This is a genomic window from Streptococcus cristatus, assembly GCF_003944225.1.
Classification (GTDB): Bacteria; Bacillota; Bacilli; order Lactobacillales; family Streptococcaceae; genus Streptococcus; species Streptococcus cristatus_K.
In genome coordinates this window covers 1-57,671 of the sequence record NZ_RJPN01000006.1, presented here as the reverse complement: position 1 = coordinate 57,671, position 57,671 = coordinate 1, and the positions used below count along the sequence as shown (strand labels likewise).

Here is a 57,671-nt window from a genome sequence, read left to right as displayed (position 1 = left end):
ACGACGAGAGAGCCTGGCGGTGTCGCTATTTCTGAGAAAATCCGCGAGGTGATTTTGGATAAGGGGCACACAGCCATGGATGCTAAGACGGAGTTGCTGCTTTATATTGCCAGCCGACGTCAGCATCTGGCGGAGAAGGTTCTGCCTGCTCTAGAGCAAGGGACATGGGTCTTGCAAGATCGGTTTATTGATAGCTCAGTGGCCTATCAAGGCTACGGCCGGGGCTTGGCAGTTGATGATGTGGAATGGCTCAACCAGTTTGCGACAGATGGGATCAAGCCGGATTTGACCCTCTATTTCGATATTGATGTCAAGGAAGGTCTGGCTCGCATTGCTAGAGACCAGGAGCGCGAAGTCAATCGTTTGGATCTGGAAGGTCTCGACTTGCACGAGCGCGTGCGTCAAGGCTATCTGGCTATTTTAGAAAAGGAACCAGAACGTTTCGTCAAGATAGATGCTAGTCAGCAGCTGGAGCAAGTCGTGGCCGACAGTTTGGCAGTTATCAAAGAGCGTTTTATCAAAGAAAAATGACAGTAGAAGAATTACGTCAGGCCCAGCCTCAGCTTACAGAAACTTTTCAGCAAATCTTAGAAGCAGGGCGGCTTAATCATGCTTATTTGTTTTCGGGGAATTTTTCTAGTTTTACCATGGCTTTGACCTTGTCCCAGAGTCTCTTTTGTGAGAATCGTCAGGGAGTTTGGCCCTGCGGTACTTGCCGGTCCTGTCGCTTGATTGAGAGTGAGGATTTCTCAGATGTGACGATTGTGCGGCCGATGAATGGCATTATTAAAACGGAGCGCATTCGTGAGTTAGTGAGAAATTTCTCCCAGAGCGGTATGGAGGGCAATAGACAGGCCTTTATCATCTGTGATGCAGATAAGATGCACGTCAATGCCGCTAATTCCCTCCTCAAGGTCATCGAAGAGCCCCAGAGTGAGATTTACATCTTTCTTTTGACGGCCGATGAGCATCTGATCCTGCCCACCATCAAGAGCCGAGCGCAGATTTTCCACTTTCGGAAGAATCAGGCAGCTCTCCAGCACCAGCTGGAAGAGGCTGGCTTAATCAAAAGTCAGGCTGAGTTGCTGGCTGCATATAGCCAGACCCAAGAAGAGGCCGATCAGTTGGTTTCCAACAAATCTTTCTTTGAGCTGGTCAGTGAGAGTCAGCGATTTGTCAAGGCTGCCCTGACCAATGAGAATCAGGCTTATCTCCAAGTGGCCAAGCTAGCTAAACTGGCTGAGGACAAGGATAAACAGGAGCAGGTCTTTAAAATCTTGGAAGTCTTGCTGGCCAAGGAACTTGGAAGCGAGGCAGGTCGCAAGAAACTGGAAGATCTCTTGGAAGCAAAGAAGATGTGGCGAGCCAATGTGTCTTTTCAAAATGCTCTGGAATACATGATTTTAAAAGCCAGTGCCCAAGCAAGATAGGAGCAGATAATGAATAAAAAAGAACTATTTGATGCCTTGGATGATTTTTCTCAGACGCTTTTAGTGACCCTTGCCGAGGTAGAGGCCATCAAGAAAAATCTTAAGAGTGTCGTAGAGGAAAATATCGTCCTCCAGCTAGAAAATGACAAGCTGAGAGAGCGACTAGGTGAGGTAGAGCAAGCAGCACCGGTTAAAATCAATAAAAATCGGGACAACCTTCGCAAACTGTACTACGATGGTTTTCATGTGTGTACAGATTTCTATGGTCAACGCCGAGAAAACGATGCGGAGTGCATGTTCTGCGACGAGTTGTTATTCAGGGAGTAGAAATGCAGATTCAAAAGAGTTTTAAGGGACAGTCGCCCTACGGCAAGCTGTATTTGGTAGCGACTCCCATTGGAAATATGGACGACATGAGCATTCGCATGGTCAATACTCTCAAGGAAGTGGATGTCATTGCGGCTGAAGATACTAGAAATACGGGCCTTCTGCTCAAATACTTTGGAATTGAGACGCGGCAAATCAGCTTTCATGAGCACAATGCTCAGGAAAAGATACCGGTCTTGCTGGACTTGCTCAAGTCAGGGCAAAATCTAGCCCAGGTATCCGATGCAGGTTTGCCCAGTATTTCGGATCCGGGGCATGATTTGGTCAAGGCGGCTATTGCTGAGAACATTGCTGTAGTAACGGTTCCGGGCCCTAGTGCTGGAATTTCCGCTCTGATTGCTAGTGGTTTAGCGCCTCAGCCTCATATTTTTTATGGTTTCTTGCCTCGCAAGTCAGGGCAGCAGAAGGAATTTTTCGAGAGTAAACAGTCTTATCCAGAGACACAGATCTTTTACGAATCTCCTCATAGGGTCAAGGCTACGCTGGAAAATATGCTGGAAGTCTATGGCGATCGCTCAGTGGTCTTGGTTCGTGAGCTCACCAAAATCTACGAAGAATACCAAAGAGGAAGGATTTCTGAGTTGATAGACTATCTAGCGGAAAACTCTCTTAAGGGCGAGTGCCTCCTGATTGTGGCTGGTGCAAGTCTAGAGAAGGAAGAAAAAGCGGATGCGGATCTCTTGGCTGAAATTGACAGCTTGGTCCAATCCGGCAGCAAGAAAAATCAGGCTATTAAAGAAGTGGCCAAAAAATACGGGCGCAATAAGAGCCAACTCTATGCCCTTTATCATGAAGAAGACAGAAACTAGTCCTATTCGACTAGTTTTTTTGTTCAAAATCTTCCTTTTGTTCGGGAATTTCCCCAAAAGAAAAATATCTTTGAAAGAATTATAGAAATTTTCTGAACATTGTGATATGATAGACAAAATACATTTTTGGAGGTAGGATATGACCATTTACAATTTTTCTGCTGGACCGGCAGTATTGCCCAAGGAAGTCTTGAAAAAAGCTCAGGCTGAGTTTTTAGACTATGCCCAAAGTGGCATGAGTGTGATGGAGATGTCCCACCGATCCAAGGAATTTGACGATATTATCAAAGAAGCTGAGAGCTTGCTGCGTGAGCTCATGGATATTCCGGACAATTACCGCGTGCTATTTTTGCAGGGTGGGGCTTCTACTCAGTTTAGCATGATTCCCCTTAATCTAGCTCAAGGCGGCAAGGCCTATTACATAGTGGCTGGATCTTGGGGAAAGAAAGCTTACACCGAAGCAGTCAAGCTGTCTAAGACAGTGCCTTTTGAACCTATTCTCTTGGCTTCGTCAGAGGACTTAAATTACACGGAAATTCCTTCTTTTGACGAAAAGGAGATTGATCCGCAGGCGGCTTATGTGCATCTGACAACCAATAATACTATCGAAGGAACGGCTATTTATGACCTGCCTGCGACCAATGGCGTGCCGATTGTGGCAGACATGTCTTCTAATATCCTTGCTGCTCAATACCGAGTAGAGGATTTCGGTTTGATTTATGCTGGGGCTCAGAAGAATATCGGACCTGCCGGCGTGACAGTTGTCATCATCCGTGAGGATTTGCTCAATGACGAACCTGTTCTATCTAGCATGTTGGATTACCGTATTCAGGCAGACAATGGCTCTCTTTACAATACACCACCGACTTTCGCCATCTATCTGGCCAAGCTGGTCTTTGAGTGGGTCAAGGAGCTGGGTGGCGTAGCAGAAATGGAAAAGCGCAATCGTGAAAAATCGGGCCTTTTGTACGACTTTATTGAGCAGTCAGACTTTTATCGCAGTCCAGTCCGTTATAAGGAGCAACGCTCAGTAGCCAATATTCCCTTTGTGTCTCCTAGCCCAGAGCTGGACGCCAAATTTAACAAAGAGGCTGCAGCAGCGGGATTCAAGAATATCAAGGGGCACCGCAGCGTAGGCGGCATGAGAGCTAGTCTCTACAATGCCTTTCCACTCCAAGGTGCCAAGGACTTGATTGCCTTTATGCAGAAATTTGAAGAAGAAAATTCTTAAGAGAGGGAAACTATGGTCTTTAGTGTCAAAACCTTTAACAATATCAATCAAATCGGTCTTAAGGAGCTGGGCAATGCTTTTCAGATTGACGGAGATAAGTCTGACAATCCAGACGCTTATATCCTGCGCAGTCAAAACCTGCATGGACAGGAATTTCCAACTAATCTAAAAGCCATTGCACGGGCAGGTGCAGGAACCAATAATATTCCTGTCGACCAGGCAACAGCGCAAGGAATCGTGGTTTTCAACACACCTGGAGCTAATGCCAATGCGGTGAAAGAAGCAGTCTTGGCTTCCATTCTCTTGTCTGCGCGTGACTATATCGCTGCTAACAGCTGGGCTAATGGCCTTTCTGGTGATGATGTTCCCAAGCAAGTGGAAGCTGGTAAGAAACAGTTTGCTGGGACAGAGATTGCAGAGAAGACTTTGGGAGTCATTGGGTTAGGAGCAATCGGTGGCCGTATTGCCAACGATGCCTATCGTCTGGGGATGAACGTCCTAGGTTATGATCCTTATGTATCCATTGAAACAGCTTGGAATATCTCTAGCCATGTCAAGCGGGTAGCGGACATTAAGGAAATCTTTGAGAAGAGTGATTATATCACTATCCATGTGCCCCTGACTGAGGATACACGTGCTACTTTTGATCAGGAGGCTTTTGGTCTCATGCAAAAGGGAACAACCCTTATCAACTTTGCCCGTGGCGAGCTGGTGGATAATGCTGCCCTCTTTGAAGCTATAGAAGCTGGTGTTATCAAACGCTATATCACAGACTTTGGTGTAGAAGAGCTGCTCCGTCATCCGCAGATTACAGTCTTTCCGCATCTGGGCGGATCGACTGAAGAAGCTGAGCTCAACTGTGCTATTATGGCTGGGAAAACCATCCGACGTTTCATGGAAACGGGGGAGATTATTAACTCAGTGAATTTCCCTAATGTCCGTCAGGCTCTCTCAGCCCCTTACCGGATTACCCTGATTAACAAAAATGTACCGAATATTGTAGCTCGGATTTCAACAGCGGTCAGTGATTTAAATATCAATATCGACAATATCATCAATCGTTCCAAGGGTGATTATGCCTATACTTTGCTGGATCTGGATGAGTCGGATGAAAGTAAGATTCAGGACTTGGTTGATAAATTTGAGAACAGCGACAATATTGTGCGCGTGCGTTTAATTAAAAAATAACCGAGAAATAGACGGTGTTTCTTTATGTAATGCGTCTGTACCAGCCGATGAGCCTTTCGCTTGTCGGCTTTTTCTAATGTGTCTCGGCTTGACAAGAAGGAGCTAGCTGGGCTATCATAGGGACGGAGGAAAAACAATGTTACAATTTATCGAATACCCAAAATGCTCTACCTGCCGCAAGGCCAAGGCTGAGCTCAATCAATTAGGAGTGGACTTTGAAGCGGTGGATATTGTCAAGGAAACGCCTAGCCAAGAGCAACTTTTGCAATGGATAACTCATTCAGATTTGGAGATTAAGTCTTTCTTTAATACCAGTGGTATCAAGTACCGAGAATTGGGGCTCAAGGATAAGGTCCCTCAGTTTTCTGCTGAGGAGGCAGCCGCACTCTTGGCGACCGACGGCATGCTGATTAAGCGACCACTGCTAGTCCAAGATGATCGGATTGTGCAAGTTGGCTATCGGACCGAATACAAGGAATTAAACCTTTAATCAAAGATGGGAAATTTCCTGTCTTTTTATATTTTCTTGAAACTATTAAATTTAGTTAATCCGTAGGGGCGCAGTATTTGATATGATTTCTAAGAAAGTCCCAATCAAAATCCTATAAAAGTTTCTCTTTTTATGAGAAAATAGAGGAAAAGATTGGAGGGATATTTATGGCAGAAATTTATCTAGCAGGCGGTTGTTTCTGGGGCTTGGAGGAATATTTTTCTCGGATTGAAGGCGTTGAGGAGACGACAGTAGGCTATGCCAATGGACAAGTAGAGTCCACCAACTACCAGCTCATTCACCAGACCGACCATGCGGAGACGGTGCACTTGATTTATAATGAAGATAAAATCAGCCTGCGAGAAATTTTGCTCTACTATTTCCGAGTCATTGACCCCTTATCCATCAACAAACAGGGTAATGATATTGGCCGTCAGTATCGGACAGGTGTTTACTATGTCCGTGAGGAAGATCGCGCCACTATCGAGCAGGTTTTTGCTGAGCGGGAGGAGCAATTAGGACAAAAGTTGGCTGTAGAGCTAGAGCCCTTGCGCCATTATATCTTGGCCGAGGATTATCATCAGGACTATCTCAAGAAAAATCCGACGGGTTATTGCCATATCAATGTCAAGGATGCTGAGCAGCCCTTGGTCGATGCGGGCCATTATCCTAAGCCTAGCCAGCAGCAACTCAAAGCAGTGCTAAGTGAGGAGCAGTATCAGGTGACCCAGCAGAGCGCAACGGAGCGCCCTTTCCATAATGCTTACAACGCGACTTTTGAGGCAGGGATTTATGTTGATGTGACAACTGGCGAACCACTCTTTTTTGCGGCTGACAAGTTTGAATCTGGTTGTGGCTGGCCTAGTTTTGCTCGTCCTATCGCTCGCGAAGTTATCAAATATTATCAAGATTTGAGTCATGGCATGGAGCGAATCGAAGTGCGGAGTCGCTCAGGAAATGCCCATTTGGGTCACGTCTTTACTGACGGTCCGCAGGAGTTAGGTGGCTTGCGCTACTGCATCAACTCAGCAGCTCTGCGATTTATTCCCAGAGAGAAAATGGAAGAGGAAGGCTACGGCTACCTGCTACCCTATATGGACTAATGCTCACTTTTGTCGCTTACCGACGTGTTCAAAATCTAGCTAAACTAGACAGAAATAATCAGCCAATTTCCTCTTTTCTAACGCTCCAAGCATTTATATATGTAAATACCATAGAAAAGTGTATAATGGTTAGGAAAAGATAAATGTTATGGAAGGAATGCAAAATGGAGAAATTGGATATTACTACAATGTCTGATTATAAAAAGGTAGAAGCTGTTATTCAATTACTAATCGATGGAGTTTTGACCAGCTATCGTGTGGCGACAGATGCCAACATCAGCAAAATGAGCATCTTGACACTGGTCAAAGGTAGCAGCAAGATTAAGAATATTACTTATCAAACGGCTATTGCTCTGATTAATTGGTATGAAGAAAATCATGAAAAATACGGTATTACTATTCAATAAGTAGCCGATTTTACAGGGAAATATATATAACTGGAATTCTATGAGTGGCTTGCTTGTGGGATTCTTTTACTGAAGGAAAGAATAGCCTTTCCATTATTGCAGGAAAGGCAAAAATTTCATATAATGGAAATAAGAAAAATGAGCGTAGGAATGTCTGCTGGTTGTAGCAGCCCGCTAAATTTTTTATAAGGAGAACTCAATGTCACAATTATCTGTTAATGCCATTCGCTTTTTAGGAATTGACGCGATTGAAAAGTCTAAGTCAGGTCACCCTGGTGTCGTGATGGGCGCTGCGCCGATGGCTTACGACCTATTTACCAAACAGCTGCGTATCAATCCAGAAGAGCCAAATTGGATTAACCGCGATCGCTTCGTTCTATCTGCAGGACACGGCTCTATGCTGCTTTATGCCTTGCTCCATCTGTCTGGCTTTAAAGATGTCAGCATGGAGGAAATCAAGAACTTCCGCCAATGGGGCTCTAAGACACCAGGTCACCCAGAGTTTGGTCATACAGCTGGAGTTGATGCGACGACTGGACCATTGGGACAAGGGATTTCTACAGCGACTGGATTTGCTCAAGCAGAGCGTTTCTTGGCTGCTAAGTACAACCGTGAAGGCTATCCGATTTTCGACCATTACACTTACGTAATCTGTGGTGATGGCGATTTGATGGAGGGAGTTTCAGCTGAGGCGGCTTCTTACGCTGGTCTGCAAAAGCTGGACAAGCTGGTTGTCCTCTACGATTCAAATGATATCAACTTGGATGGGGAAACTAAGGATTCCTTTACAGAAGATGTTCGTGCCCGCTATGAAGCTTACGGATGGCACACTGCTTTGGTGGAAGATGGAACAGACCTTGCAGCGATTGATGCGGCTATCAATGAAGCGAAGGCTTCTGGCAAGCCATCTTTGATTGAAGTTAAGACAGTTATCGGTTACGGTTCTCCAAACAAGCAAGGAACCAATGCAGTTCACGGTGCGCCTTTAGGAGCAGAAGAAGCGGAAGCCACTCGTCAAGCCTTGGGATGGGACTATGCGCCATTTGAGATTCCTGAGGAAGTCTATGCTGACTACCGTACAAATGTAGCAGAGCGTGGTGCCGCAGCATACGATGCTTGGAAACAGCTAGTAGAGGACTACAAGCAAGCCCATCCAGAATTGGCAGCAGAAGTAGCAGCTATCATCGCTGGTCAGGATCCAGTAGAAATCAAACCAGAAGACTTCCCAGCACTTGAAAATGGCTTCTCTCAAGCGACCCGTAATTCTAGTCAGGATGCCCTCAATGCAGCAGCTAAAGTGCTTCCAACTTTCCTCGGCGGTTCTGCTGACTTGGCTCATTCCAATATGACCTACATCAAGGAAGACGGCTTGCAGGATGATGCCCACCGTCTCAATCGCAACATCCAATTTGGTGTGCGCGAGTTTGCCATGGGAACAATTCTCAACGGTATGGCGCTTCATGGTGGTCTTCGCGTTTACGGTGGTACCTTCTTCGTCTTCTCAGACTATGTTAAGGCAGCTGTTCGTTTGTCTGCTTTGCAAGGCTTGCCAGTGACCTATGTCTTCACACATGACTCAATTGCAGTTGGTGAAGATGGACCGACTCACGAGCCGATTGAGCATTTGGCTGGTCTGCGTGCGATTCCAAACCTGACTGTCCTTCGCCCAGCAGATGCGCGTGAAACTCAGGCAGCTTGGTACCTGGCCCTTAAGAGCCAATCTACTCCGACTGCTCTGGTCTTGACCCGTCAAAATCTGACAGTCGAAGAAGGTACAGACTTTGACAAGGTAGCTAAAGGTGCTTATGTAGTCTACGAAACAGGAGCAGATTTCGATACTATCTTGTTGGCTTCTGGTTCTGAGGTTAATTTGGCTGTTGAAGCTGCTAAAGCACTGGCAGCAGAAGGTGCTAAAATTCGCGTGGTCAGCGTACCATCAACAGAGCTGTTTGACGCTCAAGATGCAGCCTACAAAGAAGAAATTCTACCAAATGCAGTTCGTCGTCGCGTAGCGATCGAGATGGCAGCTAGCCAGCCTTGGTACAAGTATGTCGGTCTGGACGGTGCAGTTATCGGAATCGATCAGTTCGGTGCATCTGCTCCAGCAGGCAAGGTTCTGGAAGAATACGGCTTTACAGTTGAGCACGTAGCAGAAGTTGTTAAAAATCTTAAATAAAAAGACTTAAGATCAGGATGCTAGTCATCCTGATTTTTTTGGAAATCATTTTCCTGCCTTGTCAAACGGGCCAAAATCTGCTATAGTAATTAGTAGATGAATTCCAAAGGAGAAGAGAAATGAATCCAACAATGATGATTATTTTTTTTGTTGTACTAGTAGGGATGATGTATTTCCAAGTACGGACACAGAAAAAGCAAGCTGAAAAACGGATGGAGAGCCTTAATAAACTGCAAAAAGGCTATGAAGTCATTACTATTGGTGGTCTTTACGGAACTGTTGACGAAGTTGATTCAGAGCGTAAGACTGTTGTCTTGGACGTAGACGGTGTTTTCTTGACATTTGAATTGGCAGCCATTAAGACTGTTTTGCCATTGACAGAAGGTATCCCAGCTGCTGCAGGAGTGGAAGGCGATATCGCTGTGTCTGATGAAGATACTGCCATTGAAGAATAGGATACAGGACAGCCGAGAGGCTGTCTTTTTTATTTTAAGGACATATTGTAAACTCATCTTTTACAATATTATAGTTGCACAACACTAGCGAAACCTGTCTGCATACACTACCAGCTATTCATCATCAGCTCTGATAGACGAAAAATCAGCTCTCCTGCCCACATTTAAAGGATTTATGATATAATGAAATGATAAAACTTTAAATAGGATAAAAAATATGTTTAGTTTTAAGAAAAAAGAAAAGCTCGATGAGGCCTTGCTTGTTCCCAAGCATATAGGCATTATCATGGATGGCAATGGTCGTTGGGCTAAAAAACGTATGCAGCCGCGCGTCTTTGGTCATAAGGCAGGTATGGAAGCCTTGCAAGAAGTGACGATTGCAGCCAAGGAGATGGGTGTGCAGGTCTTGACAGTCTATGCCTTTTCAACGGAAAACTGGACGCGACCAGAAAAAGAAGTGTCTTTCATTATGAATTTGCCGGTTGAGTTTTATGACCGCTATGTGCCAGAATTGCACAGAAACAATGTAAAAATTCAAATGATTGGCGACACGAAGCGCCTTCCTAAAGCTACTTTTGAGGCCTTGGAGAAAGCTGAAGATCTGACTCGCTTGAATACGGGGCTGATTTTGAACTTCGCCCTAAACTATGGCGGACGAGCTGAGATCAATCAAGCGGTTCAGAAGCTTGCTCAAGATGTTTTAGATGCGAAAGTTCAGCCAGCAGATATTACAGAGGAAATGCTTGGAGATTATCTCTACACTAGCAGTTTGCCTGTAAGCTTGCGAGATCCTGACTTGGTTATTCGTACGAGTGGCGAGCTGCGCCTTAGCAATTTCTTGCCTTGGCAGACAGCTTATAGCGAGTTGTATTTTACAGATATCCTTTGGCCGGATTTCGATGAGAAGGCTTTGAAGGATGCAGTTGTAGAGTATAATCGCCGTAATCGCCGCTTCGGCGGTGTATAAAGGAGGGAGAAAAAGATGAGTTTAGATTTACAAAGACGTCTTCTTTTTGGAGGAATTGCTCTAGCTATTTTTATACCTCTAGTGAAGATGGGAGGGATTCCCTTCCAGATCAGTGTTGGCCTTTTAGCTATGCTAGCAGTGCATGAATTGCTTAAGATGAAGGGGCTTCCGACAGCGACCTTGGAGGGCGGATTGGCTATGCTGGCAGCTTTCGTCTTGACCCTGCCACTTGAAAATTACTTGAAGTTTTTGCCCGTGGACGGCAATGTGATGGCTTATGGCTTGGTTGTTTTCGTCTTGCTAGGAGCGACTGTTTTAGGTTCCTCTTATAGCTTTGAAGATGCGGCTTATCCGATTGCTTCTAGTTTTTATGTCGGTCTAGGTTTTAATGCTTTGATCGATGCCCGTTTGGTGAATGTGGACAAGGTTTTGCTGGCCCTCTTTATCGTCTGGGCGACAGACAGTGGGGCCTATCTGGTTGGTACTCGCTACGGACGGAGAAAATTATTGCCAAAGGTATCGCCAAATAAAACCATTGAAGGCAGTTTAGGAGGCATTATCTCAGCGGTGTTGGTTTCGGCGATTTTTATGTCTGTTCGTCCGCAAGTTGCCACTCCATATAGTTTTGTGACCATGCTGCTCTTGACAGTTGTCTTTAGTATTGCTGGTCAATTCGGCGACTTGGTAGAGAGCGCCATCAAGCGTCACTTTGGTGTCAAAGACTCAGGGAAGTTTATTCCTGGGCATGGCGGTGTTTTGGATCGCTTTGATAGCTTGCTTTTTGTCTTCCCACTGATGCACCTCTTTGGCCTGTTCTAAGGAGTTTGGTGGCCAAGCAGCCGAAAGCCTTCTTGGCTTAATGAACAATCTTAAGAGAAAGATTAGACTTATGCAGATTATTACATTTATTATTATTTTTGGGGTCATTGTGGTGGTTCATGAATTTGGACATTTCTACTTTGCCAAAAAATCAGGTATTCTAGTTCGTGAGTTTGCCATTGGGATGGGCCCGAAAATCTTTGCTCATATTGGCAAGGATGGAACAGCCTACACGATTCGAATTCTGCCGCTAGGTGGATATGTCCGTATGGCTGGCTGGGGCGAGGATTCGACAGAAATCAAAACAGGTACGCCAGCTAGTCTAACTCTGAATGAAGATGGAAAAGTCGTCCGTATCAATCTGTCTGGCAAGAAAATCGATCAGACGGCTCTACCCATGAATGTGACCAGTTTTGATTTTGAAGAAAAACTGGAGATTACAGGGCTGGTCTTAGATGAGACCAAGACTTATTCTGTTGATCACGATGCGACCATTGTTGAGGAAGATGGGACAGAAGTACGGATTGCTCCTCTAGATGTGCAGTATCAAAATGCTAGTATCTGGGGACGACTCATTACCAACTTTGCGGGTCCCATGAACAACTTTATCCTGAGCATTGTCGTCTACTCTCTCCTAGCCTTTATGCGAGGAGGAGCAGTGGACTACTATAGCAATCATGTTCAGGTTGTTCCTCAAGGAGTGGTGGCTAAGGCTGGTTTGAAAGACAATGACCAGATCGTTCAGGTCAATGAATACAAGGTTTCCAATTGGGATGAGTTGACAGATTCTGTCCAGAAGGCAACCCGTAACCAAGGAAAAAATCCAGAAGTAACGATTACCTATGAACGAGATGGAAAGACTCAAAAAGTGACGGTCCAACCAGAAGAAGATGGGGGACGCTATTATATCGGTGTGACCAATGCTGTCAAGACGGGCTTTTTCGATAAGCTTCTGTCAGGTGTGACAGATACTTGGTACACAGCAAGTCGTATCTTGACGGCCTTGAAGGATATCATCTTCCACTTTAGTTTGAACAAGTTGGGTGGTCCAGTAGCGATCTACAAAGCGAGTTCGCAAGCAGCGGAGCTTGGACTTCCAGCTATCCTGTCCCTGATGGCCATGTTGTCCATCAATATCGGAATCTTTAACTTAATCCCTATTCCGGCCTTGGATGGTGGGAAAATCTTGATCAATTTGATCGAGCTGGTTCGTCGCAAACCGCTCAAGCAGGAAGTAGAGACCTACTTGACCCTTGCTGGAGTGGCGGTCATGGTTATCTTGATGATTGCCGTTACTTGGAACGATATTATGAAATTATTTTTGAAATAGAAAAGGAATGAATCTGAATGAAACAAAGTAAAATGCTTATTCCAACACTTCGCGAAATGCCAAGTGATGCGCAGGTTATCAGCCACGCTTTGATGCTCCGTGCGGGTTATGTTCGTCAAGTCTCTGCAGGTGTCTATTCATATCTGCCACTTGCTAACCGTGTGATCGAAAAAGCTAAGAAGATCATGCGCCAAGAATTTGATAAGATTGGTGCGGTTGAGATGTTGGCTCCAGCCCTTCTCAGTGCGGACCTCTGGCGCGAGTCAGGTCGTTACGAGACCTACGGTGAAGACCTCTACAAGCTGAAAAACCGTGAGAAATCAGACTTTATCCTAGGGCCAACCCATGAGGAAACCTTTACGGCTATCGTCCGTGATTCGGTTAAATCCTACAAACAGCTGCCGCTTAATCTCTATCAGATTCAGCCTAAATACCGCGATGAAAAGCGTCCTCGTAACGGGCTCTTGCGGACGCGTGAGTTTATCATGAAAGATGCCTACAGTTTCCACGCTAACTATGACAGCTTGGATGTAGCTTATGATGAATACAAGTCTGCCTATGAGAAAATCTTTACCCGCAGCGAGCTGGATTTCAAAGCCATTATCGGCGATGGTGGTGCCATGGGGGGCAAGGACAGCCAAGAATTCATGGCCATTACGCCGGACCGAACAGATTTGAATCGCTGGGTTGTCTTGGACAAGTCTGTAGCCAGCTTTGATGAAATTCCTGCAGAAGTACAAGAAGAAATCAAGGCAGAATTGCTTAAATGGATGGTTTCTGGTGAAGATACCATTGCCTACTCTAGCGAGTCTAGCTATGCGGCCAACCTAGAAATGGCAACCAATGCTTATAAACCAAACAAAAAAGTAGTGACTGAGGCAGAGTTGGTGCGTGTAGAAACCCCTGACTGCAAGACCATTGATGAGGTGGCAGCTTTCCTACAAGTTGATACAGAAGAAACAATCAAGACCTTGGTCTACATGGCTGATGACAAGCCTGTTGCAGCCCTTTTAGTTGGAAATGACCAACTCAACGAAGTCAAGCTGAAAAATCATTTGGGAGCTGATTTCTTTGAAGTCGCTAGTGAAGAGGATGTTCGTCAGCTCTTGGGCGCAGCCTTTGGTTCTCTAGGACCAGTCAATCTGCCAGAAGATGTGACTATTATCGCGGACCGTAGAGTCCAAGACCTTTCTAACGCTGTAGCAGGAGCCAATGAAGATGGCTACCACCTGACTGGTGTTAATCCAGGCCGTGACTTTAGTCCTGAATATGTGGATATCCGCGAAGTTCGTGAAGGTGAAGTGTCTCCGGACGGTCAAGGTATCCTTAAGTTTGCTCGTGGGATTGAGATTGGGCATATCTTTAAGTTAGGAACTCGCTATTCTGACAGCATGAACGCCAATGTCTTGGACGAAAATGGCCGTGCCGTACCGATGATTATGGGCTGTTATGGTATCGGTGTCAGCCGCCTCCTCTCTGCTGTTATGGAGCAGCACGCTCGTCTCTTTGTCAATAAAACTCCTAAGGGTGAATTCCGCTATGCTTGGGGCATCAACTTCCCTAAAGAACTGGCACCATTTGATGTACATTTGATTCCGGTCAATGTCAAGGACGAGGAAGCTCTGGCTCTGACTGACCAAATCGAGGCTAACTTGCTAAGTGCTGGTTATGAGGTCTTGGTGGATGATCGCAATGAGCGCGCGGGTGTCAAGTTCAGCGACAGCGATTTGATTGGTCTCCCAATCCGTGTGACAGTTGGTAAGAAAGCCGCAGAAGGCATCGTCGAAGTCAAGATTAAGGCTACGGGCGATACCATTGAAGTCCACGCTGATAATCTGCTAGAAACTCTGTCTATTTTGACAAAATAAAAACAACTGCCAGTTTTATCTGGCAGTTTTCTTTTGCTTATTAGCCTTGAAAATGCTATAGTAGGGAAAAATGAATTGGAGGATCAAAACATGGGATTATTCAGCGGTTTATTGGGCAATGCTTCTCAGAAAGATATTGAAAAAACAGAAAGAGAATTGGAGAACATTCTGACGCCGGCAGAAAATGTGGAGTTATCTTTCAGTCTGATTCGCGACTTGATTGTCTTTACAGATAAGCGGTTGATCTTGGTGGACAAGCAGGGAGTGACAGGCAAGAAAACGGCTTATAAGTCTTATCCTTATCGCTCCATTTCTCGCTTTTCAGTGGAAACGGCTGGCCACTTTGACCTGGACGCTGAACTGAAAATCTGGGTTTCCAGCGCTGAGGAACCAGCTGAAACCCTAACCTTCCGAAGTGATAAAAGTGTCATTGCTATCCAAAAAGCGCTGGCAGAAGCGGTATTGAGATAAAAAGCGGTTGAAACCGCTTTTTTTGCAAACAAAAACTAACCATAGCTTATTAGCTTGGTTAGTCCATAAATAAAGATTGACGATCTGGAATACTTCCCATCTAGTTGTCTTCACTAGGGAAAGATTCACCAAAATGCAGCTCAGAGTATGGAGTTTCAAAATGACCTCCGTCATAAGTTACCTTGACTGAACTTATTCCAAAGTCAACGATTATTGGTTTTGCAGCTGTTAAAAAGACATAGCGATTAGCGTTTTGTTTTATATCATAGACTTTTACTGCTCCGTAAATGGAATCGGAAGAATAGATATCTCCATTTTTAGTTGATTTGCTTATTTCAATGGTCTTCTTAGTAGGAGAGTAGGATAAATTATAGGCTTCTTTTTTTCCGATGCCTTGAGTAATAAAAGTTTCGTTGTCATCACTTTTAGCTTGAAAGTGAATAAAATTTTTATCAAAACTTTGCTGAGCGTTGTTCATAACGAGAAATACATTTACTCCCCATGCAGCTAAGCCCAAAATAAGAAGAGAAGCGATACCAATAAAAACAGTTTTTTTAGTTAAGCGCATAAAAACTCCTTGAAAATCATGCTATTGGAGAAGTGAATGCCAATAGCTTGCTCTATAAAATATTTTCTAAGTTTTTTCTTGCTGGCGAACTAAGGACTTGGCTAGCAAGACTGGATAGTTTCTAAAGTATAAAATCAGTCCGAAAAGATTTTATTCTTCTGTGAATCCTTGAGATAGCAGAAAAGCAAAGAAATCTTCGGGCTTTTCCTTAAGGTTTTTGAATAGGTTATCTTTAGTTGTTTCCCCTAAAGCAGCCATGACTTGTTTTTCTTTTGCTTTGCTGAGATCAAAGTGGGCAACTTGTGCAACGGTTTTCTTGTCCTCTGAAACTTTGACTTCAAGTGTGACTCCATCTAACTTGCTGAATTTATCATAAAAGTCACTGGCTTTCAATTCTTCTTGATAAATGTTGATGATTTCTTCAGGACTCTTACTTTGCTCGTCCTCTTGAGTCGGTTTCGTAGCCATAAAATCGAAGGCTCGAATCCTATCTTTTTGATAATAAGCGACAATTTTATTATTGTATCCGTTAGGCATGTTGTAAGCAAAAGTCTTGGTTTTTACTTTCTCTTCTTTTTTTGGCTTGCTTTGGCTCTGACTTTGGTTGGGCTTGCTTTCGTGTTTAGTTTGCTTAGGCATGCTGCAGGCAGTCAAAGCCAGCAGACAGGCGCTAGCTAGTAAAATTTTCTTCACAGTTAAGACTCCTTTTGATAAATGTTTTTTCTATTATATCATAACTTAGTTTTAAGACAAGAAAACATATAAATATATAGGTATCAACAACTTTACTCCGCTCTTTTTCTGTCGAAAAAAGTGCTGATTTATGGTAAAATAGGGTCACTACTGTACGAGGAAATGTCATGTCAAACAAGTTTGAAATTTTAATGCATCAGCTGGATATGCCACTGGAAATGAGAAACTCAGAGGCCTTTTTGAATGCAGAAATTGAGAAGGTTCTGGTCCACAAGGTCAGTCGGGTCTGGGAGTTTCATTTTTCTTTTGTAAATATTCTGCCCATTGAGATTTTTCGGGAATTGCAGAAGCGCTTAGCTCAAGAGTTTTCTAAGACAGGTAATCAAGCTGTTTTTGAAATTCATTGTCAGGCGCCTCAGGTATCGGATGAGCTCTTGCAGGCTTATTACCAGCTGGCCTTTGAGGAGGGGCCTTGTGCCAGTCATGGCTTCAAGAGTCTTTATCAGGATTTGCAGGTTCATTTGGATGGGGACAAGCTGCTGATTGAGGGGGCTTCAACCATTGATACGGAGCATTTTCGCAAGAATCACCTGCCCAATCTCAGCCGGCAACTGGTCAAGTATGGTTTTCCTCATCTGACCTGTCAGGTTCAGCACAGTGATGAACTGACCCAGCAGCAAGCGGAGAATTTCCAGGCGGAGAATGACAAGATTGTTCAGGCGGCCAATGAAGAAGCGCTCAAAGCCATGGAATCTCTGCAACAGATGGCACCGCCGCCAGAAGAAAAACCGACTTATGATTTCCAAGCTCGCAAGGCTGCGGCTAAACCAAATCTGGACAAGGCAGAGATTACTCCTATGATCGAAGTTCAGACTGAGGAAAACCGTCTGGTCTTCGAGGGAATGGTCTTTGACATGGAGCAGAAGGTCACTCGGACCGGCCGAGTCTTGCTTAACTTCAAAATGACAGACTACACTTCCAGCTTCTCCTTGCAAAAATGGATGAAAAACGAAGAAGAAGCCAAGAAGTTTGACATGATTAAGAAAGGCGCCTGGCTGCGCGTGCGCGGAAATGTGGAGATGAACAACTTCACTCGTGACCTGACCATGAATGTGCAGGATGTCCAGGAAGTTACCCACTATGAGCGCAAGGACTTGATGCCTGAGGGACAGAAGCGGGTCGAGTTTCATGCCCATACCAATATGTCTACTATGGATGCCCTGCCTGAGGCAGAGGAAATCGTTGCAACGGCCGCCAAGTGGGGCCACAAGGCTGTCGCCATTACTGACCATGGCAATGTGCAGAGCTTCCCCCATGGCTACAAGGCTGCCAAGAAAGCTGGTATTCAGCTGATTTACGGCATGGAGGCCAATATTGTAGAAGACCGGGTTCCCATCGTCTACAATGAAGTGGACATGGAGCTGAGCGATGCGACCTATGTAGTCTTTGACGTGGAAACGACAGGCCTTTCGGCGGTCTACAATGACTTGATTCAAGTTGCTGCCAGCAAGATGCATAAGGGCAATATCATCGCTGAATTTGATGAGTTTATCAATCCTGGCTATCCTCTGTCGGCCTTTACGACGGATCTGACTGGGATTACTGATGAGCATGTCCGCAACGCCAAGCCGCTAGAGCAAGTTCTGAAAGAATTTCAGGAATTTTGTCAGGATAGCGTCCTCGTTGCCCATAATGCTACCTTTGACGTGGGCTTTATGAATGTCAACTATGAGCGTCATGGCCTGCCGAAAATTACCCAGCCAGTCATTGACACGCTGGAATTTGCCCGCAATCTCTATCCAGAGTACAAGCGCCATGGTCTGGGGCCTTTGACCAAGCGATTCCAGATTGCCTTGGAGCATCATCACATGGCTAACTATGACGCGGAAGCGACGGGCCGTCTCCTCTTTATCTTTATCAAGGATGTGGCTGAAAAGCATGGTGTGACTAATCTCAAGGATCTGAATACGGATCTGGTCGATGAGAATTCCTACAAGAAGGCTCGGGTCAAGCATGCGACCATTTATGTAAAAAATCAGACGGGGCTCAAGAATATTTTCAAGTTAGTCAGTCTGTCCAATACTAAATATTTTGAAGGTGTCCCTCGGATTCCACGGACTGTGCTGGATGCCCATCGTGAAGGCCTGATTCTGGGTTCAGCCTGCTCAGAAGGCGAAGTCTATGACGCCGTTGTCTCTCAGGGGGTGGATGCGGCTGTCGAAGTAGCCAAGTACTATGACTTTATCGAGGTCATGCCGCCGGCTATCTATGAGCCGCTGATTGCCAAAGAGCAGATCAAGGATCAAGAAGAACTGCAGACCATTATTCGCAATCTGATTGAGGTCGGAGATCGCTTGGGCAAGCCTGTCCTTGCGACGGGGAACGTTCACTATATCGAGCCGGAAGAAGAAATCTATCGTGAAATTATCGTCCGCAGTCTTGGTCAGGGAGCCATGATTAACCGGACCATTGGCCATGGTGAAAATGCCCAGCCGGCTCCGCTTCCTAAGGCTCACTTCCGGACCACCAATGAGATGCTGGACGAATTTGCCTTTCTAGGCGAGGATTTGGCTAAGAAACTGGTCATTACCAATCCGAATCAGCTGGCGGAGACCTTTGAGCCGGTCGAGGTGGTCAAGGGCGACCTCTATACACCTTTCATTGATAAGGCTGAGGAGACAGTTGCCGAGCTGACCTATCAAAAGGCCTTTGAGATTTATGGGAATCCTCTGCCGGATATCGTGGATTTGCGGATTGAAAAAGAGTTAACCTCTATCTTGGGGAATGGCTTTGCCGTGATTTATCTGGCTTCGCAGATGCTGGTGCAACGCTCCAATGAGCGGGGCTATCTGGTAGGTTCACGGGGGTCTGTTGGATCCAGCTTTGTTGCGACCATGATCGGGATTACCGAGGTTAATCCCTTGTCACCCCACTACGTCTGTGGCAAATGCCAATACAGCGAGTTCATCACAGACGGCTCCTATGGTTCTGGATTTGATATGCCGGATAAGGACTGTCCAGAGTGTGGCCACAAGCTGAGCAAGAACGGTCAGGATATTCCATTTGAGACCTTCCTTGGATTTGACGGGGACAAGGTACCCGATATTGACTTGAACTTTTCCGGAGAGGATCAGCCGAGCGCCCACTTGGACGTGCGGGACATCTTTGGTGAGGAATATGCCTTTCGGGCTGGAACCGTTGGTACCGTTGCGGCTAAGACGGCTTATGGATTTGTCAAGGGCTACGAGCGCGACTATGGGAAGTTCTACCGAGACGCCGAAGTTGAGCGTTTGGCGCAGGGAGCTGCTGGTGTCAAGCGGACGACTGGACAACACCCAGGTGGAATCGTTGTTATTCCTAACTACATGGATGTTTATGACTTTACACCGGTCCAATATCCAGCTGACGATGTGACAGCCGAGTGGCAGACCACCCACTTTAACTTCCACGATATCGATGAAAATGTCCTCAAGCTAGACGTTCTGGGACACGATGATCCGACCATGATTAGGAAGCTTCAGGACTTGTCAGGCATTGATCCTAATGACATTCCTATGGATGATGCTGGCGTCATGGCCCTCTTTTCTGGAACAGACATTCTGGGGGTGACTGAGGAGCAAATCGGCACGCCGACTGGTATGCTGGGGATTCCGGAGTTTGGGACCAACTTTGTACGGGGCATGGTTGATGAGACCCATCCGACCACCTTTGCAGAGCTCTTACAGCTATCTGGTCTCTCTCATGGTACGGATGTTTGGCTGGGTAATGCTCAGGACTTGATCAAGCAAGGGATTGCCGACTTGTCCACCGTTATCGGCTGTCGGGACGACATCATGGTTTACCTTATGCACAAAGGCTTGGATCCTAAGATGGCCTTTACGATCATGGAGCGCGTGCGGAAGGGCCTTTGGCTGAAGATTTCTGAAGAAGAGCGCAACGGCTACATCGCAGCTATGAAGGAAAACAATGTGCCAGAGTGGTACATTGAGTCCTGTGGAAAGATCAAGTACATGTTCCCCAAGGCCCATGCGGCAGCCTACGTTATGATGGCCCTGCGGGTGGCCTACTTCAAGGTGCATCATCCGATTTATTACTATTGTGCTTATTTCTCCATCCGGGCTAAGGCCTTTGATATCAAGACTATGAGTGGTGGCCTTGATGCCGTCAAACGCCGGATGAGCGAAATCGCTGAAAAGCGCAAGAACAACGAAGCTTCCAATGTAGAAATTGACCTTTATACGACTCTGGAAATCGTCAATGAAATGCTGGAGCGGGGCTTCAAATTCGGCAAGCTAGATCTCTACAAGAGCCACGCGACCGAGTTTCTCATCGAAGGAGATACCCTTATCCCGCCTTTCTCTACCATGGACGGTCTGGGTGATAACGTTGCCCGCCAATTAGTTAGAGCGCGGGAAGAAGGTGAATTCCTTTCTAAGACAGAGCTCCGCAAACGTGGCGGCCTCTCTAGCACCCTAGTCGAAAAAATGGACGACATGGGTATTCTAGGAAATATGCCCGAGGATAACCAGTTGAGTCTGTTTGATGAGTTTTTTTAAGAAGGATGTTTATGGAAAATATTACGGAACAATTTAATGCGGTTGCTTTAGAATACGATTGGGTAACTACTCTTTTGGAAGGCAAGCCCGATTATCTACTGGATAATTTGCCTGACCGTAGAGTTTCCGCTTTGGATATTGGTTGTGGCGGAGGGAATACCTGCATTTTTCTGTCTTCATATTTTCAACATGTGACAGGAATAGATCTTTCTGTGGATTTTCTGCAGATAGCAAAAGATAAAGTAGAAAAAGAAGATTTACAGAATGTAGAATTACTGCAGGATGATTTTTTAACCGCTGTTTTTGAGAAACAATTTGATTTTATTTTCAGTCGAACGACATTTCATCATTTGGACATCCCTGAAGCTTTGGAAAAATGTAAGAAATTACTAAAGCCAGGTGGCATCCTGTTTGTTATGGACAATGTATCAGAAAAGCCCACTCCTTCAACTTGGACCTATGTTGTAGGCGCTTATTTAGATTTTCCTCGACACTGGAAAAGATTCGGCTTGAAAAATGCCAGAAGAATCTTCAAACATAGCACCTCCAAATCTTGGCTCAATCATTTAGCAACAGATCGCTACCTTTCTAAAAAAGGATATGAAGAGATTTATGGGAAGTTGCTGCCAGGCTGTAAATTAATTCAGGATGGTTGGAATATGAAAGTCATCTGGCATCATAAACCAATAGATGGTTAACAAAGGAAAGGACTCTCTCATGAAACTTAGAATAAATGCCGAAGATAAGCCTGCGCAAAAGGTGTTTGATTACCAGCTGGATCTTGATCCAGATACGATTTTGAAAATGACCGCTTTGATTTGCGGCACTGTGGCAGCGGTTAGCCTGCTGTCCCTGTTTAAAGAGAATTAACAAAAGAAAAGGAGAAGCAGCATGGTTCTGCCAAATTTTAAAGAAAACTTAGAAAAATACGCTAAATTATTGGTGGCTAATGGTATCAATGTGCAGCCGGGTCACACGGTGGCGCTCAATATTGATGTGGAGCAGCGTGAGCTGGCTCACTTGATTGTCAAGGAAGCCTATGCTCTGGGTGCTCACGAGGTCATCGTCCAGTGGGCGGATGATTTGACTACGCGGGAGAAATTCCTCCATGCACCGATGGAGCGCTTGGACAATGTTCCAGACTATAAGGTGGCTGAGATGAACTATCTCCTCGAAAAGAAAGCCAGCCGCTTGGGCGTTCGTTCATCTGACCCAGGAGCTTTAAATGGCGTGGATGCCGAGAAATTATCGGCTTCTGCTAAGGCTATGGGGATAGCCATGAAGCCGATGCGAATCGCAACCCAATCCAATAAAGTCAGCTGGACAGTCGCTGCAGCAGCCGGTACAGAGTGGGCTAAGAAGGTCTTTCCAAACGCAGCCAGTGATGAGGAAGCGGTAGACTTGCTTTGGGATCAGATTTTCAAAACCTGCCGTGTTTACGAAGAAGACCCCGTGAAGGCTTGGGAAGAACACGCTGCTATCCTTAAGAGCAAGGCAGAAATGCTTAATAAGGAGCAATTTTCAGCTCTTCATTACACAGCGCCAGGAACTGATTTGACACTTGGCTTGCCTAAGAACCACGTTTGGGAATCAGCTGGTGCCATCAACGCACAGGGCGAAGGATTCTTGCCAAATATGCCGACAGAGGAAGTCTTCACAGCCCCTGACTTCCGTAGGGCAGATGGTTATGTCACTTCTACAAAACCACTTAGCTATAATGGAAATATCATCGAAGGTATCAAGGTGACCTTCAAGGATGGCCAGATTGTGGACATTACTGCTGAGAAGGGAGACCAGGTTATGAAGGATCTTGTCTTTGAAAATGCGGGTGCTCGTGCCTTGGGTGAATGTGCCTTGGTACCAGATCCAAGCCCAATTTCCCAGTCAGGTATTACCTTCTTTAACACCCTTTTCGATGAGAATGCTTCAAACCACTTGGCTATCGGTGCAGCCTATGCGACCAGCGTGGTTGGCGGAGCAGATATGAGCGAAGAAGAGCTTGAAGCTGCGGGACTTAACCGCTCAGATGTTCACGTGGACTTTATGATTGGCTCTAATCAAATGGATATCGATGGCATCCGCGAAGACGGCAGCCGTGTAGCAATCTTCCGCAATGGAGATTGGGCAATTTAAGATTTTAAGTTGTTTTGACGGGCACTTTTAATCTGACAGCTCCCACCTGCTTCTTGAAAAGTATTCTTAGAAGCATAGAAAGAAGGATCCTATATGATTGGTAGTATGTTTGTCGGTTTTATTATTGGTCTCATGGCTGGGGCTGTCACCAGCCGCGGGGAACGTATGGGCTGTATCGGAAAAATCCTCTTGGGCTGGTTTGGTTCATGGCTTGGGCAATTGCTTTTTGGCCACTGGGGACCGATGTTAGCGGGCACAGCCATTCTTCCCTCAGTCTTGGGTGCTGTGATCCTCTTGGCTCTTTTCTGGGATCGAGGCACCTAGAATAGTGTAAAAGAAATACCTAGACGTGAAAACGTCTAGGTATTTTTGATTGCAATATATGGTCGTTTATTCCAGCACCAGCATGCCGTCCTTCACTGCAAATGGATCTTTTTCATTGATGCGGTCGTAAAACATGATGCCGTTGATATGGTCAATCTCGTGTTGAACCACGATAGAATTATAGCCTTTGAGTTTGATGCGGTGTTTTTGGCCATCCTTGTCAAAGTAATCCACGGTCACTCGTGCATGACGCACAACATAGCCTGGCACTTCTCGGTCAACAGAAAGGCAGCCTTCTCCATCAGCTAGAGCAGCATCTTGCACAGAGTGGGCAACAACTTTAGGATTGTACATGACCTGAGCTAGGGAGTAGGCTTCTTTAGGTGGATTTCCTTCTTCGTCCTCCAGATTTGGCACTAACACAGCGATAATCCGCTTAGAAATATCCAGCTGAGGCGCTGCTAGACCAACTCCGCCACGGAGTCCCATTTTTTCAGCCATGACAGGATCTTGAGAATGTTTCAAGAACTGCATCATTTTCTCACCTAAAATGATTTCCTGATCAGATAAGGGGAAGCTGACTTCTTCAGCCACCGCACGCAAGGTAGGATTTCCCTCGCGAATAATATCGCTCATATCAATCAAATGAGCTGCTTTGGTTAATTTATCCATAACCGATTTTTTTTCACTAACAGACATGATTCTCTCCTTTTTCTTTCTTTCATCATAACACAAATCCCTCCAGAAATAAAGAAAGGGCTTGTCCTTTTATCAGAGGAGAAATTTTTCGAAAGAATACTCTTTTTAATGGCTGAATTTTTAAGAAAAGATGATTGCGTCTTTTTCTAAAAAGCTGTATGATAGAATGAGTGTGATTTTTAAAGGAAAATAGAATGAAAAAGTTTATGGAAAAAGTGAGTATTCTCTCACTTTCTTTAGTGTTGACGACCTCCTTTTCGATTTCCAGTGCCCAATCGGCTATGTTTGCTTTTTATAAAGACTTGCCAGAAAGTTGGATTGAATTGTTGGTCTCTTTGCCATCGGCTGGGATTATGCTCATGCTAGTTTTAAATGGCCTAGTGGAGAAATATTTATCGGAACGAAAGATGATTGTGACGGGGCTCTTGATTTTCTCTCTTTGCGGCTTTGTTCCTCTCGTGAATAAGGAATATTGGGTGATTTTTGCCTCGCGCCTGATCTTTGGTATGGGAGTTGGTTTGCTCAATGCTAAGGCCATTTCGATTATCAGCGAACGTTATGAGGGCAAGGAACGGATTCAGACCCTCGGTCTACGTGGATCGGCTGAAGTTGTCGGGACGGCTCTCTTGACACTTGGAGTGAGCCAGTTGCTTCGCTTTGGCTGGGAAATCTCTTTCTTGGTCTATGCGTCGGGGCTGATTGTTTTAACTCTCTATCTGCTCTTTGTTCCCTATGGCAAGGAGGAGAAGCATCATGAGGCTCATCAGGAAGGAAAGGGTCTGACAGCTGCACAGTGGTTTCTGACAATCGGCCTAGCCCTGGTAGCAGCCGTGATTGTCTTGACGAATGTAGTTATCAACGTGCGCGTGCCCGGCCTGGTTGAAAAGTCTGGTATGGGCAGCGTTCAGACGGCAGGTTTGATTCTTTCAAGCATGCAGTTGATTGGTATTGCCGCAGGCTTGTCCTTTGCACCTCTTCTTCATTATTTCAAGGAAAATTTATTGACGGTTGCAGGAGTGGTCTTTGGTTTTACTGCGATCATGATTGGTTTGGCACCCAATCTCTTGCTCTTGAGTGTGGTTACCATCGCTTCTGGCTTTGTTTATAGTGTCAGTCTGACAGCGATTTTTCATATTCTTTCCGAGAGAATCCCTAGCAAATCCCTGAATAAAGTGACTTCGATTGTGATTTTAGGTTGTAGTGCTGGAGCTACCGCTACAACTTTCTTTTTGTCATTGATTAGTCAATTTTCAAGCCAAGCTTCCTTTATTTTTTGCGTTTTGGGAAGTCTGATGGTTTTAATGGCAGTGCTGGCATTCGGCATTCTCAAGAAAAAGTCTGCTTAGGAGAAGAGTATGCGTTTGGATAAATTTCTAGTGGAAAGTGGGCTTGGCTCACGTAGTCAAGTCAAGCAACTATTGAAAAAAGGTCAAGTCTGGGTCAATGGGGCAGCAGTCACGTCGGCCAAGACACAGATTGATGAGCGGTCGGATAAGATTGTGGTGGATGGTCAGACCTTGGTTTATGAAAAATTTGTCTACTATCTCTTAAACAAACAAAAGGGTGTCATTTCTGCCACTGAAGATGACCGCCATAAAACGGTTTTAGATTTGTTGGACCATACTGCCCGTCAAAAAGAAGTCTTTCCTGTGGGGCGGTTAGATGTGGATACGCATGGTCTTCTGCTTTTGACCAATAATGGTCAGTTATCGCACGCTATGCTGTCTCCCAAACGCCATGTGGCTAAGGTTTATCAAGCTCAGGTTGCCGGTCTGATGGATCAGGCAGATGTTGAGCGTTTTGCTCAAGGAATCGAACTCAAAGATTTCACTTGTCAGCCTGCCCAACTCGAAATTCTTGAAAGAGATGAGGTGGCGAAGACCAGTCTGGTCCGTATCACCCTATCAGAGGGTAAGTTTCATCAGGTGAAGCGGATGGTTTTAGCTTGTGGGAAGGAAGTCACGGACCTTCAGCGTTTGTCTATGGGACCTTTGCAGCTAGATCCAAATCTGGAACTGGGGCAATGGCGACGCTTGACTAAAGAAGAAATGCAGAGCTTGGAAATTTTTCAAGTTGAACTATAGAAAGCTAGGAAAGTGGAGCAATATATTGCTTCGCTTTTTTGCTCTATTTGACAGTTAAGCCTTGATATGATAAGATTTAGGTAACTATATCTAGAAAAAGTTTCAGAGGAAATTATGGCAATTGAAAAGACAGTCAGCGAGCTGGCCGAGATTTTAGGAGTCAGCCGTCAGGCAATCAATAATCGTGTCAAGGCCTTGCCGCCAGAGGATACAGAAAAAAATGAAAAAGGTGTCACAGTCGTGACCCGCAGTGGCCTGATTAAGCTAGAAGAAATTTACAAAAAGACCATTTTTGAAGATGAGCCTGTCAGCGAAGAAGTCAAACAGCGCGAGTTGATGGAAATCTTAGTGGATGAAAAAAATGCTGAGATTTTGCGTCTTTATGAGCAACTCAAGGCTAAAGATAATCAGTTGGCTAAGAAAGACGAACAACTCCGTGTCAAGGACGTGCAAATTGCTGAAAAAGATAAGCAACTAGACCAGCAGCAACAGTTGACAGCCAAGGCTATGAGCGAGCGGGAGACTCTCCTTTTGGAGCTGGATGAAGCCAAGGAGAAGGTACAAAAGCAGGAAAACAAAGGATTTTTCGCCCGTTTATTTGGTAAATAAGAAAGAAGAGGCTGGGACAAAATTCCTAGCCTCTCAATTGTCTTTAGATTGTCGAGCAAGACGCAGTGGTTGAGTGGACTCTACTACGCTGATTTCATCAGCTTTTACAGCCCTACTCAACTGTGCGGAGGTGGGACGACGAAATCGAATTCTGACGAATTACCGATTTCTGTCCCACTCTCTATTTGTCAAAGAAGGGGTGGTGCCAAGATGGCAATAACAAGAGCGGACTCACTGTAGTAACTGTAACTTGACTGCCCCTGTTTCGCCCAAATTTCTGAAAGAAGAAAATAAGATGAAACCAGAAAAACTTAGCATTAAGCGTTTTTATCATAACTTAGACAAGATCCTAGTCCTCTTTTTCATGGTCTTTATGATGATGGAGTATGCTTGGATTCCCTTTAATTCCTACGCAGCAGAATACCTGCTCAAACAGACAGGCTATCTTTTTTTATCTTACAACAATGTCTGGGCAGTCCTCAGCTCCAATTGGCTAGTCGGTTTAGGCTTTCTAGTCCTTGTTGTGGTCAATCTCTTTGTCGCCTATTTCCAGAGCGGCATGATTTTCATGGGGATTCGCAACCTTTTGGATAAAGAAAATCGACCAGTATTCGCTTTTCTTGGAAAAACATTCAGGGATAGTTTTGCTATTGTCAAGAAGGCTGGCCCAGGGAAGATGCTCTTTATCGTACTTTATATGGGTTTTCTTTTTCCTTTTTTGCGCCAAATTTTGAAAATCTACTATCTCAATAAAATTTTGGTTCCGGATTTTATTGTCACCTATTTGGCAAATAATATTTTGTTCGCTGTTTTCATGGGACTTCTTGTGGTCGGCATGCTTCTGGTGGCAGTGCGACTAATGTTTGCCCTACCACAGCTCTTTTTTGAGCATGCGACAGTTCCTCAGGCAATTCGCTTTAGTCTGGCCAAGACTAAGAACCGCCTTTTCTTTTACACTAGGCATCTTTTTTGGATTATTATCAAAAGCTTTCTGCTTTATACTTTTCTCGCAGCTCCAGCTATACTAGGACAGCGGTACATGCACACTCAACCAAATGAGGTTGTCCTCTTTAGCGGTATTGTAGCTTTTGTCCTGATTAAGTTTGCCTACTATGCTATGTTGTCCTATTTCCTTCTCAAATTTGTCTCCTTCCTGACAGATCGTACCTTAAATGACTATCCAACGAAAAGAGGCCTGTCTCTAATGCGTTGGTTTGTTCTGACTATTGCCAGCTTAAGCTTCGCATTAGAAGGTTATGTCTATCTAAATTTCCCTTTGGAGAACGTTCCGATTACGATTTCCCATAGAGGGGTTTCGAGGGAAAATGGAATCCAAAATACCGTAGAAGCGCTGGAAAAAACAGCCTTGCTCAAACCTGACTTGGTAGAAATGGATGTGCAGGAAACCAAGGATGGGCAATTTGTCATGATGCATGACGCAAATCTGAAGCAGTTGGCAGGTCTTGATGCCCAGCCTCAAGACCTAACCTTGGCCGAACTAACTTCGCTAGAGATTTCAGAAAATGGCTATCGGGCTAAGATTTCTAGCTTTGACGATTACTTTACTCGTGCCAATCAACTCGGACAGCGCCTCTTGATAGAAATCAAGACCAGCAAGAAAGACTCCAAGGATATGATGGAGCGATTCTTGAGCAAGTATGGTGCCAAAATCAAGGTTTATCAACACCAGATTCAGTCTTTGGACTACCAAGTCATCGATCAGGTAGTCAAATATGACTCTTCTATCCCCAGCTTTTTTATCCTGCCCTATAATACAATCTTTCCACGGACTAAAGCTTCTGGCTACACCATGGAATATTCAACCTTGGATGAAAATTTTGTCAATAAACTCTGGCAATCCGACAAACGCCTCTATGACTGGACTATTAATGATGAGGATAGCATCGTCAAATCTTTTCGCTTAGGAGTGGATGGGATGATTACAGATGATTTGGAGTTGGTTCAGACTTCCATAAAAGAACTCAAGGATGATCCGGACTATACTACCCTTCTATTAAATAAGTCTTTAGACTTGCTAAGTTTTTCTTAGAATAGCAGTGGAAAATGAACACGAGTAATAGAGTAGAGTTATTGCATGTCTACCATAATATTCAGAAAATTTAGTTTACTTTTTTCCTTTCTTGTGCTATAATCCTAAGTAAACCTAAAAAACAAAATTGGAGAATTCGTATGAAAAAAAGCAAAGTATTAGCTTTAGCTGGGGTTAGCCTTCTTTCAGTAGGCGTTTTAGCTGCTTGTTCTGGTTCATCAAAAGGAAACAGCGCAGCAAAAGCTTATAATTATGTCTATACTGCTGAACCAGAAACATTGGACTATGTGACGTCTGGTAAGGCTTCAACATCTGACCTCGTGACTAACGGTGTGGACGGTTTGTTGGAAAATGACCAATATGGTAATTTTGTACCGTCTATTGCAGAGTCTTGGACTGTTTCTAAAGATGGTTTGACTTATACCTATAAAATCCGTAAAGACGCTAAATGGTATACTTCAGAAGGTGAAGAATACGGGAATGTGACAGCTCAGGACTTTGTGACTGGCCTCAAGCATGCTGCTGATAAGAAATCTGAAGCCCTTTATCTTGTGCAACAATCTGTAAAAGGCTTGGATGACTACGTAAATGGTAAAACACCTGACTTCTCTACTGTTGGAGTTAAGGCAGTTGACGACCACACTCTCCAATATACTTTGAACCAACCTGAACCACAGTGGAATTCAAAGACAACTTCACAAGTTCTTTGGCCAGTTAATGCTGAATTCCTTAAGAAACAAGGGGACAAATTTGGTCAATCTACTGACCCATCTTCTATCCTTTACAATGGACCATTCTTGATGAAGTCTATCACTGCTAAGTCTGCTGTTGAGTATCAAAAGAATGAAAACTACTGGGATAAGGAAAATGTTCATGTCGATACTATCAAGTTGTCTTACTTTGATGGACAAGACCAAGATGCCCTTGCTCGTAACTTTAAAGATGGCGCCTACACAGTAGCTCGTCTCTACCCTACAAGCTCAAACTATGCTGGAGTAGAAAAAGACTTCAAGGATAATATCTTTTTCACACCGCCAAGTGCTGGTGTAGCTGTTATGGGTGTCAATATTGATCGTCAAAGTTACAACCATACAAGCAAAACAACAGATGCTCAGAAGTCTGCTACTAAGAAAGCGATTCTTAACAAAGACTTCCGTCAAGCCTTGAACTTTGCTATTGACCGCACATCATACTCAGCACAGATCAATGGTAAAGAGGGTGCTCCTTACGCTGTCCGTAATACTTATGTACCACCTTCATTTGTTCAAGTTGGCGATAAATCTTTTGGTGACGTTGTAGAAGAGAAAGTTGCTGCATTGGGTGACGAATGGAAAGGTGTTAAACTTGAGGACGGTCAAGATGGCCTCTTTAATGCTGAGAAAGCAAAAGCAGAGTTTGCCAAAGCAAAAGCAGCTCTACAAGCTGACGGAGTGGAATTCCCAATCCATCTGGATCTCCCAGTTGCTCAGACTTCTAAGCCAATGGTTAACCGCGCACAATCGCTTAAGCAATCTGTTGAAAAGACTTTGGGAACTGAGAATGTTGTTGTAGATATTCAACAAATGTCAGAAGATGATCTTTACAACATTACTTACTATGCACCAAATGCTGCTGGCGAAGACTGGGATATCTCAACAGCTGTTGGTTGGAACCCTGACTATCAAGATCCATCAACTTATTTGGATATTTTGAAAACTACATCAACTAAAACTACAAAGACTTACCTTGGTTTTGAGGGAGCAGACAATGCAGCCGCTAAGCAAGTTGGTTTAGATGAATTTGACCGCTTGGTAAATGAAGCTGGTAAGGAAACTTCAGATATTGTTACTCGCTACGAAAAATATGCAGCAGCTCAGGCTTGGTTGACAGACAACTCTCTTGTTGTTCCATTGATGGCAAATCCTGGTGCAGCACCATTTATCTCACGTATCGAGCCATTCTCAGGCGCTTATGCTCAAACTGGTAATAAGACAAGTTCTACTTACTTCAAACGTCTTAAAGTTACAAATGACGTAGTAACGAAGAAAGACTACGAAGCAGCTCGTAAGAAATGGCTGAAAGAAAAAGAAGAGTCAAATGCGAAAGCACAAAAAGATCTCGAAAGTCATGTAGAATAAATCGTTCACTAGAACTTTCTCTAATAACGAGAGAAAGTTCTTTTGAAATTTAAAGGAAACGATAAATGAAGAAATACATTTTTATGCGTATTTTACGCTCAATTGTGTCGATTTTCTTGGTAACGACCTTGACCTATACCATTATTTATACAATGGTTCCGAGAAGATTGATTTTCAAACAAGACCCGAACTACAATAAGATAGCCACAACCGAAGATAAAAAGACAAACTATGAAAATACAGTCTATGAACGGATGGGTTATATTGACTATTATGATACAAAAGAGTTACAGGAAAAAGCCAAGAAGGAAAATAAATCTGTAACTACTGAGGCAACCGATGAGAATAAAAAGATCTACGAAGCCTATATTGAAAAACTTGGCAAAGGTTGGAAATTGTATCAATTCAAAGAAAGCAAAGAATTCTATGCTGTTCGTGAAGTTCCAGTTTACGAACGTGTACTTGAGTTCTATGCTAATCTGATTCAGATTGATCATCCAAATGCGATTCAAGATGAGGAAAATCCAAATCTTAAACGCTATATCCGTATCGAAAATGACCCTGCCATTGGTTGGTCAGTCGTAGGTTCTGGTACTCGTCATAAATATCTTCTATATTTTAATGGCCAATTCCCATTTGTTCACCAAAACTTTGTTAGTTTGAACCTAGGAAATTCTTATCCTACCTATGCGAATACGCCTGTATTGCAAGTTATTTCCCAAGGACAAGGTCAAACAAAATCATCAGAAGTTCAATTCCCAACAGGTAAGAAAACTTCTGCTGTAGATATTTACTCTCGTACCTACAAGACTCCAAGTAAGGCAGACTCTCAGGATATTGCTAAATATGGCAAGGGAGATGCTTACACTGCAACCAAGAATAACTATCAAAACCCATCGATGATTGTCAGCTCATCTATTATTGGTCTGATTGGTGTGGCGCTTTCTTATTTGATTGCTGTTCCGCTTGGTTCTTATATGGCTCGTTTGAAAAATACTTGGTTTGATAGTATTTCAACAGGTGCCTTGACCTTCATGATGTCACTGCCAACCATCGCTCTTGTTTATATTGTTCGTTTGGCTGGTTCAGCTATTGGACTTCCAGATTCTTTCCCAATTTTGGGAGCAGGCGACTGGCGTTCGTATGTTCTGCCATCCTTGATTCTTGGACTTCTGAGCGCACCTGTGACAGCTGTCTGGATTCGTCGTTATATGATTGACTTACAATCCCAAGACTTTGTTCGCTTTGCTCGTGCCAAAGGTCTTTCTGAGAAAGAAATTTCGAACAAGCACATTTTCAAGAATGCGATGGTGCCGTTGGTATCTAGTATTCCAGCTTCTATCGTTGGTGTTATTGCAGGTGCGACCCTGACAGAAACTGTCTTTGCTTTTCCTGGTATGGGTAAAATGCTGATTGATTCTGTTAAGGCATCAAATAACTCAATGGTGGTTGGTCTTGTATTCATTTTCACCTGTCTTTCAATTTTTGCCCTCTTAGTTGGTGATATCTTGATGACAATGCTTGACCCACGTATTAAATTAACATCTAAAGGAGGTAAATAATGGCTACAATTGATAAAAGTAAATTCCAATTTGTCAAACGTGACGATTTTGCCTCTGAAACGATTGATGCTCCAGCTTATTCATACTGGCGCTCCGTTATGCGTCAGTTCTTGAAAAAGAAATCAACGACGATCATGTTAGGAATTCTGGTTGCCATCGTTTTGATGAGTTTCATTTATCCAATGTTCTCGAATTTCGATTTCAATGATGTCAGCAAGGTAAATGACTTTAGTATGCGTTATATCAAACCAAATGCTGAACACTGGTTTGGTACAGACAGTAATGGTAAATCTTTGTTTGACGGTGTTTGGTTTGGTGCGCGGAATTCTATCTTGATTTCCATTATCGCAACACTCATTAACCTGATTATCGGAATTATTATTGGTGCTATCTGGGGAATTTCCAAAGCAGTTGACCGTGTCATGATGGAAGTCTACAATATCATTTCAAATATTCCAGCCCTCTTGATTGTCATTGTCTTGACTTACTCTATCGGTGCTGGTTTCTGGAACTTGATCTTCGCCATGACCATCACTGGCTGGGTAGGAATTGCGTATACGATCCGTATTCAAATTATGCGTTACCGTGATTTGGAGTATAACTTGGCATCGCGTACCTTGGGAACTCCGACATATAAGATTGTGACCAAGAATATCATGCCCCAGTTGGTATCTGTTATTGTGACGACAACTTCTCAAATGCTTCCAAGCTTTATCTCTTACGAGGCCTTCCTGTCCTTCTTTGGGCTTGGTCTTCCTGTAACAGTTCCAAGTTTGGGACGCTTGATTTCCGACTATTCACAAAACGTAACAACCAATGCTTACCTTTTCTGGATTCCATTGACAACCCTGATCTTGGTATCCCTGTCCTTCTTCGTAGTTGGTCAAAACTTAGCCGATGCAAGTGATCCACGGACACATAGATAGGAGTAAATATGACAAAAAATAAAAATGTAATATTGACTGCTCGCGATATTGTCGTGGAATTTGACGTTCGTGACAGAGTATTGACTGCCATTCGAGGCGTTTCCCTTGACCTAGTTGAAGGTGAAGTTCTAGCTTTGGTTGGAGAATCTGGCTCCGGTAAATCTGTTTTGACAAAAACATTTACTGGAATGTTGGAAGAAAATGGCCGTGTAGCGCAAGGAACGATTGATTACCGAGGAACTGATTTGACTGCCCTAAAGAGCAACAAGGACTGGGAACCCATTCGTGGTGCTAAAATTGCGACTATTTTCCAAGATCCGATGACTAGTCTAGATCCGATTAATACAATCGGAAGTCAAATTACCGAAGTTATCATAAAACACCAAGGAAAAACAAGCAAAGAAGCCAAAGAAATGGCAATCGACTACATGACTAAAGTTGGAATTCCAGACGCTGAAAGACGTTTTGAAGAGTATCCCTTCCAATATTCTGGTGGGATGCGCCAACGGATTGTTATCGCGATCGCCTTGGCTTGCCGTCCAGATATTCTAATCTGTGATGAGCCAACAACGGCCCTCGATGTGACGATTCAAGCCCAAATTATTGACTTGCTCAAGTCATTGCAGGCAGAATATCATTTCACGACTGTCTTTATCACCCACGACCTTGGTGTTGTAGCAAGTATTGCTGATAAAGTGGCGGTTATGTATGCTGGTGAAATCGTTGAATATGGAACAGTTGAGGAAATCTTCTACGATCCAAAACATCCATATACATGGAGTCTGCTGTCTAGCTTGCCGCAGTTAGCTGAAGCAAATGGTGAACTTTACTCGATTCCAGGTACACCACCGTCGCTATATACTAGCATTAAAGGGGATGCTTTTGCACTTCGTTCGGACTATGCAATGGCTATCGATTTCGAAGAAAAAGCTCCTGCCTTTCAGGTTACCGATACGCACTGGGCTAAGACCTGGCTCTTGCACGAAGATGCACCAAGAGTTGAGAAGCCAGCTATTATCGAAAACCTTCATGATAAAATTCGTTCAAAAATGGGCTTCAATCACTTAGAAGCTTAGGAGGAAGGAAATGACTGAAAAATTAGTTGAAATTAAAGATTTAGAAATTTCCTTCGGCGAAGGAAGTAAGAAATTTGTAGCTGTAAAAAATGCAAATTTCTTTATCAATAAAGGAGAAACTTTTTCCCTAGTAGGTGAATCTGGTTCTGGTAAGACAACCATCGGCCGCGCTATCATCGGCTTGAACGATACCAGTGCAGGTGACATCTTATACGAAGGTAAAAAAATCAACGGGAAGCAATCTAAAGCTGAGGAAGCTGAATTGATCCGTAAGATTCAAATGATTTTCCAAGATCCAGCTGCCAGCTTGAATGAGCGTGCGACGGTTGACTATATCATTTCAGAAGGTCTTTATAACTATCATCTTTTTGAAAATGAAGAAGACCGTCAGCAAAAGGTTAAGAATATCATTCGTGAAGTTGGTCTTTTAGCTGAGCATTTGACACGCTATCCCCACGAATTTTCTGGTGGTCAACGTCAGCGGATTGGGATTGCTCGTGCCTTAGTCATGGAGCCAGATTTCGTCATTGCGGACGAGCCAATCTCTGCCTTGGACGTTTCTGTACGTGCGCAAGTCTTGAACCTTTTGAAAAAATTCCAAAAAGAACTTGGTTTGACCTATCTCTTTATCGCTCACGATCTTTCTGTAGTTCGCTTTATTTCAGATCGAATCGCTGTTATCTATAAAGGGGTTATCGTTGAGGTGGCAGAGACGGAAGAGTTGTTTAACAACCCTATTCACCCTTATACGCAGTCTCTTTTGTCTGCTGTGCCTATTCCAGACCCAATTCTGGAACGCAAAAAGGTCTTAAAGGTTTACGATCCAGAGCAGCATGACTACTCAGTGGATCAACCTAGCATGGTTGAGATCCGTCCTGGTCACTATGTCTGGGCTAATCAGGCAGAAGCTGACCGCTATAAAAAAGAATATAAATAGTATAGAAGCTGTAGAAACATGGAATTGAATGTTTCTCGGCTTTTTTTATTGTTATTTCAGCAAATTTACGGAAACATACGCAATCGCTTGCATGCTAAAATTTCACCTTATTCTATATATTATTCCACTAAATATAGGAAAAAGTCCCAAAATAATTTTTATAAAAGCCTTTACAAAATTAAAAATAGTGGTATAATAGTATTATTCAATGCAAACGATTTCATCAAGGGGTGGTTTGTGAAAATATAAGGAGGTCTGGATGATGAAAGATTCATTCAAAAACATTTTTAGCTTTGAATTTTGGCAAAAATTCGGTAAAGCTTTGATGGTGGTTGTTGCGGTTATGCCCGCAGCAGGTTTGATGATCAGTATTGGTAAGTCAATTCCGATGATCAATCCTGAGCTAGGTTTTCTAGTGACTACTGGTGGCGTTTTAGAACAAATTGGTTGGGGGGTTATCGGTAACCTGCATATCCTCTTTGCTCTTGCTATTGGAGGTAGCTGGGCGAAAGAACGTGCTGGTGGTGCCTTTGCGGCAGGTTTATCCTTCATTTTGATTAACCGTATTACTGGGGTTATGTTTGGTGTATCAAGCGATATGCTGAAAGATTCTAAAGCAGTGGTTAACACTTTCTTAGGAGGAAGCATCAAGGTTTCTGATTACTTTATCAGTGTTCTTGAGTCTCCTGCTTTGAATATGGGGGTTTTCGTCGGAATCATCGCTGGTTTTGTCGGAGCAACAGCTTATAACAAATACTACAACTTCCGTAAATTGCCAGATGCTTTGTCATTCTTTAATGGTAAGCGTTTTGTACCATTCGTTGTTATCTTGCGTTCAGCAATCGTAGCAATTGTTTTGTCATTCGTATGGCCAGTTGTTCAATCAGGTATCAACAACTTCGGTGTTTGGATTGCAAATTCACAAGATACTGCACCAATCCTAGCACCATTCATCTATGGTACTTTAGAACGTCTCTTGCTTCCATTTGGTTTGCACCACATGTTGACTATCCCAATGAACTATACTCAACTTGGGGGAACTTATGAAGTATTGACTGGTGCTGCTAAAGGAACTCAAGTATTTGGACAAGATCCACTTTGGTTGGCTTGGGCAACTGACTTAGTTGGTACTAAGACAGCTGATCCTACTAAGTACCAATATTTGCTTGACACATTCCATCCAGCCCGCTTCAAAGTTGGACAAATGATCGGTTCATTTGGTATCCTTATGGGTGTTGCTGCAGCTATTTACCGCAATGTAGATGTTGACAAGAAACACAAATACAAAGGTATGATGATTGCGACTGCTTTGGCAACCTTCTTGACAGGGGTTACTGAACCAATCGAGTACATGTTCATGTTTGTTGCAACACCGCTGTATATCATCTATGCTTTTGTACAAGGTGCTGCATTTGCAATGGCTGATATCGTCAACCTTCGTGTACACTCATTCGGATCAATCGAATTCTTGACTCGTACTCCAATGGCAATCAATGCTGGTTTGGGTATGGATGTCATCAACTTTATCTGGGTTACAGTTCTCTTTGCAGTGATCATGTACTTCATTTCTAACTTCATGATCAAGAAATTCAACTATGCAACTCCAGGACGTAACGGTAACTATGAAACAGCAGAAGGTTCAGATGAAGCTTCTTCATCAGAATCTGGTAATGGTAAAGTTGCTGCAGCTTCTCAAGCCGTTAATGTTATCAATCTTCTAGGTGGTCGCGCTAATATCGTTGATGTAGATGCATGTATGACTCGTCTGCGTGTAACTGTCAAAGATGCTGAAAAAGTTGGAACAGCAGAGCAGTGGAAAGCTGAAGGCGCTATGGGCTTGGTTATGAAAGGCCAAGGTGTTCAAGCCATCTACGGACCAAAAGCTGACGTTCTTAAATCTGATATCCAAGACTTGTTGGATTCAGGAGAAGTGATTCCTGAAACTTTACCAAGTCAAAAAGCTGAGTCTGCAGCTGCAGCAGTTAGCTACAAAGGTGTGACAGAAGCAATTGAAACCGTTGCTGATGGTGAAGTTGTCAAGTTGGAAGATGTTAAGGATCCAGTCTTCTCACAAAAGATGATGGGTGACGGATTTGCGGTTGAGCCAGCAAATGGCAAGATTTATTCTCCAGTAGCTGGTAAAGTGACAAGTGTCTTCCCTACAAAACATGCTCTTGGTCTTTTGACTGAAGCTGGTCTTGAAGTTCTTGTTCATATCGGTTTGGATACTGTTAGCCTTGAAGGCAAACCTTTTGAAGTACATGTAGCAGAAGGACAAACTGTTGCAGCAGGTGATCTATTGGTAACAGCAGATTTGGCGGCTATTAAAGAAGCGGGTCGTGAAACAACCACTATCGTTGTCTTCACAAATGCTCCAGCAATCAAATCAGTAGCAGTTGAGAAATTCGGTAAAGTCGCTGCTAAGACAGTTGTGGCTAAAGTAGAATTGTAAGATAGAAAAGAGAAATCATGGCAAAATTCCTGACTTTAAATACTCATAGTTGGATGGAAGAAGAGCAAGAAAGCAAGCTAAATCAGCTAGCTGAGCGGATTCTTCAAGAAAAATATGATGTCATTTGCCTGCAGGAAGTCAATCAATTAGTGGAGTCTGAACAGGTTGTTCAGGCTCCCTTCTATTATGCGGTAGATGGCGCCATTCCGATTCACCAGGACCACTATGCCCTACGTCTAGTTGAGAAGCTAGCTGAGGCAGGTCTGGACTATTACTGGTCTTGGGCTTATAACCATATTGGATTTGATATTTATAATGAAGGGGTTGCAATTCTGTCCAGAAATCCCCTGAAGGCAAGAGAACTCTTGGTGTCTGATGTCAATGATCCAAGTGACTACCATACGCGTAAAGTCTTACTGGCAGAAACAGAGCTTGATGGTCAGCCTATCACGGTTGCTTCTTGTCACTTGTCTTGGTGGGATAAGGGTTTCCAAGGAGAGTGGGCTAAGTTTGAATCTGAGCTTTTGCAAGCTGAGACTCCGCTAGTTCTCATGGGTGATTTTAACAATCCCGTTGATTACGAAGGCTATCAGCACATTATCCAAAGTCCACTTGCTCTCCAGGACAGTCATAAGGTGGCTGACCAAACGATCGGTACAGCGACGGTTGAAGGCGATATCGCTGGCTGGGCAGGGAACAAAGATGCTCTAAAAATTGATTATATCTTTACAAGTAAAGATTCCAATATTGAAAGATCTGCTGTTGTTTTTGATGGGCAACGTGGTCCAGTTGTTAGTGACCATTTTGGCTTGGAAGCACAAGTCCATTTCTAAGCTTGTCTGAACAATAGAAATAAACTAAAAAATCGTTTTAAGTGTTTGTTTTGGTTAAACAGCATTTGAAGCGATTTTTTTCTTTTTAGAGGAAAAGTGCAAAGAAGTCTAGCACCTAAAGGAGATGCTGCTAAAGATAGGATAATCTTTCTATTTCATGCCTCAGACGGAGGTTTTTTTGCTTAATTTTGTTACAATAGAGATGTAAGGAAGGGAATAGCTATGTGGAAAGTTCAATTATTCATCTTTGTTGAGGCGATTCTATTATCAATGGCGCTGGTTACCATGCTGGCTGCCGATTTTTCGCGTGTTGTTCTCATCATGCTACTCTTTCTTTTGTTTTTATATTATTATTTTGGTAAACAGAGAGGCAATTCGCTATTAGTCGCGACTATGATTGTCTTCTTTTTCATTGTCATGCTCAATCCTTACGTTATAGCCGCTGTGCTCTTTGCCTTAATTTACGGCATGATTGTAGCCTATCCTTATCTGTACAAGGAAAATCAGGAGACTCATCTTTTCTTTGAAGATGCGACCGAAGTTCGAGCTGAAAAAAATCGTTGGTTGGGAGATTTACAGCATTTCACAAAGGATGACTGCCAGTTTCATGATATCAATCTCTTGAGAATGATGGGTAAGGACACCATTCACTTAGAAGATGTCATTGTGGTCAATCATGATAATGTGATTGTGATTCGTAAGGGATTTGGGGATACCAAGATCGTCATTCCTTTGGATGTGGAAATTCAGCTTCAGATCAATACCCTATACGGAGACTTGAATTTTTTAAATTATCCGCCACGTAAGCTACGCAATGAAACGATTTCGTTGACAACGTCTGACTATAAGAGAGCCAGCAAAACTGTAAAAATTGTTTTGGTCAGCTTTTTAGGAAATGTGGAGGTTGTTAGAAAGTGAAAAAAACAAGTTATTTGGTCATTTTCCTCTATACCTTTTTCGTTTTAGGGATTATCTTTCACTACATTTTTAATCTTTTTAATTTAGAATGGCAAAAGCTTCTGAATAATCTGGAACTGCTCCAGTCCTTTGCCTTTTTTGTTCTGGTTCTGGGCTCAGCGCTAACTATTCTCTTGACCGCTGCTGCGCGCTTCCTTCAGCATCTGTCCCTTTCTCAAGTTCAAAAGAATTTAAAAGCTATTTTAGAAGGCAGGGACATACAAGAAATCGGGCAGGCAGAATTAGATGATTCTTTCGTCCACTTGAAAGAAAAGTTGGATAGTCTAACCGAAAATTTGCAGAAATCTGAGAATCAGGCCTTGCAGGCGGAAGAGAAGATTATTGAAAAAGAACGCAAGCGGATTGCTCGCGACTTGCATGATACGGTCAGTCAGGAGCTATTTGCTGCTAATATGATTCTCTCAGGTGTCGCTGGAAATGTGGAGAGTCTTGATAAAGACAATCTCCAGCAACAGTTAAAGGGAATCGCTGACATTCTGGATACAGCACAAAAAGATTTGCGGATCTTGCTCTTACATTTACGGCCGACAGAGTTGGAAAATCGGACCCTGGTAGAGGGCATGAATGTCTTAATCAAAGAGTTGACAGATAAGTCGGACTTGACTGTCCAGTTTAAGCATGAGGTGGTCAGCCTGCCCAAGCAGATAGAGGAGCATATTTTTAGGATTATCCAAGAAATCATCAATAATACCTTGCGCCATGCTCAGGCCAGTCGTCTGGACCTCTATCTCTATCAGACGCCAAATAGACTCAAGCTCAAGGTTTCTGATGACGGAATCGGTTTTGATCCAGCTAGTTTGGCTGACATGAGTTATGGTTTGAAAAATATTGAAGATCGAGTGCATGATATGGCTGGCACCTTGAAGATTCTGACGGCTCCCAAAAAAGGAGTTTCTATCGAAATCAGTATTCCATTGTTAGAAGGGGAAAAGGATGAAAATATTACTAGTGGATGACCATCAAATGGTCAGATTGGGCTTGAAAAGCTTTTTTGAATTACAGGACGATATTGAAGAAGTGACAGAGGCTACCAATGGTAGAGAAGGTGTCGAAAAGGCTTTGGAAAGCCGTCCAGATGTGATTATGATGGATATTGTTATGCCAGAGATGAGTGGCATTGATGCTACCTTGGCTATCTTGAAAGAATGGCCAGAGGCAAAGATTTTGATTTTGACGTCCTATCTGGATAATGAAAAAATCTATCCTGTCTTGGATGCGGGTGCCCGTGGTTATATGCTGAAAACTTCTAGTGCGGATGAAATTCTCCATGCAGTCAGAAAGGTTGCAAAGGGTGAATTTGCCATTGAAACAGAAGTCAGTAAGAAGGTCGAATACCATCGAAATCATATAGAGCTTCACGAGGATTTGACAGCGCGGGAGCGGGATATTTTGGGGCTTTTAGCCAAAGGTTATGAAAACCAGAGGATTGCTGATGAGCTCTTTATCTCCTTGAAAACGGTCAAGACGCATGTGTCCAATATTTTGTCTAAGCTAGAAGTGAGCGATCGAACACAGGCAGTTGTCTATGCTTTTCAGCATCACCTTGTTCCGCAAGATGATTTTTAATGATATAATAGAGAAGATTAAATTGAAAGAGGAAGATATGAAGGCGAAATTAAAATATAAGGCAAAAAAGATTAAGATTGTTTTCTTTGATATCGATGATACCTTGCGGGCCAAGGAAACAGGCTTCATCCCAGAATCCATCAAAGTTGTATTTAAGCAACTGAGAGAAAAGGGAATTCTGACAGGAATTGCTTCTGGTCGTGGCATTTTTGGAGTCGTTCCAGAAATTCGTGACTTGGATCCTGATTTTTTTGTTACCTTGAATGGAGCTTATGTTGAAAATAGAAAAGGCGAAGTCATTGCTAAAACGGTCATTCCGCAAGAGTGTGTGGAATCCTATATCGCTTGGACCAAGGAAGTGAGCATTGAGTACGGTTTGGTAGGCAGTCACGAAGCGGCTTTGTCTGTTCGTAATCCTATGATTTCGTCAGCAATTGATATCATTTATCCAGATCTGGCTGTCAATCCTAATTTTTACCAAGATCATGAAGTCTATCAAATGTGGACTTTTGAGGATGTAGGTGACAGTTTGCAGTTGCCAGAAGATTTGGCCAAATCTCTCCGTATGGTGCGTTGGCATGAGCATTCATCGGATGTCGTACCGAAAGAAGGTTCAAAGGCAGCTGGTGTTGCCAAGGTAGTGGAACACCTAGGCTTCAAACCAGAAAATGTTTTAGTTTTTGGTGATGGACTCAATGATTTAGAATTATTTGACTATGCAGGGCTCAGTATTGCTATGGGAGTTTCCCATGAGGAATTGCAGAAAAAGGCTGATTTTGTCACAAAAACGGTCGAAGAAGACGGCATCTTTGACGCCTTAGAGCAATTGGGCATGGTGGAGAAAGAATTGACCTTCCCACAGCTCCATCTTGATGAGGTTCAAGGCCCAGTTGCAAAGATCAAGACAAACTATGGTGAATTGAAGATTCAACTCTTCCCAGAGCAAGCACCCAAAACAGTTGCCAACTTTATCGCCTTATCAAAGGATGGCTACTATGACGGAGTAATCTTCCACCGAGTTATCAAAGATTTTATGATTCAAGGTGGCGATCCGACAGGTACTGGCATGGGTGGCGAGTCTATCTACGGCGAGCGCTTTGAAGATGAGTTTTCATCGGAACTTTATAACATTCGTGGTGCCCTATCAATGGCGAATGCGGGACCAAATACCAATGGCAGTCAGTTCTTTATTGTCCAAAATAGCAGTCTTCCTTATTCAACCAAGGAATTGACCCGGGGAGGATGGCCGAAGCCAATCGCTGAAGTTTATGCTAGCAAGGGCGGGACACCGCATTTGGACCGTCGACATACTGTGTTTGGTCAACTGGTGGATGAGGCATCTTATGAAGTTTTGGATAAAATTGCAGCGGTTGAGACAGCTTCAATGGATAAACCACTTGAGGATGTTGTCATTGAGACGATTGAGGTTATAGACTAATGAAAATCGGAGATAAGTTAAAGGGTAAAATTACAGGAATTCAGCCCTACGGTGCCTTTGTCGAACTAGAAAGCGGTCTGATCGGCCTTATTCATATTTCTGAGATTCGGACGGGCTATATTGACAATATTCACGATATTTTGAAAATTGGTGATCAGGTTCTTGTGCAGGTAGTAGATTATGATGAGTTTTCTGGTAAGGCCAGCCTGTCAATGCGCACTTTAGAGGAAGAAAAACATCGTTTACCGAGACGACATCGCTTTTCAAACGATCGTTGCAAAATTGGATTTGCGCCCTTAGGTAAGCAATTGCCAATCTGGATAAGGGAAGCCAAAGCTTTTCTGAAAGAACAAAAAGAGTAAAAAATTCCTACCCAAACGGGTAGGAATTTTGTTAACTATTTTCACGATTAAGCGTCAAATTCGTAGAGAGCGGTAGATAGGTAACGTTCACCATTATCAGGTGCTAGGGCAAGGACTTTCTTACCAGCTCCTAGTTTTTTAGCGACTTCAATGGCTGCAAAAATAGCCGCAGCAGATGAAATTCCGACTAGGAAACCTTCCTGACCACCAATATGGCGTCCTAACTCTAGCGCTTGATCAGAAGTCACGCGGACAATACCATCATAGGATGCTGTATCCAAGGTCTCTGGAATGAATCCAGCTGAAAGTCCTTGGATTTTGTGAGGACCTGGTTTCTCACCAGAAAGGATAGCAGATTCGTCTGCTTCAACCGCATAGATTTGGACATTTGGATTCGCTTTTTTAAGAGCATGAGAAACACCAGAGATAGTTCCACCAGTTCCGACACCACCAACAAAAGCATCCAGTCCAGTTTCACCGAAAGCAGCGATAACTTCTGCTCCTGTTGTTCGTTCGTGAACTTCTGGATTGGCTGGGTTGTTAAATTGTAGTGGCAACCAGCCATTTCGCTCTTGGGCGATTTCTTCTGCCTTGGCAATAGCCCCTTTCATTCCTTCGCTACCCGGAGTCAAAACTAGCTCCGCTCCATAAGCTTGGATAATCTTGCGACGCTCCACACTCATAGTTTCTGGCATCACAATGACAACCTTGTAGCCTTTAGCTGCTCCAACCCATGAAAGGCCAATGCCAGTATTTCCGCTGGTTGCTTCAACGATAGTATCGCCAGGCTTGATAAGGCCATCGCGCTCAGCGGCCTCAATCATACTGAGAGCAATCCGGTCTTTGACAGAAGAGCCAGGGTTGAAGGCTTCTAACTTGACATAAACCTCAGCTGCTCCTTCAGGAACGATATTATTTAGTTTAACAATTGGCGTTCTTCCAACTAATTCTGTGATATTTTGATAAATGTTTGCCATTTTTCCTACCTCAATACTTTAATGAGACTAGTATAAGCTGAAAGTAGCACTTTGTAAAATATAAAAAAGCTATGACCACGATAAAAATTCTTTATCACTCAGCCTAGCTTTTTAAATTATTCAACTGTTAAGGGAATTTCAACCTCGCGCAAACCTTGATCATCAATTTGGATTTTACCATTGAAAAACTCGATTAATTTTTGCTCTAGTGGTTCTTTTTCCTGCTTGTCGATATAGATGGTTGTAGCCACTAGATCTGTAAACTCTGTATCAAATTCGATCAGATCCTCGGCTTTCAAAAAGTTATCGAAGTTTTGATACTGGCTGTAAGACATTTTGAGGCGCAAACCGGCCTGTTCTTTGATTTCAATCAGGCCAATTTCTTTAATTGCCAAGGCAACACTGCCTGCATAAGCCCGAATGAGTCCACCAGCTCCTAGCTTAATCCCGCCAAAATAGCGTGTGACCACAAAGCAGACATTAGTCACCTGGTGATTTTCCATGACACCGAGCATGGGAACGCCCGCTGTACCACTGGGCTCACCGTCATCACTGGTTCGTTTGATCTCACTTTTTTCTCCGATAATAAAAGCAGAGCAATTATGAGTGGCTTTATAGTGCTCTTTTTTGATGGCTGCAATAAAATCCCGAGCTTCCTCTTCTGAGTAAACACGCTTGGCATGGCAAATGAAACGGGATTTTTTAATTTCTTCTTGGGCTTGGCCGTCTTGTCTAATTGTTCTATACTCCATAGTTTTATTGTACACAAAAAAATAGATTTTTCCAAAAGTTTTACGAATAAAAAAGTATGTTAGAAAGAAAAGATTGCCTAGGTAGGATATTTACAGAAGATCAGCTCAGCCCTGAACTGCGCATGCATGCTCAGCAGCTGCCAAGTATGCGAGAGGAAAGGAGAAAGTTATTTTGCGGCCGCTGTGGCTCTCAAGTAGACAAGGAGAACGACCAACTACCTATCAATGCCTATTATTGCAGGGAATGTCTGATTTTGGGGCGAGTTCGGAGTGATCAAGAACTCTACTATTTCCCTCAGGAAGATTTTCCAGAAAATCAGGTACTCAAGTGGCAGGGGCAATTGACAGCCTTTCAAGAAAAAGTTTCTCAGGGACTGTTAGAGTCAGTTGTTCAAAAGCAGAATAGCCTAGTCCATGCAGTGACTGGGGCGGGCAAAACGGAAATGATTTATCAGGTGATTGCAGAAGTGATTGATCGCGGAGGTGCCGTTTGCCTAGCCAGCCCTCGGATTGATGTCTGTTTGGAGCTTTATCGCCGGCTCAAGCTGGATTTTGCCTGCCCTATTTCACTTTTGCATGGGGAATCCGAGCCATATTTTCGTAGTCCCTTGGTCATTGCCACCACTCATCAGCTTCTTAAATTTTATCGAGCTTTTGATTTGCTGATTGTGGATGAAGTAGATGCTTTTCCTTATGTGGACAATCCTGTGCTCTACCATGCTGTGGAGCAGTCGGTCAAGGAGGAGGGAACGACAATTTTCTTAACTGCCACTTCGACGGATGAGTTGGATAAAAAAGTCCAAAAAGGAGAATTAAAACGCCTTAGTCTTCCTCGCCGCTTCCATGGCAATCCTTTGATTGTGCCCCAAAAAGTTTGGCTGGCGGATTTTCAAAAATATCTAGCGAAAAAGAAATTGCCGCCTAAACTGAAAAAGTATATCGAGAGACAGAGAAAAACGGGCTTTCCTTTGCTGATCTTTGCCTCGGAAATCAAAAGAGGTCAAGAATTTGCGCAAGTTTTGGAGGAGATATTTCCAGCGGAAAGAGTCGGATTTGTAGCTTCGACAACTGAAAATCGTTTAGAAATCGTTGAAGAGTTTCGCAAGCGAGAAATTACCATTTTGGTCACAACGACCATCTTAGAGCGTGGCGTGACCTTTCCCTGTGTAGATGTCTTTGTTCTGGAGGCCAGCCATCGTCTCTTTAGCCGTAGCGCCTTGGTGCAAATTTCTGGTCGAGTGGGACGTAGCATGGAGAGGCCGACGGGAGATTTATTCTTCTTTCACGACGGCACCACACGTTCAATCGAAAAAGCGATTCGTGAAATCAAACTGATGAACAAGGAGGCTGGCCTATGAAAAATTGCCTGTTATGCAGCCAAGTAGTCGAAGAAAATAGGAGTTTTTCTTCCTTGATTTTATTGCAAAAAGAACAAAATACAATTTGTAAACATTGTCGAGCAGGATTTGAAGCGATTTCCTCTATCCATTGCCCACGTTGCTGGAAGGATGGAGAGGTGGAAGTCTGCTCGGATTGTCAAATATGGGAAGCGCAAGGTTATTTAGTGCAGCATCAGGCTTGCTTCCTTTATAATGATTTGATGAAGGATTATTTCAGCAAATACAAGTTTCAAGGAGATTATCTTCTAAGATTTGTTTTTGCGGAAGTTCTTAAAAAAAGTCTCAAAAACTTCAAAAAATATACTCTGGTTCCTATTCCGGTCAGCCCTGAAAAATACCAAAGTCGAGGTTTTAATCAGGTGGAAGGCTTCTTGCAAGCAGCTGGCTTGCCTTATAAACATTTGCTGGAAAAGCAGGATGCGCTTGCCCAATCCAGTAAAAATCGCGAAGAACGATTAAACAGTCAGCAATGTTTCACATTGGTAAAAGATATCCTTCTGCCAGAAAAAATTCTTCTGATAGACGATGTGTATACGACTGGAAAAACCTTACAATTGGTTCGAGAATTATTGCTGGAAGCAGGTGTGAAAGAAGTTTTGACATTTTCACTCGCAAGATAAGAAAATATTTGCAAAAAAGGAATGAAAGCGTTATAATGATATTGTAAATAAAACATTTATGTTTAGAAAGAAGGTACTTATATGCTTAAATATAGTATCCGTGGTGAAAACCTAGAAGTAACTGATGCTCTCCGTGACTACGTAGTTTCTAAACTTGAGAAGATTGAGAAGTATTTCCAAGCAGAGCAAGAACTTGATGCACGGGTAAATTTGAAAGTGTACCGGGAAAAGACGGCGAAAGTCGAAGTAACCATTCCTCTTGGTTCTATTACCCTTCGGGCAGAAGATGTTTCGCAAGATATGTACGGATCTATCGATCTAGTTATCGATAAGATTGAACGTCAGATTCGTAAGAATAAGACAAAGATTGAAAAGAAAAATCGGAACAAGATTGCAACTAGCCAGTTGTTCACTGATGCTTTAGTAGAAGACGCTGATGCAGCATCTTCCAAAGTAGTACGTTCTAAGCATATTGATTTGAAACCAATGGATCTAGATGAAGCTATTTTGCAAATGGATTTGTTGGGACATGACTTCTTCATCTACACAGATGTTGAAGATAGTACAACGAATGTTATCTATCGTCGTGAAGATGGAGATATCGGTTTGTTAGAAGTAAAATAATGTAAAAGAGCCGTCCAATTTGGATGGCTTTTTGTAGTAGGGAAAACTCTCGCTCATTCTACTTCAAAGAATGTTTGCAAATAAAGAAATTCTATTTCGTTTTTATAGCTGTCCTATGGTATAATAAAGGGATAAATGTTAGGTGGTAGGTATGGCTAAATTAATTCCTGGTAAAATTCGAACGGAAGGAATTGCCCTCTGTGACAGCAAAAAAGTCGAAATTCTTGACGTCAAAGATTCCTTTTTATACACGCGCGTGGATCAGTACAATCTACGCTATAGTCTAGATGATGATGCAGTTTTCTGCTCCTGTGACTTTTTCCAAAAGAAGAAGTACTGCGCCCATCTGGCTGCCTTGGAATATTTTTTGAAAAATGATTCGGCAGGTAAAGATCTGCTGGCGAAGATGACAGAAAAAGAGTCTTCTAGTCAGGAAGCCCAGAAATTGGTTTCTTTTGGTAGTCTTTTTTTGGATAAGATTTTGCTAGATAAATCCAGTCAGCAAGTCCGTTATGAGCTATCAGCGACTGGACAGGAAGATACTTACACAGGACAATTTTTATGGAGCCTGCGGATTAGCCGTCTGCCGGATGAGCGTTCTTATGTAGTGCGTGATATTTTGTCCTTTTTGAGAACCTTGAATAAGGGTGGGCATTATCAAATCGGTAAGAACTACTATGAGCCTATTCGCATGGAGAATTTTGATGAGGCCAGTCAAGACCTACTAGAATTTTTACGAGGCTTGGTGACGGATTATAAGGGGCAGGACTCTTCGTTGGTCTTTCCCAATGCTGGACGGCACCTTTATTTTCCAGCCAGTCTTTTTGAGGAAGGTGTGACTCGCTTGATGAATCTTGCTTCGTTCCGTTTGGAATATAGCTTCTATGATTATGCTGAGGTATTTTTCCAAGACTTGCATGAAGAAGCGGGAATTTATCAGTTTGAGGTGCAAGAGCGTGAAAACTTTTTTGAGCTGCTGATATCTGAAAAGAATTATAAGATGCTCTATGGGGGGCAATTTATCTTTCATAATCAGACCTTCTATCAGCTGACGACTGAGCAGACCAAGTTAATCAAGGCATTACAGGAATTGCCGATTGAGCAAGAGCGCGTCAAGCGCCTGCAGTTTGATGTGTCTGAGCAGTCCAAACTGGCAGTAAGCTTGCTCGAGTTCAAAAAAATTGGCCGTGTGACAGCGCCTGAGCGCCTGTTCATTCATGACTTTACCGTGGATTTCAATTTTTATTTAGGGGCTGACAAGCAAGTATTGCTGGATCTTGTCTTTGATTATGGTAGTCAGACTGTCACCAGTCGTGAAGAGCTGAGAAAGCTGCCTTTTGCCAGTAATTTTGAGCGGGAACAGCAAGTTTTTAAAGCAATGCTGGAGGCAGGTTTTGCAGATGATTTTATCAGCCAGCGTCCGCCTTTACGACCCGAAGAAATTTACCGCTTCTTCTCCGTCTTGATTCCACGCTTTAGAGCATTGGGCAATGTCTACTTGTCAGATGAGCTACTGGGCCTATCTCAAACAGAACCTCCGAAGGTTTCCATCAGTATAAATGGAGGGCTCTTGGATATCGGCTTTGATTTTACTGGTATCGACCAGTCTGAAGTAGATGATGTCCTAGATTCGCTGATGAGTCAAAAGGATTACTTTATCAGCAAGACGGGTCAAGTTGTGATTTTTGATGAGAATAGTAAGCGAATCAGCCAGACCTTGCAACAATTGAGAAGCAAACATTCTAAAAATGGGGTTATCCAAACGCATAGCTTGGCTGCCTATCAACTCTCTGAATTGTTCAAAGATCAGGAAAGAGTTGACTTGTCGCAGAATTTTCGCCAGCTGGCTTATGATTTGACCCACCCTGAGGATTTTCCTCTGCCTAAGCTGAAAGTTCAGGCAGCGCTTCGAGATTATCAAGAAACGGGTGTGAAATGGCTATCCATGCTGAATAAATATGGATTTGGTGGTATTCTAGCTGATGACATGGGCTTGGGAAAGACTCTTCAGACCATTTCTTTCTTGACTGCTCATTTGACCAAGTCTAAGAAAGTCTTGATATTGGCACCGTCGAGCCTGATTTACAATTGGAGCGATGAGTTTGCCAAATTTGCTCCAGACCTAGATGTGGCCGTTGTCTATGGACTGAAAAATGTTCGAGATGCTGTGATTGCAGAAGACCATCAGATTACCATTACCAGCTATGCTTCCTTCAGACAAGATGTTGAAGAGTATAAAGGACTTCATTTTGACTATTTGATATTGGACGAAGCACAGGTCATGAAGAATGATCAGAGCAAGATTGCTCAATATCTGAGGGCTTTTGAGGTAGAGCGGACTTATGCCTTGTCTGGCACGCCGATTGAAAATCATCTCGGTGAACTTTGGTCAATTTTTCAGATCGTCCTTCCGGGCTTATTACCGAGCAAGAAAGCTTTTTTGAAGATGCCAGCAGAAACAGTTGCCCGCTATATTAAACCTTTTGTCATGAGGCGTAAGAAAGAAGAAGTCTTGCAGGAGCTTCCTGATTTGATTGAAGTCTCTTACCGTAACGAACTTGCAGATAGTCAAAAGACGATTTATCTAGCACTGCTCAAGCAAATGCAGGAGCGAATTCTCCATGCAACAGAGGAAGAAATCAATCGCAGCAAAATTGAAATCTTATCTGGTCTTATGCGACTCCGTCAAATTTGTGATACTCCCAAGTTATTCATGGAGGATTACGATGGGGAAAGTGGCAAGCTGGAAAGTTTGCGGGAGCTATTGGAGCAGATTCAAGGCGGCAATCATCGTGTTCTCATATTTTCACAATTCCGTGGCATGCTGGATATTATCGAGCAAGAACTGAGCCAGATGGGAATGGAGTCCTTCAAAATCACAGGCTCAACTCCAGCAAAAGAACGTCAGGAGATGACCAAAGCCTTTAATCAAGGAGAAAGATCAGCCTTCCTGATTTCTCTTAAAGCTGGTGGTGTGGGTCTCAATCTAACTGGTGCAAATACTGTTATTTTAGTGGATCTTTGGTGGAATCCCGCAGTAGAAGCTCAAGCTATTGGTCGGGCTCATCGCATCGGGCAGGAACGGAATGTAAAAGTTTATCGTATGATTACACGGGGAACTATAGAAGAAAAAATTCAGGAATTACAGGACACTAAACGAAATCTGGTTTCAACAATTCTGGATGGCGCTGAGTCTCGCTCCAGTCTTTCGATGGAAGAAATTCGAGAAATTCTTGGAATTTCTTCTGAATCGCTTGAAAAATAGTTTGAATAGTTTATAATAATGAAGAGTTGAAAGGACATGCTATGACAAATACTAAATTTCCTATAATTGCTGATGACGAAATCATGTTGACAGAAATGCCGCACATGAATTTGTACGATGAGTTGGATCTGATTAGCAACATTAAAGGGGACTACCAGGACCGTAATTATTTAGAATGGATGCCGATTGCTAAGCCAGAAAATCCTGCTGCTCCTAGTCAAACTGTAAGTAAAGCTAGAAAGAAGCAAGCTCCAGTTACGGACTTTAAAAAGCCAATTGATAAGAAAGATCCAGCTATTCGCTATGCTGAGCAAGCACGAGAGGAAGCTCGGGCTGATCTGAGGAAGAAACGTTCGGCTGCTTATTTGACAAGCAAGCTCCCAAATAAGGTTCGTAGTCGGAAGGTGGTACCTCCTTTTGAGGGGAATCCAGTTAAACCAACAGCCCCTTTCCAAAAGGAAAATCCAGGTGAGTTAACGAAGTTCAGTGATAAGCTAAAGCAAGATAGCTACATATTAGCAGATGTTCAGTCTCAACCTCTCATAGAAGTACCAACGAATCCAGAAAAAAAGAAAAAGAATAACTACGATTTTCTCAAAACCAGCCAAGTCTATAACAAGGGCAAGAAGCGAGAAAAACACAATAAGCATAAAAAAGCTCAGGAATTGGACATCACCAAGTTGAGTTCAGATGTCCAAGGGCAATAAGGCTTCATTTGTTTAAGATTTAAGGAGTAATCATGACGAAAACCTATCATTTTATCGGAATTAAGGGCTCAGGTATGAGCGCTTTGGCTTTGATGTTGCATCAGATGGGCCATAAGGTTCAGGGGAGCGATGTTGATAAATATTATTTCACTCAGCGTGGTCTGGAGCAAGCTGGGATTCCCATTTTGCCTTTCGATGAGAAAAATCTCCAGTCAGATTTTGAAATTATTGCCGGTAATGCCTTCCGTCCAGATAACAATGTGGAAATTGCCTATGCAGATGCCAATGGTATTAGCTACAAGCGCTACCATGAATTTTTGGGTAGCTTTATGCGTGACTTTGTCAGCTTAGGTGTGGCTGGTGCTCACGGGAAAACTTCGACAACGGGTATTCTTTCTCATGTTCTGTCTAATATCACAGATACTAGCTATCTAATTGGGGACGGTACAGGTCGCGGTTCTGCTAATGCCAAGTATTTTGTCTTTGAATCAGACGAGTACGAACGTCATTTTATGCCTTATCATCCGGAATATTCGATTATCACCAATATTGACTTCGATCATCCAGATTATTTCACAAGCTTGGAAGATGTCTTTAATGCATTCAACGACTACGCCAAGCAGATTACCAAAGGGCTCTTCGTTTATGGTGAAGACGAGCAACTACGCCGTATTACTTCAAATGCGCCGATTTACTACTATGGTTTCAAGGAAGAAGGCAATGATTTTGTCGCTCATGATCTCTTGCGCTCTACCAGTGGTTCAGGCTTTAAAGTTTCCTTCCGCGGGCAAGAGCTGGGTGAGTTCCAGATTCCAAGTTTTGGCCGCCACAACATTATGAATGCGACTGCGGTCATCGGTCTCCTCTACATTGCAGGTATTGACTTGAATCTAGTAAGGGAACATCTCAAGACCTTTAGTGGGGTTAAGCGCCGTTTTACAGAAAAGATTGTCAACGACACAGTCATTATTGATGACTTTGCCCATCATCCAACGGAAATTATCGCGACTCTGGATGCAGCTCGTCAGAAGTATCCAAGCAAGGAAATCGTGGCCATCTTCCAGCCGCATACCTTTACTCGGACGATTGCTCTCTTGGACGAATTTGCGGAAGCCCTCAATCAAGCAGACTCAGTCTATCTAGCTCAGATTTACGGATCTGCGCGTGAGGTGGATAGGGGCGATGTCAAAGTCGAAGATTTGGCTGAAAAGATTGTGAAGCGGGCCAAGGTTATTGATGTGGATAATGTTTCTCCACTTCTTGACCACGATAATGCAGTTTACGTCTTTATGGGAGCTGGAGATATCCAGACCTATGAATATTCCTTTGAACGTCTCCTTTCCAATCTGACCAGCAACGTTCAGTAGGAGGAGACTTGATGGAAGCACCGATTCGAATCAGACAGGTTGACTTGAGCGACTGGGAGGAAATTCTTGCAATTGAGCAGCTGAATTTTCCAGCAGCGGAAGCAGCCAGTTCAGAAGTTCTCAAAGAGCGAATTGAGCAGATTCCAGATACTTTTTTGCTAGCAGAGCTGCATGGTGAGCTGGCGGGCTATATTGTTGGACCAGCTGTTCAGGCGCGATATTTGACAGATGACCTCTTTAGTAAAGTGAGTGCCAATTCTCCAGAAGGTGGCTTCATTGCCGTCCAAAGTCTGTCCGTCCATCTGGATTTTCAGAGGCAGGGTGTCGGAACTTTGTTGATTGCAGCTCTCAAGGAGACAGTTGTTCAGGAACATCGGCAGGGCATTAGCCTTACCTGCCATGATGAGCTGATACCTTATTTTGAGATGAATGGTTTCGTCCACGAAGGGATTTCTGACTCAACTCACGGTGGGGGTGTTTGGTCTGATATGGTATGGGAAAATCCCAATTTTAAGGAGAAGTGATGATTATCCGTCAAGCTCAAATGGCTGATTTAGATGCCATTTATGCTATCGAATTGGAAAATTTCAGTCCAGAAGAGGCTATTAGTCATGAAATATTGGCAAAGCACATTGAAACGATTCCTTCAACTTTTTTGGTTGCAGAAAAAAGTGGCAAGATTTTGGGCTATTTAGAAGGTCCTGTCCGACCAGAACGCTATTTAAAAGATATTTCCTTTACGGAGGACGTTGAAGATTATAGCTATCTGGCTGGCGGATTTATCTCTGTGACCAGTCTATCTATTTCTAAAGAAGCACAGGGCTTAGGAGTCGGAAAAGCCTTGTTGGACACTATGAAGGAAATTGCGATTGCAGATGAACGCCACGGTATCAATCTCACTTGTCATGATTATTTGATAGCTTACTATGAGCAACATGACTTTGTCAACGAAGGCCGTTCAGCCTCAACGTATGCAGATGAAGTATGGTTTGATATGGTTTGGGAAAATCCTCAGATATAACTTTCATAAATAATATAGTTTTAAAAGTCGGAGATGATTGCATTTATCTGACTTTTAAGATATAATGTTAGGGATTATGAAGAAGGAGATCAAGTTTTTGACTGAAAATTCACAGGATAACGAAAAGACGCTGAGTTTTAAAGAGAAAATTTTGAATGAGTTGGCAGCAGCCAATGGTACCCAAAATCACTCAGTTCAGGAAGAAGCGCAGCCTCTTTTAGGTAAAGAAATGGAATTGGCGGAGAGCTTGGAATCTCTCGTTTCTGCTGTTGAAAAATCTCATGAGGTTCTAGAGAAGGATACTTCAGTAGAGGAAGAACCTAGTAAGATCAAAGTAGAAGAGTCAGTGGAACAAAGCGAGCCTACGGTTCATACTCAGGCAGATGTGCTAGAAAATATAGTTCGTAATTCTACGATTTCAGAAGTTCCATCAAATTTTGATGGACCAGGACAAGCTGATGTTGCTAAGAAGGAAAATATAGAGTCTGGAGAGGTTCAAACTTCTGTACCTCATTCAGAAGCTTATCAAGAAAAGGCAGTACCAGTTGCAGGTGAGATAAAAGAAACAGTGTTAGCTGATTCAAACACTACAGATGAAAGAGAAGTAAAAAAAGACTTTTCTACTGCAGAACCAACGCTAAGCCGTAGAGATGTTGCTCATGGAAAGAAACGTTCACGTGCAGATCGTACCAATAGTAGTAAAAAGAAAAAACGTAAAAACGGCCTAGCCAATCGAATCGTGATGACAGTCTTGGTGCTTTTCCTATTGGGCCTTGGTATTACTGGTTTTGTAGGATACAATTATGTCTCTTCAGCGCTGAAACCAGTAGATGCCAAATCAGCAGAGTATGTGACAGTGGAAATTCCTGCTGGTTCTAGCACCAAACAAATCGGAGAGATTTTAGAAAAGAAAGGCCTGATTAAGAACGCTCAAGTCTTTAATCTTTATTCAAAAATCAGAAGTTATGGTAATTTCCAATCTGGTTACTATAATCTTCAAAAGAGTATGGACTTAGACACGATTGCTAAGCAATTACAAGAAGGTGGAACAGATACACCACAGCCTCCAGTTCTTGGCAAGATAACAATTCCTGAAGGATACACCTTGGAGCAGATTGCCGAAGCAACTACTGTCAATGCTGCAAAAACTGCGAACAAGAATACTAAAACACCATTCAGCAAGGAAGATTTTCTAAATAAAGCTCAAGATGAAGATTTTATTGCAAAAATGGCAGCTAAATATCCGCAGCTTCTAGCAACTTTGCCGAGCAAGGATAGTGGTGTTAAATATCGTCTTGAAGGTTATCTTTTCCCAGCTACTTATGATTATGGAAAAGAAACCACGGTTGAAGAACTGATTGACCAAATGTTGGCTGCTATGAATACCAATCTATCGCAGTATTACTCAACAATTGAGTCTAAGAATCTGACGGTCAATGATGTTTTAACCCTTGCCTCTTTAGTTGAAAAAGAGGGATCAACTGATCAGGATCGCAAAGATATTGCGAGCGTCTTTTATAATCGTTTGAACCAAGCTATGCCACTTCAGAGCAATATTGCGCTTCTTTATGCTCAAGGAAAACTTGGTCAAAAGACAACTCTTAAAGAAGATGCTGAAATTAATACAAATCTTGACTCGCCTTATAATGTGTACAAGAAGCAAGGTTTGATGCCTGGTCCAGTAGATAGTCCAAGCCTGTCTGCTATCGAAGCTACTATTAATCCAAGTAAGACAGAGTACTTGTATTTTGTAGCAAATGTGGAGACAGGGGCTGTATATTTTGCAAATACCTACGAAGAACACGCTAAGAATGTGGAAGAACACGTTAATAGCAAATTAAACCAATCAGGTGAAAGTTCTAACTAAATTATGTGGTTTTCCACATAATTTTGTTTTATCAAAAAATAGAAAGAAGAGAGAAAATAAAGTAATGGCTGAAAAAACTTATCCTATGACCCTTGTAGAAAAGGAAAAATTAGAACAAGAATTAGAAGAATTGAAATTGGTTCGACGTCCAGAAGTAGTAGAACGCATTAAAATTGCTCGTTCTTACGGAGATTTATCAGAAAATAGTGAATATGAAGCAGCAAAGGATGAGCAGGCTTTCGTTGAAGGACAAATTTCAAGTCTGGAGACTAAAATTCGCTATGCTGTGATTGTTGATAGCGATTCAGTTGCTAAAGATGAAGTTGCCATCGGTAAAACTGTTACTATTCAAGAAGTCGGTGAGACTGAAGAAGAAGTATACATTATCGTTGGTTCAGCTGGTGCTGATGCCTTTGCGGGAAAAGTTTCAAATGAAAGTCCGATTGGTCAAGCATTGATTGGTAAGAAGACCGGTGATATTGCAACAGTAGAAACACCAGTTGGCAGTTATGACGTCAAAATACTAAAAGTTGAAAAAACAGTCTAAGAAAGGTCGAGCACGCTCGGCTTTTTCTTTATCAATTTATGCTATAATATAGAACAAACAAAGGAGATTGTATACTGATGGTTTTATCAAAAAAACGAGCACGCCATGTCATCGAGGAGATCATTGCCCTATTTCCTGATGCCAAACCGAGTTTAGATTTTAGAAATCACTTTGAGCTACTCGTGGCAGTCATGTTATCCGCTCAAACGACAGATGCTGCAGTTAATAAAGCTACACCAAATCTATTTTTAGCTTATCCTACTCCAGAAGCTATGGCAGCAGCGTCCGAGGCAGATATTGCCAAGCACATTTCACGCTTAGGACTTTATCGAAATAAGGCCAAGTTTCTGAAAAAATGTGCCCAGCAACTCTTGGACGATTTCAATGGACAGGTGCCTCAGACTCGGGAAGAATTAGAAACTTTAGCTGGGGTGGGGCGTAAGACAGCTAACGTGGTCATGAGTGTAGGGTTTGGTATTCCAGCTTTTGCCGTTGATACGCATGTTGAACGCATTTGTAAACACCACGATATTGTCAAAAAGTCAGCAACTCCTTTAGAAGTTGAAAAACGTGTTATGGATGTTCTCCCACCTGAACGCTGGCTAGCCGCACATCAAGCTATGATCTACTTTGGTCGGGCTATTTGCCATCCTAAAAATCCAGAGTGTGATCACTATCCTCAACTTTACAATTTTGATCATATTTAAGTTAGTGTCTTTGAATACTAAATTTCACTAGGCGATGAACGCTTCAAGGGACGTAAAAGACTGTTGCGAGAGTTAGAGGAATATTTAAGCGACTTTAGCAGCACGGTGATATAGAGAATGAGGGAGAGGTAGGAAGAGTTTACCTTTCCCTTTTAATTTATTGAGTTATAGGTGGTTTTAGAGGGGTTAGGAAGAAAAGATGAAAAAAAGATAAAAAAATTTCAAAAAAGTGTTGACAAGGGAGTGTATAGGTGATATACTGATATAGTTGTCGCTTGAGAGAGCGATAAAGGCCTTTGAAAACTGAACAAGACGAACCAATGTGCAGGGCGCTACAACATATGTTGTAGTACTGAACAAAGAAAAAACAATAAATCTGTCAGTGACAGAAATGAGTGAGAACTCAAACTTTTAATGAGAGTTTGATCCTGGCTCAGGACGAACGCTGGCGGCGTGCCTAATACATGCAAGTAGAACGCTGAAGGAGGGGCTTGCTCTTCTGGATGAGTTGCGAACGGGTGAGTAACGCGTAGGTAACCTGCCTGGTAGCGGGGGATAACTATTGGAAACGATAGCTAATACCGCATAACATTGATTATTGCATGATAGTCAATTGAAAGGTGCAATTGCACCACTACCAGATGGACCTGCGTTGTATTAGCTAGTTGGTGGGGTAACGGCTCACCAAGGCGACGATACATAGCCGACCTGAGAGGGTGATCG

The 57,671-nt window shown here is 43.1% G+C and carries 53 protein-coding genes and 1 rRNA gene (1 of these 54 running past the window's edge); 49 read left to right on the top strand and 5 right to left on the bottom strand.

Annotation, left to right across the window (positions count from 1 at the left end; all coding sequences use genetic code 11):
• The 16 genes from tmk to D8797_RS06980 all read left to right on the top strand — a co-directional run.
• Positions 1–531, top strand: partial view of a dTMP kinase gene (gene tmk / locus D8797_RS07055; RefSeq protein ID WP_125379812.1) — the 3' portion only. Its footprint begins 108 nt before the window's first position; only the last 531 of its 639 coding nucleotides appear in the window; its start codon lies beyond the left edge, outside the window; the stop codon is at positions 529–531.
• On the top strand, positions 528–1,430 hold the full coding sequence (locus tag D8797_RS07050; RefSeq protein ID WP_125379810.1) for a DNA polymerase III subunit delta': 903 nt from the start codon (positions 528–530) through the stop codon (positions 1,428–1,430). Before tmk ends, D8797_RS07050 begins: the two co-directional genes overlap by 4 nt.
• A gap of 9 nt (positions 1,431–1,439) precedes the next feature.
• Positions 1,440–1,757 carry a DNA replication initiation control protein YabA gene (gene yabA / locus D8797_RS07045; RefSeq protein WP_005591852.1) on the top strand — a complete coding sequence of 106 codons (318 nt, stop codon included), beginning with the start codon at positions 1,440–1,442 and terminating at the stop codon, positions 1,755–1,757.
• Positions 1,758–1,759: 2 nt separating this feature from the next.
• Positions 1,760–2,626, top strand: coding sequence for a 16S rRNA (cytidine(1402)-2'-O)-methyltransferase (rsmI, locus tag D8797_RS07040; protein WP_125379808.1), 867 nt, complete (start codon positions 1,760–1,762; stop codon positions 2,624–2,626).
• A gap of 139 nt (positions 2,627–2,765) precedes the next feature.
• Complete coding sequence (gene serC / locus D8797_RS07035; RefSeq protein ID WP_125379806.1) at positions 2,766–3,857, top strand: 3-phosphoserine/phosphohydroxythreonine transaminase; 1,092 nt, start codon at positions 2,766–2,768, stop codon at positions 3,855–3,857.
• Between the two features lie 12 nt (positions 3,858–3,869).
• Entirely contained in the window at positions 3,870–5,045 is a 1,176-nt protein-coding gene (locus tag D8797_RS07030; protein ID WP_125379804.1) for a 3-phosphoglycerate dehydrogenase family protein, read from the top strand.
• A gap of 136 nt (positions 5,046–5,181) precedes the next feature.
• Positions 5,182–5,535 carry an arsenate reductase family protein gene (locus D8797_RS07025; RefSeq protein ID WP_125379802.1) on the top strand — a complete coding sequence of 118 codons (354 nt, stop codon included), beginning with the start codon at positions 5,182–5,184 and terminating at the stop codon, positions 5,533–5,535.
• Positions 5,536–5,702: 167 nt separating this feature from the next.
• A complete protein-coding gene (gene msrB, locus D8797_RS07020; RefSeq protein WP_125379800.1) occupies positions 5,703–6,638 on the top strand; it encodes a peptide-methionine (R)-S-oxide reductase MsrB in 936 nt (311 codons plus the stop codon).
• A gap of 164 nt (positions 6,639–6,802) precedes the next feature.
• Positions 6,803–7,045 (top strand): hypothetical protein, encoded by a 243-nt coding sequence (locus tag D8797_RS07015; protein ID WP_005592291.1) that lies wholly within the window; start codon positions 6,803–6,805, stop codon positions 7,043–7,045.
• 199 nt (positions 7,046–7,244) lie between these two features.
• Positions 7,245–9,221 (top strand): transketolase, encoded by a 1,977-nt coding sequence (gene tkt, locus D8797_RS07010; RefSeq protein ID WP_125379798.1) that lies wholly within the window; start codon positions 7,245–7,247, stop codon positions 9,219–9,221.
• A gap of 119 nt (positions 9,222–9,340) precedes the next feature.
• Positions 9,341–9,676, top strand: a complete 336-nt coding sequence (gene yajC, locus D8797_RS07005) for a preprotein translocase subunit YajC (protein WP_005591861.1) — start codon at positions 9,341–9,343, stop codon at positions 9,674–9,676.
• 217 nt (positions 9,677–9,893) lie between these two features.
• Entirely contained in the window at positions 9,894–10,643 is a 750-nt protein-coding gene (gene uppS / locus D8797_RS07000) for an undecaprenyl pyrophosphate synthase (protein WP_005591862.1), read from the top strand.
• Positions 10,644–10,658: 15 nt separating this feature from the next.
• Positions 10,659–11,462: a phosphatidate cytidylyltransferase gene (locus D8797_RS06995; protein WP_005591863.1), complete on the top strand. Its 804-nt coding sequence runs from the start codon at positions 10,659–10,661 to the stop codon at positions 11,460–11,462.
• Positions 11,463–11,532: 70 nt separating this feature from the next.
• Positions 11,533–12,792, top strand: coding sequence for an RIP metalloprotease RseP (gene rseP / locus D8797_RS06990; protein ID WP_125379797.1), 1,260 nt, complete (start codon positions 11,533–11,535; stop codon positions 12,790–12,792).
• A 17-nt stretch (positions 12,793–12,809) separates the two neighbouring features.
• The gene (locus D8797_RS06985) at positions 12,810–14,660 is read left to right on the top strand and encodes a proline--tRNA ligase (protein WP_005591865.1); all 1,851 of its coding nucleotides are present in this window, start codon (positions 12,810–12,812) and stop codon (positions 14,658–14,660) included.
• 90 nt (positions 14,661–14,750) lie between these two features.
• Positions 14,751–15,131, top strand: coding sequence for a PH domain-containing protein (locus D8797_RS06980; RefSeq protein WP_005592305.1), 381 nt, complete (start codon positions 14,751–14,753; stop codon positions 15,129–15,131).
• Positions 15,132–15,231: 100 nt separating this feature from the next.
• Here D8797_RS06980 and D8797_RS06975 read toward each other — a convergent pair whose 3' ends face one another.
• Positions 15,232–15,699, bottom strand: a complete 468-nt coding sequence (locus tag D8797_RS06975; protein ID WP_125379796.1) for a hypothetical protein — start codon at positions 15,697–15,699, stop codon at positions 15,232–15,234.
• 150 nt (positions 15,700–15,849) lie between these two features.
• Positions 15,850–16,392: a DUF1307 domain-containing protein gene (locus D8797_RS06970; RefSeq protein ID WP_125379795.1), complete on the bottom strand. Its 543-nt coding sequence runs from the start codon at positions 16,390–16,392 to the stop codon at positions 15,850–15,852.
• A 167-nt stretch (positions 16,393–16,559) separates the two neighbouring features.
• Between D8797_RS06970 and D8797_RS06965 the strand changes: the two genes are divergently transcribed.
• The 5 genes from D8797_RS06965 (at position 16,560) to D8797_RS06950 (ending at position 23,405) form a co-directional block, all read left to right on the top strand.
• A complete protein-coding gene (locus D8797_RS06965; protein WP_125379794.1) occupies positions 16,560–20,948 on the top strand; it encodes a PolC-type DNA polymerase III in 4,389 nt (1,462 codons plus the stop codon).
• A gap of 11 nt (positions 20,949–20,959) precedes the next feature.
• Complete coding sequence (locus D8797_RS06960) at positions 20,960–21,646, top strand: class I SAM-dependent methyltransferase (protein WP_032906159.1); 687 nt, start codon at positions 20,960–20,962, stop codon at positions 21,644–21,646.
• A gap of 19 nt (positions 21,647–21,665) precedes the next feature.
• Positions 21,666–21,818 (top strand): hypothetical protein, encoded by a 153-nt coding sequence (locus tag D8797_RS10160; RefSeq protein ID WP_002911653.1) that lies wholly within the window; start codon positions 21,666–21,668, stop codon positions 21,816–21,818.
• 21 nt (positions 21,819–21,839) lie between these two features.
• The gene (locus D8797_RS06955; protein ID WP_125379793.1) at positions 21,840–23,081 is read left to right on the top strand and encodes an aminopeptidase; all 1,242 of its coding nucleotides are present in this window, start codon (positions 21,840–21,842) and stop codon (positions 23,079–23,081) included.
• 93 nt (positions 23,082–23,174) lie between these two features.
• Complete coding sequence (locus tag D8797_RS06950) at positions 23,175–23,405, top strand: GlsB/YeaQ/YmgE family stress response membrane protein (protein ID WP_125372128.1); 231 nt, start codon at positions 23,175–23,177, stop codon at positions 23,403–23,405.
• 66 nt (positions 23,406–23,471) lie between these two features.
• Here the strand turns inward: D8797_RS06950 and def are convergent, their stop codons facing one another.
• Positions 23,472–24,104, bottom strand: coding sequence for a peptide deformylase (gene def / locus D8797_RS06945; protein WP_005591873.1), 633 nt, complete (start codon positions 24,102–24,104; stop codon positions 23,472–23,474).
• A gap of 194 nt (positions 24,105–24,298) precedes the next feature.
• Here def and D8797_RS06940 point away from each other — a divergent pair, with 194 nt between their 5' ends.
• From D8797_RS06940 to D8797_RS06865, 16 genes are all read left to right on the top strand, one after another.
• Entirely contained in the window at positions 24,299–25,450 is a 1,152-nt protein-coding gene (locus tag D8797_RS06940) for an MFS transporter (protein WP_125372131.1), read from the top strand.
• Positions 25,451–25,459: 9 nt separating this feature from the next.
• Positions 25,460–26,188 carry a pseudouridine synthase gene (locus D8797_RS06935; RefSeq protein WP_125372134.1) on the top strand — a complete coding sequence of 243 codons (729 nt, stop codon included), beginning with the start codon at positions 25,460–25,462 and terminating at the stop codon, positions 26,186–26,188.
• A 114-nt stretch (positions 26,189–26,302) separates the two neighbouring features.
• Positions 26,303–26,797, top strand: a complete 495-nt coding sequence (locus tag D8797_RS06930; RefSeq protein ID WP_005591876.1) for a DUF536 domain-containing protein — start codon at positions 26,303–26,305, stop codon at positions 26,795–26,797.
• 295 nt (positions 26,798–27,092) lie between these two features.
• Positions 27,093–28,847 carry a glycerophosphodiester phosphodiesterase gene (locus D8797_RS06925; RefSeq protein WP_125379792.1) on the top strand — a complete coding sequence of 585 codons (1,755 nt, stop codon included), beginning with the start codon at positions 27,093–27,095 and terminating at the stop codon, positions 28,845–28,847.
• Positions 28,848–28,987: 140 nt separating this feature from the next.
• On the top strand, positions 28,988–30,964 hold the full coding sequence (locus D8797_RS06920; protein WP_061910453.1) for a peptide ABC transporter substrate-binding protein: 1,977 nt from the start codon (positions 28,988–28,990) through the stop codon (positions 30,962–30,964).
• A gap of 65 nt (positions 30,965–31,029) precedes the next feature.
• Positions 31,030–32,526 (top strand): ABC transporter permease, encoded by a 1,497-nt coding sequence (locus D8797_RS06915; RefSeq protein WP_125379791.1) that lies wholly within the window; start codon positions 31,030–31,032, stop codon positions 32,524–32,526.
• Complete coding sequence (gene oppC, locus D8797_RS06910) at positions 32,526–33,452, top strand: oligopeptide ABC transporter permease OppC (RefSeq protein WP_125379790.1); 927 nt, start codon at positions 32,526–32,528, stop codon at positions 33,450–33,452. Before D8797_RS06915 ends, oppC begins: the two co-directional genes overlap by 1 nt.
• 8 nt (positions 33,453–33,460) lie before the next feature.
• A complete protein-coding gene (locus D8797_RS06905; RefSeq protein WP_125379789.1) occupies positions 33,461–34,528 on the top strand; it encodes an ABC transporter ATP-binding protein in 1,068 nt (355 codons plus the stop codon).
• A 10-nt stretch (positions 34,529–34,538) separates the two neighbouring features.
• A complete protein-coding gene (locus D8797_RS06900) occupies positions 34,539–35,465 on the top strand; it encodes an ATP-binding cassette domain-containing protein (protein WP_061423515.1) in 927 nt (308 codons plus the stop codon).
• Positions 35,466–35,724: 259 nt separating this feature from the next.
• The gene (locus D8797_RS06895; protein WP_125379788.1) at positions 35,725–37,917 is read left to right on the top strand and encodes a PTS transporter subunit IIBC; all 2,193 of its coding nucleotides are present in this window, start codon (positions 35,725–35,727) and stop codon (positions 37,915–37,917) included.
• A gap of 17 nt (positions 37,918–37,934) precedes the next feature.
• A complete protein-coding gene (locus D8797_RS06890; protein WP_125379787.1) occupies positions 37,935–38,750 on the top strand; it encodes an endonuclease/exonuclease/phosphatase family protein in 816 nt (271 codons plus the stop codon).
• A 222-nt stretch (positions 38,751–38,972) separates the two neighbouring features.
• Positions 38,973–39,668: a cell wall-active antibiotics response protein LiaF gene (gene liaF / locus D8797_RS06885; protein WP_125379786.1), complete on the top strand. Its 696-nt coding sequence runs from the start codon at positions 38,973–38,975 to the stop codon at positions 39,666–39,668.
• Positions 39,665–40,684 carry an envelope stress sensor histidine kinase LiaS gene (locus D8797_RS06880; protein ID WP_125379785.1) on the top strand — a complete coding sequence of 340 codons (1,020 nt, stop codon included), beginning with the start codon at positions 39,665–39,667 and terminating at the stop codon, positions 40,682–40,684. The genes liaF and D8797_RS06880 overlap by 4 nt, the downstream gene beginning before the upstream one ends.
• Positions 40,662–41,294, top strand: coding sequence for a response regulator transcription factor (locus D8797_RS06875; RefSeq protein ID WP_125379784.1), 633 nt, complete (start codon positions 40,662–40,664; stop codon positions 41,292–41,294). The genes D8797_RS06880 and D8797_RS06875 overlap by 23 nt, the downstream gene beginning before the upstream one ends.
• Before the next feature lie 37 nt (positions 41,295–41,331).
• Positions 41,332–42,732: a bifunctional Cof-type HAD-IIB family hydrolase/peptidylprolyl isomerase gene (locus tag D8797_RS06870; protein ID WP_125379783.1), complete on the top strand. Its 1,401-nt coding sequence runs from the start codon at positions 41,332–41,334 to the stop codon at positions 42,730–42,732.
• Positions 42,732–43,094, top strand: coding sequence for a S1 RNA-binding domain-containing protein (locus tag D8797_RS06865; protein WP_005591890.1), 363 nt, complete (start codon positions 42,732–42,734; stop codon positions 43,092–43,094). The genes D8797_RS06870 and D8797_RS06865 overlap by 1 nt, the downstream gene beginning before the upstream one ends.
• A 47-nt stretch (positions 43,095–43,141) precedes the next feature.
• Here D8797_RS06865 and cysK read toward each other — a convergent pair whose 3' ends face one another.
• The gene (cysK, locus tag D8797_RS06860) at positions 43,142–44,071 is read right to left on the bottom strand and encodes a cysteine synthase A (protein ID WP_125379782.1); all 930 of its coding nucleotides are present in this window, start codon (positions 44,069–44,071) and stop codon (positions 43,142–43,144) included.
• 116 nt (positions 44,072–44,187) lie between these two features.
• The gene (locus D8797_RS06855; protein WP_125379781.1) at positions 44,188–44,823 is read right to left on the bottom strand and encodes a YigZ family protein; all 636 of its coding nucleotides are present in this window, start codon (positions 44,821–44,823) and stop codon (positions 44,188–44,190) included.
• Between the two features lie 56 nt (positions 44,824–44,879).
• Between D8797_RS06855 and D8797_RS06850 the strand changes: the two genes are divergently transcribed.
• The 12 genes from D8797_RS06850 to D8797_RS06785 all read left to right on the top strand — a co-directional run.
• On the top strand, positions 44,880–46,181 hold the full coding sequence (locus tag D8797_RS06850; protein WP_125379780.1) for an ATP-dependent helicase ComFA: 1,302 nt from the start codon (positions 44,880–44,882) through the stop codon (positions 46,179–46,181).
• On the top strand, positions 46,178–46,843 hold the full coding sequence (locus D8797_RS06845) for a ComF family protein (RefSeq protein ID WP_125379779.1): 666 nt from the start codon (positions 46,178–46,180) through the stop codon (positions 46,841–46,843). The genes D8797_RS06850 and D8797_RS06845 overlap by 4 nt, the downstream gene beginning before the upstream one ends.
• Before the next feature lie 81 nt (positions 46,844–46,924).
• Entirely contained in the window at positions 46,925–47,467 is a 543-nt protein-coding gene (hpf, locus tag D8797_RS06840; protein ID WP_125379778.1) for a ribosome hibernation-promoting factor, HPF/YfiA family, read from the top strand.
• A 151-nt stretch (positions 47,468–47,618) separates the two neighbouring features.
• The gene (locus D8797_RS06835; RefSeq protein WP_125379777.1) at positions 47,619–50,732 is read left to right on the top strand and encodes a pilus expression-regulating Snf2 family helicase; all 3,114 of its coding nucleotides are present in this window, start codon (positions 47,619–47,621) and stop codon (positions 50,730–50,732) included.
• Between the two features lie 41 nt (positions 50,733–50,773).
• Positions 50,774–51,439: a divisome accessory protein ZapJ gene (gene zapJ / locus D8797_RS06830; RefSeq protein WP_125379776.1), complete on the top strand. Its 666-nt coding sequence runs from the start codon at positions 50,774–50,776 to the stop codon at positions 51,437–51,439.
• A 32-nt stretch (positions 51,440–51,471) separates the two neighbouring features.
• The gene (murC, locus tag D8797_RS06825; RefSeq protein ID WP_125379775.1) at positions 51,472–52,806 is read left to right on the top strand and encodes a UDP-N-acetylmuramate--L-alanine ligase; all 1,335 of its coding nucleotides are present in this window, start codon (positions 51,472–51,474) and stop codon (positions 52,804–52,806) included.
• Between the two features lie 11 nt (positions 52,807–52,817).
• On the top strand, positions 52,818–53,330 hold the full coding sequence (locus tag D8797_RS06820; protein ID WP_125379774.1) for a GNAT family N-acetyltransferase: 513 nt from the start codon (positions 52,818–52,820) through the stop codon (positions 53,328–53,330).
• The gene (locus D8797_RS06815; RefSeq protein ID WP_045500921.1) at positions 53,330–53,827 is read left to right on the top strand and encodes a GNAT family N-acetyltransferase; all 498 of its coding nucleotides are present in this window, start codon (positions 53,330–53,332) and stop codon (positions 53,825–53,827) included. Before D8797_RS06820 ends, D8797_RS06815 begins: the two co-directional genes overlap by 1 nt.
• A 64-nt stretch (positions 53,828–53,891) precedes the next feature.
• Positions 53,892–55,694 (top strand): endolytic transglycosylase MltG, encoded by a 1,803-nt coding sequence (gene mltG, locus D8797_RS06810; protein WP_068981953.1) that lies wholly within the window; start codon positions 53,892–53,894, stop codon positions 55,692–55,694.
• A gap of 64 nt (positions 55,695–55,758) precedes the next feature.
• A complete protein-coding gene (gene greA, locus D8797_RS06805; protein ID WP_005592281.1) occupies positions 55,759–56,241 on the top strand; it encodes a transcription elongation factor GreA in 483 nt (160 codons plus the stop codon).
• Between the two features lie 77 nt (positions 56,242–56,318).
• Positions 56,319–56,948, top strand: a complete 630-nt coding sequence (gene nth, locus D8797_RS06800; protein WP_125379773.1) for an endonuclease III — start codon at positions 56,319–56,321, stop codon at positions 56,946–56,948.
• A gap of 410 nt (positions 56,949–57,358) precedes the next feature.
• Positions 57,359–57,671: ribosomal RNA gene (locus D8797_RS06785) — 16S ribosomal RNA — on the top strand; the annotation flags it as partial.

Bases quoted from the DNA above. Each gene is read 5' to 3' on its own strand.
- D8797_RS06870 (WP_125379783.1), top strand. From the start codon at position 41,332: ATGAAGGCGAAATTAAAATATAAGGCAAAAAAGATTAAGATTGTTTTC.
- D8797_RS06905 (WP_125379789.1), top strand. From the start codon at position 33,461: ATGACAAAAAATAAAAATGTAATATTGACTGCTCGCGATATTGTCGTG.
- uppS (WP_005591862.1), top strand. From the start codon at position 9,894: ATGTTTAGTTTTAAGAAAAAAGAAAAGCTCGATGAGGCCTTGCTTGTT.
- D8797_RS06995 (WP_005591863.1), top strand. From the start codon at position 10,659: ATGAGTTTAGATTTACAAAGACGTCTTCTTTTTGGAGGAATTGCTCTA.
- D8797_RS06925 (WP_125379792.1), top strand. From the start codon at position 27,093: ATGAAACCAGAAAAACTTAGCATTAAGCGTTTTTATCATAACTTAGAC.
- tkt (WP_125379798.1), top strand. From the start codon at position 7,245: ATGTCACAATTATCTGTTAATGCCATTCGCTTTTTAGGAATTGACGCG.
- D8797_RS06960 (WP_032906159.1), top strand. From the start codon at position 20,960: ATGGAAAATATTACGGAACAATTTAATGCGGTTGCTTTAGAATACGAT.
- D8797_RS06935 (WP_125372134.1), top strand. From the start codon at position 25,460: ATGCGTTTGGATAAATTTCTAGTGGAAAGTGGGCTTGGCTCACGTAGT.
- rsmI (WP_125379808.1), top strand. From the start codon at position 1,760: ATGCAGATTCAAAAGAGTTTTAAGGGACAGTCGCCCTACGGCAAGCTG.
- zapJ (WP_125379776.1), top strand. From the start codon at position 50,774: ATGACAAATACTAAATTTCCTATAATTGCTGATGACGAAATCATGTTG.
- D8797_RS06845 (WP_125379779.1), top strand. From the start codon at position 46,178: ATGAAAAATTGCCTGTTATGCAGCCAAGTAGTCGAAGAAAATAGGAGT.
- D8797_RS10160 (WP_002911653.1), top strand. From the start codon at position 21,666: ATGAAACTTAGAATAAATGCCGAAGATAAGCCTGCGCAAAAGGTGTTT.
- D8797_RS06940 (WP_125372131.1), top strand. From the start codon at position 24,299: ATGAAAAAGTTTATGGAAAAAGTGAGTATTCTCTCACTTTCTTTAGTG.
- D8797_RS06855 (WP_125379781.1), bottom strand. From the start codon at position 44,823: ATGGAGTATAGAACAATTAGACAAGACGGCCAAGCCCAAGAAGAAATT.
- D8797_RS06975 (WP_125379796.1), bottom strand. From the start codon at position 15,699: ATGCGCTTAACTAAAAAAACTGTTTTTATTGGTATCGCTTCTCTTCTT.
- D8797_RS06915 (WP_125379791.1), top strand. From the start codon at position 31,030: ATGAAGAAATACATTTTTATGCGTATTTTACGCTCAATTGTGTCGATT.
- rseP (WP_125379797.1), top strand. From the start codon at position 11,533: ATGCAGATTATTACATTTATTATTATTTTTGGGGTCATTGTGGTGGTT.
- D8797_RS06835 (WP_125379777.1), top strand. From the start codon at position 47,619: ATGGCTAAATTAATTCCTGGTAAAATTCGAACGGAAGGAATTGCCCTC.
- yajC (WP_005591861.1), top strand. From the start codon at position 9,341: ATGAATCCAACAATGATGATTATTTTTTTTGTTGTACTAGTAGGGATG.
- D8797_RS06980 (WP_005592305.1), top strand. From the start codon at position 14,751: ATGGGATTATTCAGCGGTTTATTGGGCAATGCTTCTCAGAAAGATATT.
- D8797_RS06955 (WP_125379793.1), top strand. From the start codon at position 21,840: ATGGTTCTGCCAAATTTTAAAGAAAACTTAGAAAAATACGCTAAATTA.
- D8797_RS06875 (WP_125379784.1), top strand. From the start codon at position 40,662: ATGAAAATATTACTAGTGGATGACCATCAAATGGTCAGATTGGGCTTG.
- D8797_RS06900 (WP_061423515.1), top strand. From the start codon at position 34,539: ATGACTGAAAAATTAGTTGAAATTAAAGATTTAGAAATTTCCTTCGGC.
- D8797_RS07015 (WP_005592291.1), top strand. From the start codon at position 6,803: ATGGAGAAATTGGATATTACTACAATGTCTGATTATAAAAAGGTAGAA.
- D8797_RS06930 (WP_005591876.1), top strand. From the start codon at position 26,303: ATGGCAATTGAAAAGACAGTCAGCGAGCTGGCCGAGATTTTAGGAGTC.
- D8797_RS06820 (WP_125379774.1), top strand. From the start codon at position 52,818: ATGGAAGCACCGATTCGAATCAGACAGGTTGACTTGAGCGACTGGGAG.
- def (WP_005591873.1), bottom strand. From the start codon at position 24,104: ATGTCTGTTAGTGAAAAAAAATCGGTTATGGATAAATTAACCAAAGCA.
- D8797_RS06850 (WP_125379780.1), top strand. From the start codon at position 44,880: ATGTTAGAAAGAAAAGATTGCCTAGGTAGGATATTTACAGAAGATCAG.
- D8797_RS06865 (WP_005591890.1), top strand. From the start codon at position 42,732: ATGAAAATCGGAGATAAGTTAAAGGGTAAAATTACAGGAATTCAGCCC.
- hpf (WP_125379778.1), top strand. From the start codon at position 46,925: ATGCTTAAATATAGTATCCGTGGTGAAAACCTAGAAGTAACTGATGCT.
- yabA (WP_005591852.1), top strand. From the start codon at position 1,440: ATGAATAAAAAAGAACTATTTGATGCCTTGGATGATTTTTCTCAGACG.
- mltG (WP_068981953.1), top strand. From the start codon at position 53,892: ATGTTAGGGATTATGAAGAAGGAGATCAAGTTTTTGACTGAAAATTCA.
- D8797_RS06815 (WP_045500921.1), top strand. From the start codon at position 53,330: ATGATTATCCGTCAAGCTCAAATGGCTGATTTAGATGCCATTTATGCT.
- D8797_RS07025 (WP_125379802.1), top strand. From the start codon at position 5,182: ATGTTACAATTTATCGAATACCCAAAATGCTCTACCTGCCGCAAGGCC.
- D8797_RS06895 (WP_125379788.1), top strand. From the start codon at position 35,725: ATGATGAAAGATTCATTCAAAAACATTTTTAGCTTTGAATTTTGGCAA.
- oppC (WP_125379790.1), top strand. From the start codon at position 32,526: ATGGCTACAATTGATAAAAGTAAATTCCAATTTGTCAAACGTGACGAT.
- murC (WP_125379775.1), top strand. From the start codon at position 51,472: ATGACGAAAACCTATCATTTTATCGGAATTAAGGGCTCAGGTATGAGC.
- D8797_RS06950 (WP_125372128.1), top strand. From the start codon at position 23,175: ATGATTGGTAGTATGTTTGTCGGTTTTATTATTGGTCTCATGGCTGGG.
- cysK (WP_125379782.1), bottom strand. From the start codon at position 44,071: ATGGCAAACATTTATCAAAATATCACAGAATTAGTTGGAAGAACGCCA.
- D8797_RS06965 (WP_125379794.1), top strand. From the start codon at position 16,560: ATGTCAAACAAGTTTGAAATTTTAATGCATCAGCTGGATATGCCACTG.
- D8797_RS07050 (WP_125379810.1), top strand. From the start codon at position 528: ATGACAGTAGAAGAATTACGTCAGGCCCAGCCTCAGCTTACAGAAACT.
- D8797_RS06890 (WP_125379787.1), top strand. From the start codon at position 37,935: ATGGCAAAATTCCTGACTTTAAATACTCATAGTTGGATGGAAGAAGAG.
- serC (WP_125379806.1), top strand. From the start codon at position 2,766: ATGACCATTTACAATTTTTCTGCTGGACCGGCAGTATTGCCCAAGGAA.
- greA (WP_005592281.1), top strand. From the start codon at position 55,759: ATGGCTGAAAAAACTTATCCTATGACCCTTGTAGAAAAGGAAAAATTA.
- liaF (WP_125379786.1), top strand. From the start codon at position 38,973: ATGTGGAAAGTTCAATTATTCATCTTTGTTGAGGCGATTCTATTATCA.
- nth (WP_125379773.1), top strand. From the start codon at position 56,319: ATGGTTTTATCAAAAAAACGAGCACGCCATGTCATCGAGGAGATCATT.
- D8797_RS07030 (WP_125379804.1), top strand. From the start codon at position 3,870: ATGGTCTTTAGTGTCAAAACCTTTAACAATATCAATCAAATCGGTCTT.
- D8797_RS06920 (WP_061910453.1), top strand. From the start codon at position 28,988: ATGAAAAAAAGCAAAGTATTAGCTTTAGCTGGGGTTAGCCTTCTTTCA.
- D8797_RS06985 (WP_005591865.1), top strand. From the start codon at position 12,810: ATGAAACAAAGTAAAATGCTTATTCCAACACTTCGCGAAATGCCAAGT.
- msrB (WP_125379800.1), top strand. From the start codon at position 5,703: ATGGCAGAAATTTATCTAGCAGGCGGTTGTTTCTGGGGCTTGGAGGAA.